50 protein-coding genes and 1 pseudogene (2 of these 51 cut by a window edge) are annotated in these 56,988 nt (G+C 72.8%); 23 read left to right on the plus strand and 28 right to left on the minus strand.

What is annotated here, in order from left to right; genetic code table 11:
* From GQS52_RS09115 to typA, 4 genes are all read right to left on the minus strand, one after another.
* On the minus strand, positions 1-801 hold the 5' portion of the coding sequence (locus GQS52_RS09115) for an ABC transporter permease (protein ID WP_182312911.1). Its footprint begins 156 nt before the window's first position; the window shows 801 of its 957 coding nt (coding positions 1-801); the start codon lies at positions 799-801; its stop codon lies off the left edge, out of view.
* Positions 794-1,723 carry an ABC transporter permease gene (locus tag GQS52_RS09120; RefSeq protein ID WP_182312912.1) on the minus strand — a complete coding sequence of 310 codons (930 nt, stop codon included), beginning with the start codon at positions 1,721-1,723 and terminating at the stop codon, positions 794-796. The genes GQS52_RS09115 and GQS52_RS09120 overlap by 8 nt, the downstream gene beginning before the upstream one ends.
* A 188-nt stretch (positions 1,724-1,911) precedes the next feature.
* Positions 1,912-3,528, minus strand: coding sequence for an ABC transporter substrate-binding protein (locus tag GQS52_RS09125; protein ID WP_182312913.1), 1,617 nt, complete (start codon positions 3,526-3,528; stop codon positions 1,912-1,914).
* Positions 3,529-4,023: 495 nt separating this feature from the next.
* Positions 4,024-5,889 (minus strand): translational GTPase TypA, encoded by a 1,866-nt coding sequence (gene typA, locus GQS52_RS09130; protein WP_182312914.1) that lies wholly within the window; start codon positions 5,887-5,889, stop codon positions 4,024-4,026.
* 390 nt (positions 5,890-6,279) lie between these two features.
* Between typA and GQS52_RS09135 the strand changes: the two genes are divergently transcribed.
* Positions 6,280-6,570, plus strand: a complete 291-nt coding sequence (locus tag GQS52_RS09135; RefSeq protein WP_182312915.1) for a hypothetical protein — start codon at positions 6,280-6,282, stop codon at positions 6,568-6,570.
* 52 nt (positions 6,571-6,622) lie between these two features.
* On the opposite strand, the gene GQS52_RS09140 is transcribed toward GQS52_RS09135, so the two are convergent.
* From GQS52_RS09140 to GQS52_RS09180, 9 genes and pseudogenes are all read right to left on the minus strand, one after another.
* Entirely contained in the window at positions 6,623-9,301 is a 2,679-nt protein-coding gene (locus GQS52_RS09140) for a SpoIIE family protein phosphatase (protein WP_182316321.1), read from the minus strand.
* A gap of 187 nt (positions 9,302-9,488) precedes the next feature.
* Positions 9,489-12,056 carry a SpoIIE family protein phosphatase gene (locus tag GQS52_RS09145; RefSeq protein WP_259370668.1) on the minus strand — a complete coding sequence of 856 codons (2,568 nt, stop codon included), beginning with the start codon at positions 12,054-12,056 and terminating at the stop codon, positions 9,489-9,491.
* A gap of 205 nt (positions 12,057-12,261) precedes the next feature.
* Positions 12,262-12,732 (minus strand): (deoxy)nucleoside triphosphate pyrophosphohydrolase, encoded by a 471-nt coding sequence (locus GQS52_RS09150; RefSeq protein WP_182312917.1) that lies wholly within the window; start codon positions 12,730-12,732, stop codon positions 12,262-12,264.
* A 65-nt stretch (positions 12,733-12,797) separates the two neighbouring features.
* Positions 12,798-13,163, minus strand: a complete 366-nt coding sequence (locus GQS52_RS09155; RefSeq protein ID WP_182312918.1) for a hypothetical protein — start codon at positions 13,161-13,163, stop codon at positions 12,798-12,800.
* Positions 13,160-13,324: an SPOR domain-containing protein gene (locus GQS52_RS09160; RefSeq protein WP_182312919.1), complete on the minus strand. Its 165-nt coding sequence runs from the start codon at positions 13,322-13,324 to the stop codon at positions 13,160-13,162. Before GQS52_RS09160 ends, GQS52_RS09155 begins: the two co-directional genes overlap by 4 nt.
* A gap of 262 nt (positions 13,325-13,586) precedes the next feature.
* Positions 13,587-14,342: a GntR family transcriptional regulator gene (locus tag GQS52_RS09165; RefSeq protein WP_182316322.1), complete on the minus strand. Its 756-nt coding sequence runs from the start codon at positions 14,340-14,342 to the stop codon at positions 13,587-13,589.
* Positions 14,343-14,470: 128 nt separating this feature from the next.
* Positions 14,471-15,313, minus strand: coding sequence for a MerR family transcriptional regulator (locus GQS52_RS09170; protein ID WP_182312920.1), 843 nt, complete (start codon positions 15,311-15,313; stop codon positions 14,471-14,473).
* 200 nt (positions 15,314-15,513) lie between these two features.
* Complete coding sequence (locus tag GQS52_RS09175; protein WP_182312921.1) at positions 15,514-17,082, minus strand: S8 family peptidase; 1,569 nt, start codon at positions 17,080-17,082, stop codon at positions 15,514-15,516.
* Between the two features lie 567 nt (positions 17,083-17,649).
* A pseudogene (locus GQS52_RS09180) lies at positions 17,650-18,942 on the minus strand (S8 family peptidase); the annotation flags it as partial.
* Between the two features lie 616 nt (positions 18,943-19,558).
* On the opposite strand from GQS52_RS09180, the gene GQS52_RS09185 reads away from it, so the two are divergent.
* The 5 genes from GQS52_RS09185 to GQS52_RS09205 all read left to right on the plus strand — a co-directional run bounded on the left by GQS52_RS09185 (position 19,559) and on the right by GQS52_RS09205 (position 23,803).
* The gene (locus tag GQS52_RS09185; protein ID WP_182312923.1) at positions 19,559-20,008 is read left to right on the plus strand and encodes a helix-turn-helix transcriptional regulator; all 450 of its coding nucleotides are present in this window, start codon (positions 19,559-19,561) and stop codon (positions 20,006-20,008) included.
* A 5-nt stretch (positions 20,009-20,013) separates the two neighbouring features.
* Positions 20,014-20,424: a VOC family protein gene (locus tag GQS52_RS09190; RefSeq protein ID WP_182312924.1), complete on the plus strand. Its 411-nt coding sequence runs from the start codon at positions 20,014-20,016 to the stop codon at positions 20,422-20,424.
* 158 nt (positions 20,425-20,582) lie between these two features.
* A complete protein-coding gene (locus tag GQS52_RS09195) occupies positions 20,583-22,982 on the plus strand; it encodes an excinuclease ABC subunit UvrA (RefSeq protein ID WP_182312925.1) in 2,400 nt (799 codons plus the stop codon).
* A gap of 295 nt (positions 22,983-23,277) precedes the next feature.
* On the plus strand, positions 23,278-23,547 hold the full coding sequence (locus GQS52_RS09200; RefSeq protein ID WP_182312926.1) for a type II toxin-antitoxin system Phd/YefM family antitoxin: 270 nt from the start codon (positions 23,278-23,280) through the stop codon (positions 23,545-23,547).
* The gene (locus tag GQS52_RS09205) at positions 23,540-23,803 is read left to right on the plus strand and encodes a type II toxin-antitoxin system RelE/ParE family toxin (protein ID WP_182312927.1); all 264 of its coding nucleotides are present in this window, start codon (positions 23,540-23,542) and stop codon (positions 23,801-23,803) included. Before GQS52_RS09200 ends, GQS52_RS09205 begins: the two co-directional genes overlap by 8 nt.
* A 125-nt stretch (positions 23,804-23,928) precedes the next feature.
* Here the strand turns inward: GQS52_RS09205 and ychF are convergent, their stop codons facing one another.
* Positions 23,929-25,002 (minus strand): redox-regulated ATPase YchF, encoded by a 1,074-nt coding sequence (gene ychF / locus GQS52_RS09210; protein ID WP_182312928.1) that lies wholly within the window; start codon positions 25,000-25,002, stop codon positions 23,929-23,931.
* A 174-nt stretch (positions 25,003-25,176) separates the two neighbouring features.
* Between ychF and GQS52_RS09215 the strand changes: the two genes are divergently transcribed.
* Positions 25,177-25,908 carry a DUF6542 domain-containing protein gene (locus tag GQS52_RS09215; protein WP_182312929.1) on the plus strand — a complete coding sequence of 244 codons (732 nt, stop codon included), beginning with the start codon at positions 25,177-25,179 and terminating at the stop codon, positions 25,906-25,908.
* Between the two features lie 79 nt (positions 25,909-25,987).
* Here the strand turns inward: GQS52_RS09215 and GQS52_RS09220 are convergent, their stop codons facing one another.
* Together GQS52_RS09220 and GQS52_RS09225 are read right to left on the minus strand one after the other, a co-directional pair.
* Positions 25,988-26,755 carry a polyphosphate--glucose phosphotransferase gene (locus GQS52_RS09220; RefSeq protein ID WP_182312930.1) on the minus strand — a complete coding sequence of 256 codons (768 nt, stop codon included), beginning with the start codon at positions 26,753-26,755 and terminating at the stop codon, positions 25,988-25,990.
* A gap of 80 nt (positions 26,756-26,835) precedes the next feature.
* A complete protein-coding gene (locus GQS52_RS09225; protein WP_182316323.1) occupies positions 26,836-27,825 on the minus strand; it encodes a 4-hydroxy-3-methylbut-2-enyl diphosphate reductase in 990 nt (329 codons plus the stop codon).
* Positions 27,826-27,977: 152 nt separating this feature from the next.
* On the opposite strand from GQS52_RS09225, the gene xseA reads away from it, so the two are divergent.
* Positions 27,978-29,204 (plus strand): exodeoxyribonuclease VII large subunit, encoded by a 1,227-nt coding sequence (gene xseA, locus GQS52_RS09230; RefSeq protein ID WP_182312931.1) that lies wholly within the window; start codon positions 27,978-27,980, stop codon positions 29,202-29,204.
* Positions 29,205-29,374: 170 nt separating this feature from the next.
* Positions 29,375-29,590 (plus strand): exodeoxyribonuclease VII small subunit, encoded by a 216-nt coding sequence (locus GQS52_RS09235; RefSeq protein WP_259371078.1) that lies wholly within the window; start codon positions 29,375-29,377, stop codon positions 29,588-29,590.
* A gap of 163 nt (positions 29,591-29,753) precedes the next feature.
* Here GQS52_RS09235 and GQS52_RS09240 read toward each other — a convergent pair whose 3' ends face one another.
* The gene (locus GQS52_RS09240; protein WP_182316324.1) at positions 29,754-30,266 is read right to left on the minus strand and encodes a DUF4245 domain-containing protein; all 513 of its coding nucleotides are present in this window, start codon (positions 30,264-30,266) and stop codon (positions 29,754-29,756) included.
* Between the two features lie 183 nt (positions 30,267-30,449).
* Between GQS52_RS09240 and glpX the strand changes: the two genes are divergently transcribed.
* On the plus strand, positions 30,450-31,481 hold the full coding sequence (gene glpX, locus GQS52_RS09245) for a class II fructose-bisphosphatase (RefSeq protein WP_182312933.1): 1,032 nt from the start codon (positions 30,450-30,452) through the stop codon (positions 31,479-31,481).
* 279 nt (positions 31,482-31,760) lie between these two features.
* Here glpX and GQS52_RS09250 read toward each other — a convergent pair whose 3' ends face one another.
* On the minus strand, positions 31,761-32,084 hold the full coding sequence (locus tag GQS52_RS09250; RefSeq protein ID WP_182316325.1) for a WhiB family transcriptional regulator: 324 nt from the start codon (positions 32,082-32,084) through the stop codon (positions 31,761-31,763).
* Positions 32,085-32,358: 274 nt separating this feature from the next.
* Entirely contained in the window at positions 32,359-32,994 is a 636-nt protein-coding gene (locus GQS52_RS09255; protein WP_259371079.1) for a DUF1707 domain-containing protein, read from the minus strand.
* Positions 32,995-33,259: 265 nt separating this feature from the next.
* On the opposite strand from GQS52_RS09255, the gene GQS52_RS09260 reads away from it, so the two are divergent.
* The 9 genes from GQS52_RS09260 to GQS52_RS09300 all read left to right on the plus strand — a co-directional run bounded on the left by GQS52_RS09260 (position 33,260) and on the right by GQS52_RS09300 (position 42,871).
* On the plus strand, positions 33,260-34,912 hold the full coding sequence (locus GQS52_RS09260) for a fumarate hydratase (RefSeq protein WP_182312934.1): 1,653 nt from the start codon (positions 33,260-33,262) through the stop codon (positions 34,910-34,912).
* A gap of 104 nt (positions 34,913-35,016) precedes the next feature.
* Positions 35,017-36,420: a class II fumarate hydratase gene (locus tag GQS52_RS09265; protein WP_182312935.1), complete on the plus strand. Its 1,404-nt coding sequence runs from the start codon at positions 35,017-35,019 to the stop codon at positions 36,418-36,420.
* Between the two features lie 34 nt (positions 36,421-36,454).
* Positions 36,455-37,144 (plus strand): DUF402 domain-containing protein, encoded by a 690-nt coding sequence (locus GQS52_RS09270; RefSeq protein WP_182312936.1) that lies wholly within the window; start codon positions 36,455-36,457, stop codon positions 37,142-37,144.
* Positions 37,145-37,227: 83 nt separating this feature from the next.
* On the plus strand, positions 37,228-37,908 hold the full coding sequence (locus GQS52_RS09275; RefSeq protein WP_182312937.1) for a class I SAM-dependent methyltransferase: 681 nt from the start codon (positions 37,228-37,230) through the stop codon (positions 37,906-37,908).
* A 9-nt stretch (positions 37,909-37,917) separates the two neighbouring features.
* Positions 37,918-40,092: a SpoIIE family protein phosphatase gene (locus GQS52_RS09280; protein WP_182312938.1), complete on the plus strand. Its 2,175-nt coding sequence runs from the start codon at positions 37,918-37,920 to the stop codon at positions 40,090-40,092.
* A gap of 294 nt (positions 40,093-40,386) precedes the next feature.
* Positions 40,387-41,289, plus strand: a complete 903-nt coding sequence (locus GQS52_RS09285) for an SPFH domain-containing protein (protein WP_259371080.1) — start codon at positions 40,387-40,389, stop codon at positions 41,287-41,289.
* Entirely contained in the window at positions 41,235-41,567 is a 333-nt protein-coding gene (locus GQS52_RS09290) for a hypothetical protein (protein WP_259370669.1), read from the plus strand. The genes GQS52_RS09285 and GQS52_RS09290 overlap by 55 nt, the downstream gene beginning before the upstream one ends.
* Complete coding sequence (locus GQS52_RS09295) at positions 41,564-41,737, plus strand: CsbD family protein (RefSeq protein WP_182312941.1); 174 nt, start codon at positions 41,564-41,566, stop codon at positions 41,735-41,737. Before GQS52_RS09290 ends, GQS52_RS09295 begins: the two co-directional genes overlap by 4 nt.
* Positions 41,738-41,908: 171 nt before the next feature.
* Entirely contained in the window at positions 41,909-42,871 is a 963-nt protein-coding gene (locus GQS52_RS09300) for a YafY family protein (protein WP_182312942.1), read from the plus strand.
* On the opposite strand, the gene GQS52_RS09305 is transcribed toward GQS52_RS09300, so the two are convergent.
* The 3 genes from GQS52_RS09305 to GQS52_RS09320 are packed head-to-tail and all read right to left on the minus strand — an operon-like array spanning position 42,840 to position 45,988.
* Positions 42,840-43,622, minus strand: a complete 783-nt coding sequence (locus GQS52_RS09305) for an HNH endonuclease (RefSeq protein WP_182312943.1) — start codon at positions 43,620-43,622, stop codon at positions 42,840-42,842. The genes GQS52_RS09300 and GQS52_RS09305 overlap by 32 nt on opposite strands.
* Positions 43,619-44,980 (minus strand): AAA family ATPase, encoded by a 1,362-nt coding sequence (locus GQS52_RS09310; RefSeq protein WP_259370670.1) that lies wholly within the window; start codon positions 44,978-44,980, stop codon positions 43,619-43,621. Before GQS52_RS09310 ends, GQS52_RS09305 begins: the two co-directional genes overlap by 4 nt.
* Before the next feature lie 27 nt (positions 44,981-45,007).
* Positions 45,008-45,988, minus strand: coding sequence for a LysR substrate-binding domain-containing protein (locus GQS52_RS09320; protein WP_182312944.1), 981 nt, complete (start codon positions 45,986-45,988; stop codon positions 45,008-45,010).
* Positions 45,989-46,180: 192 nt separating this feature from the next.
* On the opposite strand from GQS52_RS09320, the gene GQS52_RS09325 reads away from it, so the two are divergent.
* Positions 46,181-46,735 (plus strand): peroxiredoxin, encoded by a 555-nt coding sequence (locus GQS52_RS09325; protein WP_182312945.1) that lies wholly within the window; start codon positions 46,181-46,183, stop codon positions 46,733-46,735.
* A gap of 3 nt (positions 46,736-46,738) precedes the next feature.
* Positions 46,739-47,275 (plus strand): alkyl hydroperoxide reductase, encoded by a 537-nt coding sequence (locus GQS52_RS09330; RefSeq protein WP_182312946.1) that lies wholly within the window; start codon positions 46,739-46,741, stop codon positions 47,273-47,275.
* A gap of 177 nt (positions 47,276-47,452) precedes the next feature.
* Here GQS52_RS09330 and GQS52_RS09335 read toward each other — a convergent pair whose 3' ends face one another.
* The 4 genes from GQS52_RS09335 to GQS52_RS09350 form a co-directional block, all read right to left on the minus strand.
* Positions 47,453-48,880, minus strand: a complete 1,428-nt coding sequence (locus GQS52_RS09335) for an AI-2E family transporter (RefSeq protein WP_182312947.1) — start codon at positions 48,878-48,880, stop codon at positions 47,453-47,455.
* Between the two features lie 259 nt (positions 48,881-49,139).
* Positions 49,140-49,844, minus strand: a complete 705-nt coding sequence (locus GQS52_RS09340; protein ID WP_259370671.1) for a lytic transglycosylase domain-containing protein — start codon at positions 49,842-49,844, stop codon at positions 49,140-49,142.
* Positions 49,845-50,407: 563 nt separating this feature from the next.
* On the minus strand, positions 50,408-51,733 hold the full coding sequence (locus tag GQS52_RS09345) for a PhoH family protein (protein WP_182312949.1): 1,326 nt from the start codon (positions 51,731-51,733) through the stop codon (positions 50,408-50,410).
* A gap of 443 nt (positions 51,734-52,176) precedes the next feature.
* Positions 52,177-52,938: an isoprenyl transferase gene (locus tag GQS52_RS09350; protein WP_182312950.1), complete on the minus strand. Its 762-nt coding sequence runs from the start codon at positions 52,936-52,938 to the stop codon at positions 52,177-52,179.
* Positions 52,939-53,101: 163 nt separating this feature from the next.
* On the opposite strand from GQS52_RS09350, the gene mgrA reads away from it, so the two are divergent.
* A complete protein-coding gene (gene mgrA, locus GQS52_RS09355) occupies positions 53,102-54,142 on the plus strand; it encodes an L-glyceraldehyde 3-phosphate reductase (protein WP_182312951.1) in 1,041 nt (346 codons plus the stop codon).
* Positions 54,143-54,284: 142 nt separating this feature from the next.
* On the opposite strand, the gene GQS52_RS09360 is transcribed toward mgrA, so the two are convergent.
* On the minus strand, positions 54,285-54,824 hold the full coding sequence (locus tag GQS52_RS09360; RefSeq protein WP_182312952.1) for a hypothetical protein: 540 nt from the start codon (positions 54,822-54,824) through the stop codon (positions 54,285-54,287).
* Between the two features lie 55 nt (positions 54,825-54,879).
* Entirely contained in the window at positions 54,880-56,469 is a 1,590-nt protein-coding gene (locus GQS52_RS09365) for a hypothetical protein (protein ID WP_182312953.1), read from the minus strand.
* Positions 56,470-56,662: 193 nt separating this feature from the next.
* Here GQS52_RS09365 and GQS52_RS27625 point away from each other — a divergent pair, with 193 nt between their 5' ends.
* Positions 56,663-56,988, plus strand: partial view of a GNAT family N-acetyltransferase gene (locus tag GQS52_RS27625; RefSeq protein ID WP_259370672.1) — the beginning only. 451 nt of this gene lie beyond the right edge of the window; the window shows 326 of its 777 coding nt (coding positions 1-326); it begins with the start codon at positions 56,663-56,665; its stop codon lies beyond the right edge, outside the window.

Here is a 56,988-nt window from a genome sequence, read left to right on the forward strand (position 1 = left end):
CGTCGGCTCGGCGAGTCCGACACCGAGGAACGACAGGGTGGCCTCCGCCGCGATGTAGCCGCCGAGCGCGATGGTCGAGACCACGATGATCGGGGCGAGCGCGTTGGGCAGGATGTGCTTCATCAGGATGCGCGTGGTGGAGGCGCCGAGCGCCTTCGCCGCGACGACGTAGTCGGCCTGCTTGATGGTGATCACCGAGCCGCGGGCGACGCGGGCGATCTGCGTCCAGCCGAGGAAGGCCATGGCCAGCATGACGACCCAGACGCTGCGCTCCTCGAAGGTGGTGAGGACGACCAGCGCGCCGAGCAGGTACGGGATGCCCATGAAGACGTCGGTGACGCGGGACAGCACGCTGTCGAGCCAGCCGCCGAAGTAGCCGGCGATCATGCCGACCGCGGTGCCGAGGACCGCGACCAGCAGGGTCACGCCGATACCGACCATGATCGAGGCGCGGGCCCCGTAGACGACGCGGGCGTAGATCGAGCGGCCCTGGCCGTCGTACCCGAGCCAGTCGGCGGCGAAGAAGTTGCCCCAGTTCGGGGGCTGGAGGAAGTGCTTGGCCAGGTCGGCGTCGCGCGGCGAGGCGCTGGTGAACAGGCCCGGCGCCGCCGCGAGGACGAGCAGCAGCAGGATCAGCACGGCGGAGACCAGGAAGAGCGGGTTCCGGCGCAGGTCGTTCCAGGCGTCGGACCAGAGGCTGCGCGCCTTCGCCGAGGCCGGTGCGGCCTCGGTGGCGGCCGCGCCCGGTGCCGGGTCGGTCGCGACGGTCGTCTCGACCTTGTCAGCGGTCTTCTCAGGCATACCGGATCCTCGGGTCCAGGACCGCGTAAAGCAGGTCGACGAGCAGGCTGGTGAGGAGGTAGACGATCACGATCAGCGAGGCGATGCCCACGACCGTGGCGCCCTCCCTGCGGGTCAGGGCCTCGAAGATGGCGTCGCCGACGCCCTGCACGTTGAAGATGCTCTCGGTCACGATGGCACCGGTCATGAGGTTGCCGATGTCGGTGCCGAGGAAGGTGACCACGGGGATCAGCGAGTTGCGCATCAGGTGCACGCCGACGATCCGGCCGCGCGGCAGGCCCTTGGCCACCGCGGTGCGCATGTAGTCGGCCCTGAGGTTCTCCGCCATCGACGTACGGGTCAGCCGGGCCACGTACGCGAGGGAGAGCGAGCCCAGGACGATCGCGGGCAGGAACAGGTCGCCGATGCTCTCGGAGTCCTGCACCGTCGGCGTCGTCAGCTGGAGCTGGAACGCGAAGAAGTACTGCATCAGGTAGCCCAGCACGAAGGAGGGCATGGAGATCAGCACCAGCGTGAGGGTGAGCAGGCCGCGGTCGCGGACGGAGTCCGGGCGGAGGCCGGCGATCACACCGAGGCCGATGCCGACGAGCACCGTGAAGGTGAACGCGAAGAGGGTGAGGCGGATGGTGACCGGGAACGCCTCGGCAATGATGTCCGCGATGGGGCGCTGGCTCGCGATCTCGGTGCCGAAATCGCCCTGGACCAGGCCGCCCAGGTAGTTCGCGTACTGCTGCCAGATCGGCAGGTCCAGTCCGAGGTCGCGCCTGATGTTTTCGACCACGCTCGGATCGAACGCCTGTTCTCCCATGAGCGCCCTCACGGGATCACCGGGCAGGGCGTACATCATGAGGAAGATCAGCAAGGTTGACCCGATGAACACCGGGATCATCTGGAGCAGTCGTCGTGCGACATAACGCCCCATGGGTGCCTCCGTGTGGGGTAACTGCAGCCGGGGACCGTGGGGGAGACCCCCGTGCGGGCCCCATGGGGATCCCATGGGGCCCGCAAGGCCGGGAAAGCCCCGGAGCGACGGTCCCGCGGCCTTCCGCCGCCGACCGGACGGCCGGCGGCGGACTGACGGCCGAGTGAGGGTGTGACCCGCAGGCTCGCTTACTTGACGCTGACCTGGGGCAGCTCGATGTCACCGTGGAAGTCGACGTTGACGTTGTCGACGTTCTCACCGTGGCCGCCGTTGATGCGGTAGTACCACAGCGGGATGGCCGGCATCTCCTTGACCAGGAGCTTCTCGACCTCCTGGTAGGCCTTCACGGCCTCTTCCAGGGACTCCGCCTTGTCGCCCTCGGCCATCTTGGCGTCGATCTTCTTGTTGGAGAAGCGGCCGTTGTTGGACTCGGCGTTGGTGTGGTACAGCTCCTTGATGAAGTTCACGTTGACCGGGTAGTCGGCCACCCAGCCGCCGCGGTACATCGACTTGACCTCGTCGTTGTCACGCGCCTCGAGGTCGGTGGCGAAGTCCGGCTTCGCGTCGCCGACGCAGTCCACACCGGTGGCGTTGCGGATCGACTCGCAGACCGCGGTCACCCACTCCTTGTGGCCGCCGTCGGTGTTGTACTGGATCCAGACCTTGTTGCCCGGGACGCCGCCACCCTCCTTGATGAGGGCCTTGGCCTTCTTCGGGTCGTAGGTGAAGATGTCCGTGTCGAGCTCCTGGTTGCCCTTGACCTGCGGCGGGGTGAAGCTCGTCGCCGGGGTCCGGGTGTTGTTCAGGACGGTCTTCGTGATCGTGTCACGGTCGATCGCCATGGACAGACCCTGGAGGACCTTCGGGTCGACGTCCTTGAACGTCTTGGAGTAGAACGCCGGGGTCAGCGTCTGGATGGCCGCGTAGGGCTCCTCGATGGCGCCCTTGCCGAGGTCCTGCTTGTACTTCGGCAGGTCCGTCGGGCCGACCTGGCGGATGATGTCCAGGTTGCCGGAGACGACGTCCTGGTACGCAGCCTCGAGGGAGGAGTAGTTCTTGAACTGGATGCCCTTGTTGGCAGCCTTGTTCGGGCCCTTGTAGTCGTCCCAGGCCTGGACCTGGATCAGCTTCTTGTGGGTCCACTTCTCGAACTTGTACGGGCCGTTGCCGACCGGCTTCTGGCCGAACGCCTTCGGGTCGTCGTAGAAGACCTTCGGCAGCGGGGCGAAGGTGGTGTAGCCCAGCTTGTAGTTGAAGTAGGGGACGCGGTCCTTCAGCTCGACGGTGAAGGTGGTCTCGTCCACGACCTTCAGGCCGGACATCTTGTCGGCCTTGGGGTCACCCTTCTCCGGGTGCACGTCGTCGTAGCCGGCGATGTCGGCGAACCAGAAGGAGTTCTGCTGGTTGTTCTTGATGTTGGCGTACCAGTTCCACGCGTCGACGTACGACTGCGCGGTGACGGCCTCGCCGTTGTGGAACTTCCAGCCGCTCTTGAGCTTGACCGTCCAGGTCTTCGAGTCCTCGGTGGTGACCGACTCGGCGTTGGTGTAGACGATCTCGCCCTTGGCGTCGAAGTCCAGGAGCTGCGTGAACAGCGACTGGATGACGTAAGAGCCGTTGCTCTCGTTGGTGTCGGCCGGGATCAGCGGCTTCTGCGGCTCGCCGACGTCGATCGAGACGTAGCCGGCGGGCTTGCCCGAGCCCGTGTTCTTCTTGTCCTCGCCGTCGCCACTGCCACAGGCAGTCGCGGCCAGTGCGACGACAATCGCCCCCGCAACGAACTTGGCGCTCTTGGCACCGCGCATGGGTTGCCTCCTCAAGAGGTTCTACATAGCCGAACGTGGAAGAAGCCCGGCCCCCGGCCCGCCACCCCTGACGGACCGTCCGGTCTTCCGTGCTCGTTGAGTCAGCACCCCCCAAAGCGCGTGACCCAATTGACCCGAGCTCAACGGCTCCAACTATCGGGCACGTTCATCTGAATGAGCTACACCCGTAGGGTCTCGTTTTCATCACACCGGACGCGCCCAAGTCTCGAAATCCGGACAAACGGAACCAGACAGACAGCCACGAAACGGACTGTTAACAGTGAGAGCGAACAGTGACGTCCGATATGCGGACGCAAGGTAACGGGGCGAATGCCCACCGTTTATGCGCGTAGAAAGGCGCATCCAAAAAAACCCTACCCCTCCGCGGGAGCGGAGGGGCAGGGCCGACCCGAAAACCGAGGGAAATCCCTGGCCGGAGGGTTCCGGCCCGGTCCCGGACGCCCCGCGGGGCGTCCGGGACCGGGCCGGCCGGGGTCAGCGCTTGGCCCGCGCCGCGGCGCGGCCGCGCTCCTTCTGGTCCAGGACGACCTTGCGGATGCGCACCGTCTCCGGGGTCACCTCGATGCACTCGTCGTCGCGGCAGAACTCCAGGGACTGCTCCAGCGAGAGCAGCCGCGGCGGGACCAGCGACTCGGTGACGTCGGCGGTCGAGGACCGCATGTTGGTGAGCTTCTTCTCCTTGGTGATGTTCACGTCCATGTCGTCCGCGCGCGAGTTCTCGCCGACGATCATGCCCTCGTACACCTCGGTGCCCGGGGAGACGAACAGCACGCCGCGCTCCTGCAGGTTGGTCATAGCGAAGGCGGTGACCGCACCGGCGCGGTCGGCGACCAGGGAGCCGTTGTTGCGGGTGCGCAGCTCGCCGAACCAGGGCTCGTGGCCCTCGAAGATGGAGTGCGCGATGCCCGTGCCGCGGGTCTGCGTGAGGAACTCGGTGCGGAAGCCGATCAGGCCGCGGGAGGGGACGATCCACTCCATGCGGACCCAGCCCGAGCCGTGGTTGGTCATGGTCTCCATGCGTCCCTTGCGGGAGGCCATGAGCTGGGTGATGGCGCCCAGGTGCTCCTCGGGCGAGTCGATCGTCATGCGCTCGACCGGCTCGTGGACCTTGCCGTCGATCTCCTTGGTGACCACCTCGGGCTTGCCGACGGTCAGCTCGAAGCCCTCCCGGCGCATGGTCTCCACCAGGATGGCCAGCGCCAGCTCGCCGCGGCCCTGGACCTCCCAGGCGTCGGGGCGCTCGGTGGGCAGCACGCGCAGGGAGACGTTGCCGATCAGCTCGCGCTCCAGGCGGTCCTTGACCAGGCGGGCGGTGACCTTGTGGCCCTTGCCGCCCTTGCCGACCAGCGGGGAGGTGTTGGTGCCGATGGTCATCGAGATCGCGGGCTCGTCCACCGTGATCAGCGGCAGCGCGACCGGGTTCTCCGGGTCCGCCAGGGTCTCGCCGATCATGATGTCCGGGATGCCGGCGACGGCGCAGATGTCGCCCGGGCCGGCCTTCTCGGCGGGCTTGCGGGTGAGCGCCTCGGTCATCATCAGCTCGGTGACGCGGACGTTCGAGACCGTGCCGTCGCGCTTGATCCAGGCGACGGTCTGCCCCTTCTTCAGCTCGCCCTGCTCCACGCGCAGCAGCGCGATGCGGCCGAGGAAGTTGTCGGCGTCCAGGTTGGTGACGTGGGCCTGCAGCGGCGCGCCCTCGTCGTAGGACGGGGCCGGGACGTGCTCGAGCAGCGTGGAGAAGAACGGCTCCAGGCTGTCGCTGTCGGACGGGACGGTGCCGTCGGCCGGCTTGGTCAGCGAGGCGATGCCGTCGCGGGCGCAGGCGTAGACGATCGGGAACTCGATCTGCTCCTCGTCCGCGTCCAGGTCCAGGAACAGGTCGTAGGTCTCGTTGACGACCTCGTCGATCCGCGAGTCCGGGCGGTCGGTCTTGTTGATGCACAGGATGACCGGGAGGCGCGCCTGGAGCGCCTTGCGCAGCACGAAGCGGGTCTGCGGGAGCGGGCCCTCGGAGGCGTCGACGAGCAGGACCACCGCGTCGACCATCGACAGGCCGCGCTCGACCTCGCCGCCGAAGTCGGCGTGGCCGGGGGTGTCGATGATGTTGATGACGATCGGGTCGCCGCCGCCCTTGGGGTGGTACTTGACCGCGGTGTTCTTCGCGAGAATGGTGATGCCCTTCTCGCGCTCGAGGTCGCCGGAGTCCATCATGCGTTCGTCGAGGTGCTGGTGGGCGGCGAAGGCACCGGCCTGCTTGAGCATGGCGTCGACCAGCGTGGTCTTGCCGTGGTCGACGTGAGCGACGATGGCGACGTTGCGGATGTCGTGGCGCGTGGGCATAGGGCTTGGTGCGCTTCTCTCGGATCGTGGGACGCGGCGTGTGGCGTTGGTTCCGGCCGCCCGCCGGGCGGTGCCCGCCTCGGCTTTGATCCATGGTACGGCGCCCGGGACCGCCCCCGCCCACGTCCGCGGGCCCGGGAACGGGCCCCGCGGCCGCCCGTCCTGGGGGGACGCCGCCCGGTGCGACCTTCGTCACTCGCGCGGCCGCCCGCGCGGGAACGCCCCGGCGGGCGGCCGCGCGGCCCCGGGGGCACCCGCGCGTTGCGGCGCGCCCCGCCCCGGAGAAGACTGGTGACGGCGGCACCCGCGCCCCGCCCCGGGCCCCGCGCCCCGCGTGCGGCCGTCCCGTGCGCGGGAGCCGCGTCCCGGCTCCGTCGGAGGTGAGCGTCCATGTCCGTGCAGAACCCCCGGGCTGCGGCCCGGCACGACCTGCGGGACCTGTTCCACAGCCTGGAGCGGCTGGAGCGCCGGCTGGGCGAGGACCCCGACCTGCTCCGGCTGCGCGAGGACGCCGAGCAGCTGGCGAGCAGCCTGGGCCTGCCGCCGGGGAGCGCCCCGGGGCAGCCGCACGAGGTGCCGCCCGGGGCGGCGGCGATGCCCGACGACGCCCCCTACGACCCGGTCCTCGAGCCCAGCGGCGGCGAGGCCCCTCCGGAGGACCCGGACCGGCACGCGCCCTGACCCCGGGCCCGGGGCCTCCCGGAACGTGACCGGTCTCAGGACGCGCCCGGCCTCAGAACATGCTGAGCAGCGCCTCGGCGATGTCCGTCGGGGAGGACTCCCCGTCGGGCAGGTCGAGTTCGAACCAGACGGTCTTGCCGCGCGGGGTGCGCCGGCTGCCCCAGCTCTGGCTGAGCAGGCTGACCAACTGGAGGCCGCGGCCCCCCTCGTCGGTGTCCCGGGCGCGCCGGCGCCTGGGCTGCACCAGGCCGGCGTCCCAGACCTCGCAGACCAGGGTGCGGTCGAGCAGCAGGCGCAGCCGGATCTCCCCCTCGCCGTGCCGCAGCGCGTTGGTGACCAGTTCGCTGACCAGCAGCTCGGTGGTGTCGATCAGGTCCTGCAGTCCCCACTCGGTCAGTCTGGCGCGGGCCAGTTCCCGGGCGCGGGCGACCGAGGGGGCCTGCGGCGGGAGCGTCCAGTCGCCGACGGAGTCGGCGGGCAGCCCCTGGACCCGTGCGGTGAGGAGGGCGATGTCGTCCTCGCCGTGGTTGGTGTCCAGCGCGCCCAGGACGCGGTCGCAGATGTCCTCAAGGGGGCGGGTGGGGTCGTCCAGCGCGGCGCGCAGCGTGTGCAGGCCCTTTTCCAGGGGGTGGCGGCGGGACTCCACCAGGCCGTCGGTGTAGAGGGCGAGGAGGGAGCCGTCCGCGAGCTCGACCTCGACCTCCTCGAACGGCTCGCCGCCGACGCCCAGCGGCATGCCGGGCGGCACGTCGAGCATCAGGGCGCGGTCCCCGGGCTGGAGCAGCGCGGGGGGCAGGTGGCCGGCGTTGGCGAAGGTGCAGCGCCGCGAGACCGGGTCGTAGACGGCGTAGACGCAGGTGGCGAGGTACACCTCGGTCTGGTCCGAGCCCTGCGCCTCCTTGCGGCCCCGGCGGGACTGGCCGGTGCCGCCGTCCCCCGGGGCGCCGGAGGCGGTGCCCAGGCCGCGGGCGATCTCGTCCAGGGCGGTCAGGACCTCGGCGGGCTCCATGTCGAGCAGGGCGAGGGTGCGCACGGCGGTGCGCAGCTCGCCCATCGCCACGGCGGCCCGCAGGCCGCGGCCCATGACGTCGCCGACGACCAGCGCGGTGCGGTGGCCGGGCAGTTCGATGACGTCGAACCAGTCGCCGCCGACCTCGGTGGCGGTGTTGCCGGGCAGGTAGCGGCAGGCGATGTCCAGGCCGGCCGCCTCCGGGTTGCCCGGGGGGAGCAGGCTGCGCTGGAGGATGAGGGCGCGTTCGTGCTCGCGGCGGTACAGGCGGGCGTTGTCGATGCAGACGGCGGCGCGGGCGGCCAGCTCCTCGGCGATGGAGCGGTCGCGCTCGCCGAAGGGTTCGCTGCCCTTGGCACGGGAGAACTGCACCAGTCCGAGGACGGTGTCCTTGGCCAGCAGCGGCACCACCAGCGTGGACTGCACCAGGGGGCCGAGGGCGATGCCGTCGGCGTCGCCGTCCTTGACGCCGACGGTCTGGGTCTGGGCGGTGCGCAGCGCGGTGGAGCACGGCGAGTCGAACGGGTAGTGGTGGACGGCGCCGACCCGCACCCGCTCGGCGCAGGGCTCGCCGAGGTCGGACAGCGGGCCGTCGGAGACGGAGCTGCCGAAGGCGACCCGCCGCAGGGCGACGGTGGCGTCCCCGACGCCGACCGGGGCCTCGTCGCCGCTGAGCAGCGCCTGGTACAGGTCGACCGCGGCGACGTCGCAGAAGTGCGGAACGGCCACGTCGAGGAGTTCGCGGGCGGTGGTCTCCAGGTCGAGGGAGTTGCCGAGCCGGGCCCCTGCCTCGTTGAGCAGGGCCAGGTTGCGGCGGGTGTTGGCGGCCTCGCGCTCGGCCCGCTGGCGGCCGGTGACGTCGACGGCCAGGGCCGCGACCCCGATGGCCCGGCCGCTGCCGCTGTGCAGCCGGTACAGCGAGACCGCCCAGCGGCGGCGGCCGGGCTGGGAGGCGGCGGTGCCGACGAGCTGCATGTCGAGCACCGGGGTGCCCGTCTCGAGGACCTGGCGCAGTGCGGCGGTCAGCCGGTCGGCCTCCACCCGGGGCAGGAAGTCGTGCGGGGTCATGCCCGGGTACTCGTCGACGGGCCGGGCGAAGGTGGTGGCGAACCGTTCGTTGACGCGCAGGAGCCTCTGCTGGGTGTCGAACAGGAAGAAGCCCATCGGAGATTGGCCGAAAACCGCCTGCGAGGAGGCGATGTCGGTTTCGATCCGGCGCATCGGAGCGACGTCCACGGCGAGGCAGACCGCTCCCCGGCCGCCGTCCTCGGCGGCGGAGGGCATGACGTAGATCTCGGCCAGCCCCTCCTTGCCGCGGGCGTCGCGGTAGGGCACCAGGCCGGTCCACTCGCGGCCGTCGAGGATCGAGCCGGCGCCGGAGTCCGGGCCGGAGCCGCCCGCCGGGTAGTCCGGGGCGCGGTCCCACATGTCGTCGGGCACGAACGCGGCGACCGGGTCCTTGCCGATCGCCTCGGCGGCCGGGGTGCCGAAGAACTCCTCGGCGCGCTCGCTCCACCGGTCGATACGGCCGTCCGGGCCGAGGGAGAACGAGGCCACCCGGATGTAGTCGTACAGCGACCCTGCCGGGCTGCCCACCCACACCGGCGGTCCCACGGTCTGCGCCGGGACCCGGTGCCGGGGGGCGCCCCCGTCGCCGCCGGGGACCGGGACGTCACGGTTCCCCCGGTCAGTGTGATCAGGCGCTCCCGCCCCCGCTGGCATGTCGCTCACGTGCTCCGACCCCTCCAGCTCGTACAACCCGGACCGGCTGAATGCCGAGTATTCAGCATTCCGCCCGGCCGGGACACGGTGTTGGCGATCACGACCTCATTTCGGCATGACGAAATGCACCAGCTTGTCCCAATAGCCGACCGTCCCCGTTGGATGCGGCCCGTCCGCTTACCGGGTCTCAATTACCCGGAAGGGCCAGCTCGAACCACACGACCTTGCCGAGCCGCCCCCGGCGGGTCCCCCAGCGGCGGGAGGAGTGCGAGACGAGCCGGAGGCCGCGTCCGCCCTCGTCGTCGTCGGTCACGTTACGCTCCCGCGGCGGGTCCGGCAGGGGATCCGAGACTTCGACGAGCAGCGAGGTTCCGCGGACCATCCGCACCCCGATCGGCCCGCGGGCGTGGCGCAGCGAGTTGGTGACCAGTTCGCTGACCAGCAGCACGGCCAGGTCGGCCATCGGCTCCAGCTCCCACTCCCGCAGGGCGGCCCGCACCAGGCCGCGGGCCCGGCGCACCGCGCCGGCCTCGGCGGGGAAGGTCCACGACGCGGAGCTGCCGTCGCAGGCCCCGCCGAGCCGGGCGAGCAGCACGGCCACGTCGTCCGGCTCCCGGCCCCGCACGGCCAGGTCGGACAGGATGTCGTCGCAGACGGCGTGGAGCGAGGGGCGGGGGCGCGCGAGGACGGCGCGCAACCGCTCCAGCCCCTCGGTGATGTCCTCGCCGCGGGACTCGACCAGGCCGTCGGTGTAGAGCACCAGCACGGAGCCGTCCGGCACCTCGAGGTCCACCGACTCGAACTCCACCCCGCCGACCCCCAGCGGGGCCCCGGAGGGCAGGTCCACCACCCGCGCCCCTCCCCCGGAGCCGACGAGGAACGGCGGCACGTGTCCGGCCTTGGCCATGGTGCAGCGCCGCGTCGCGGGGTCGTAGACGGCGTAGACGCAGGTGGCCATCAGGGCCTCCTCGGGGCCGGTCACGAGGTCGTCCGCGAGGTCGTTGACCTGCCGCAGCAGCCGGGCCGGGGGCAGGTCCAGGGCCGCCAGGGTGCGCACCGCGGTGCGCAGCCGGCCCATGGTGGCCGCGGCCCGCAGCCCGTGGCCCATCACGTCCCCCACCACGAACGCCACCCGTCCCCCGGCCAGGGGGATCACGTCGAACCAGTCGCCGCCGACCTCCGTGCCCGAACTGCCGGGGACGTACCGGAAGGCCACCTCGACGCCCGGCGGCTCGGGGACGTGCTGGGGCAGCAGGCTGCGCTGCAGGGTCAGGGCGCCCTCCCGCTCGCGGGCGTACAGCCGGGCGTTGTCCAGGGACGCGCCGGCCCGGGAGGCCAGCTCCGTGGCGAGCAGCAGGTCGTCGCGGTCGAAGTGCTCGCGCCCGTCGGCCCGGCCGACCACCAGCAGCCCGAGCACGGTGCCGCGGGCGCGCAGCGGGAGGACGAGGAGGGAGTGGATCCCCAGGTCGATCGCGGCCTCGGCCCCGGGGTCGCCGGGGTAGGTGGTCGCCCTGAGCCCGTCGGGGGTCTCCACCAGGCGCGGCGCGCCGTTGTTCAGGACGGTGCCGAAGACCGAGTCGTCGGCGAAGGCGATCGGCTGGCCCTCCCGCAGCATCCGGTCGATCCTGGGCCCCTCCCGGACCGACCCGGCGCCCATCTGCATCAGCGGCTCGGAGACGGTGTGCGGCTGCCGGGGCAGGTCGTCGCCGCGGACCACCGCCTTCCGCAGGAGGACCCCCGAGTAGTCGCTGAACCGGGGGACGAGGGAACGCGCCAGCACCTGGGCGATGCGGGGGACGTCGAGCAGGTCGGCGATGGCCGTGCCGACGTCGTTGAGCAGGGCGAGGCGCTGCCGCACCCGCTCGGTCCGGGCCGCGGCGTGACGCCGCTCGGTGACGTCCATGATGGTGCAGCTGATCCCCAGCACCCTGCCGGCCCGGTCCTCCAGGCGGCTGTAGGACAGCGACCGGTACCCGCCGGCGGGGCCGGGCATGGTCAGGTCGATCACCGGGCGGCCGGAGGTCAGCACGTGCCGCTGCAGCCGGGCCAGCTCCCCCGCCCCGGGCCAGCCCTCGTGCACCTCCGCGACGGTGCGCCCGAGGTGGGCCGCGACGGGCCGGCCGTTCATCCTCGCCAGGGCCTGGTTGACCCGCACGTAGCGCAGGTCGGTGTCGAGGATGGCCACGCCGAGCGGGGAGGAGTCGAAGAGCGAGTCGAGGGCGGCGAGGTCGTGCTCCAGCCGGCGCAGCCGGCCGATCTCGGCGACCGAGGCGAGGATGAACGGCCGGCCGTCGCCGTCGACCAGCATCGAGGCCAGCGCCTCGACCCTCACCAGGTGGCCGTCGCGGTGCCGCAGCGGGACCACGCCCTCCCAGCGGCCCGTGCGCAGCAGGCGGTCGAGGATGTACTCGCCCAGCTCGGGCCCGGAGCTCCAGCTCTCCCGGCCGCCCCCGGGCCCGCCTTCGCCGAGCCCCGGCTCCTCGCCCCCGGGGTCCAGCACCGTGCCGAGCAGGCGGCCGACGATGCGTTCGCCCGGCCACCCCAGGATCTCCTCCGCCGCGGGGCTCCACAGCAGGACCCGGCCGGTGGCGTCGAGCAGGACCACCGCCACCTTCAGTGCGTCCAGGAGGCTGCCCTGTCCCCCCTCGGCATCGGCCCGGCCGGCCGGCGGACGGCGCCCGTCGCCGCGGGGGGACGCGCGCGCGAAGTCGCCGCCGCGCGCACCGCCGCCCGCCACTCCGCTCACCACGTCCACTTCCCCGGTAGTCCGGACACCAGGAATATCTTCGCCTCTTCGGCCAATAGCCCGCATACCCATCCGAAAGCGGCCCTACCCCGCGGACCGTGCGCGTCGCGGCGGGCGGAGGAAGGGGAACGCCCCGGCCAGGACACCGGGAGGGGCGGGAACGCGGGAGGGGCGGGAACGCGAGGGCCGGAGCCGGGGGCGCCGAGTCCGGGAGTCAGCCGGTGGGCCGGGCCAGGCGCCGGGCGATCTCGGCGACCGCCGGGCGGTCCGGCTCCAGCCAGTCCACCTCGCCGAACCGGTCCGCGGTCAGCCAGCGCAGCTCGTCGTGGTCCTCCAGCGGGGCCGGTTCACCGGCCAGCAGCCGGGCGGTCCACACGTGCAGGACGAGCCCCGGGGCCAGCGGCCAGGCTCCGGGGAGCCGCTCCACGGCCTCGGTCTCCACGCCGAGCTCCTCGCGCAGCTCGCGCACCAGCGCCTGCCCGTCGCTCTCCCCCGGCTCGACCTTGCCGCCGGGCAGTTCCCAGCGCCCGGCCAGGTGCGCCGGCGCGCTGCGGCGCGCGGCCAGCAGCCGCCCGCCGTCGATCACCGCCCCGGCGACGACGGTCCGGATCCGCGGGGCCTCGGAGGGACGGGCGGCCGGGTCGGCGGCCGTGCGGGCCGCTCCGGGGGTGTCGGAGGCACTCATGCGCGGCAGCCTAGTGCCGCCGTCGGAGGCGTCAGTGAGCCGGAGGCGTCAGTGAGCCGGAGGCGTCAGTGAGCGGCGCGGGCGGCACGGGCGGCGCGCTGCGCGGAGCACCACTCGCGGGCGAGGGCCCTCGCTCCCAGGAAAAGCAGGACGTTCAGCACGCCCCCGACGAAGGCGTACCCGAAATCCACGAGGAACTGCACTGCGGGGTCCGGCATGCGCAGGACGTGCAGGAGGGGGGCGACCACGTGGAAGAGGAGGGCCGGCGTGAACAGCGACATGGGCAGGGTCGCGGTGAGGCACAGGTAGAACATGGTCTCGTGGTCGAACACGTCGAGGGCGTTCATCACCCCGATCACGGCCACGGCCGCGAGGTAGCAGATGCCCGGCTTCCCGAGCACGGCCGCCAGCCCGTTCCGTCCCCGGCTCATGCCGGGGTCTCGATGCGCTGCACCAGGTACACCTGCCGGTGCCCCCTGGCCTCGAGCCGGTCGGCGACGCCCTGCGCCTCCTCGCGGGTGGCGTAGCGGCCGACGCGGTAGCGGTTGCCGTTGTCGTCCTGGCGGACGACGACCCAGAGCAGTTCGGTCACCGTGCGTCCTCCGCGGTCCGGTCGGTACGGGCGCTGTTCCTGCGGCCCGCCGGGCCTCCGGGCCGCAGCACGCCGGGCTCGGCCGTGTCGGAGGAGACGGGGATCCGCATATGCCAGAGCCTACTGGGCGCCCCCGGTTCGAACACATGCGCTTTTCACAGTTTCCGCCACTCGATACCACCCATATGGCCGAGAGTTGACGGTGGTTCGGGAAACGGCCGGGCCGTCCGGCCGGCCGCGGAGGGCCCCGGCCGGTCCCCGGTCAGCGCACCGGAAGGTGGTAGGCGATCCGGTACCGGTCGGCGGGGACCACCACGTCGGCCGTCTCCACCGGCCGGCCGGAGGCGAAGTAGGTCCGCGAGACCACCATGACGACGTGGCCGGGCACCCCGCCGAGCAGCGAGGTCTCGACGGCCAGTCCCGGACGCGCCGAGACCTCCTCGGTGACGTTGTCGACGACCACCCCGATCGCGGCCATCCTCTCCACCACCCCGCGGCCGCCCAGCGGCCCCTCCTCGGGCAGCAGCACGGGGCTGCGGCCGGTCACCTCCAGCGGCTCCCAGGAGGTGGAGAGCATCATCGGCTCCCCCTCGGTCCGGTACAGGTAGCGGGTGCGCATCACCCGCCCCCCTTCCGGGATCCGCAGCCGAGCGGCGATCCGGGCGGGGGCGGGCTCCTGGCCGGACTCGGCCTCCCAGGTGCCCTTGCAGTCCTCGTCGGCCTGCTCCTGGCGGAACGGGCTCGCCTCCCCCTCCCGCGGGCGGTAGCCCGAGCGCGCCAGCCTCCGGGGCTCGGGGCGCTCCCGCACGTAGGTGCCGGAGCCGGAGCGTCCTTCGACCAGCCCCTCGGCCATGAGCACCTTGCGCGCCTCCAGCGCGACGGTGTCGGACACCCCGTACTCCTGGCGGATGCGGGCCTGGGAGGGCAGGCGGCTGTGCGGGGCGATCGCGCCGCTGAGGATCTTCCTCCGAAGGTCGTCCGCAACGCGCAAGTACGCGGGCTGCTCGCCGAACGCCACGTGATCCTCCATCAGGTTGACCGAATGCGACAGCTTGGCAACCCGGAGTTGCGGTCGGCAAGCCGACCGGAGGCATTCACGCTGCGTGACACCGCCCGGACGGGAGGGGGAGGAACCGGGCGTGCGGTTCAGTCGACGGGAAAGGCCACGTCGCAGACCTCGTCGGCCGGGCCGGCCCCGTCCCAGTCGGCGAAGTAGACCTCCCGGCCGGCCCCGGTACAGGTCCGGCCCCTGGCCGCGGCCCACTGCACGACCGCGTCGTAGGCGGACAGGATCTGCGGGAACTCCACCTGCGCCTTCGTCAGCCTGACGTACGCCTCCCGGTGCGCCGGCTCGCGCCGCACCGCCGCGTCCCCCTCGACGTCGTCGCCCGCCGCGACCGGCAGGCAGATCTCCACCGGCCCGTCGCCGTCCTCGTTGACCTCCCCGTGGTAGACGACGAACACCGGCCCCGCCGGCCCCCCGTACGCCTGCGCGGCCCCGCACAGCCGCTTCGTCGCCGCGCCGATCCACCCGGGCAGTTCCTCCACCCGCACGTGCCGCTGCTCGGTGAGCACCACCTGCTCGGGCACCTCCCGCTCCCGCACCTCGTCCATCCTCGCGTTCCCTTCTTCTCCGGACAGTCGGCCACGGAGGTGCGCGGCCGGCTCCCGCTGGGCCGCCACGCGGCGCTCGACGGCCTCCCAGTGGGCCGCGACGAGTTCGGCGCCCGCCGGCCCGGGGACCGCCAGGACCTTCGCGACCTCCGCCAGCGGCATGTCCGGCCGCCGCAGCAGCACCACTGTCCGGGCAGTCGCCAACTGGCTCTCCCGGTAACGGCGGTAGCCGCTGACCGGGTCGACGCGGGCGGGTCTGAGGAGCCCCTGCCGGTCGTACAGCCGCAGCGCCTTCATCGACAGCCGCGCGCGGCGGGCGAAGACCCCTATGGACATCAGCGGGTCGTCCGGCCCCTCTTCCCGCTCCCTGCTCATGCGCACATCCTCCGCGCCGGGCGCTCTCGCCCGGCACTCCGTACGTTCGGGTCTGCCCCAGGGGGAGGGTCAAGAGGGGCGGGGGGCGGGCGGCAGCACGACGGCCGGCCGCCCTGCGGACAGGGCGGCCGGCCGGTTGTTGCGAGGAGCACCCGGTGGGGTCCGGACCGGATCAGGGCCGGGTGCGGGGAGGGCCCGGATCAGAACTGCAGGGACCAGGAGTCGATGTAGCCCGTGTCGTAGGTGTAGGCGTCGTAGACCCGCAGCTTCCAGGTGCCGTTGGCCACCTCGGAGGAGGCGTTCACCGTGTAGGTGGTGATCACGTTGTCGGCGCTGCCGCCGGTGCCGGTGCTCTTCATCCGGTAGGCGGTGCCGTCGGGGGCGACCAGGTCGATCTGCAGGTCACCGCTGTAGGTGTGCTTGATGTCGACACCGACCTGCAGGGCGGACGGCGCGTTGCCGGAGACGCCGGTCACGGTGATCGGGGACTCGACGGTGCCCCTGTCCACGATGTTGTAGTTGGCCGTGTTCTCGAAGCGGGGGCCGGCCGGCGGGGTGGTGCCGCCGCTGCCGACGTTGAGGAGCTTGTTCGGCGATCCGGTGCCCGGGCTGGTGACGACGTTGGAGACGGCGTTGTTGACCAGGGCGGTGCTCACCTGGGCCGGGGTGGCGGAGGTGTTGTCGGCCAGGTACAGGGCGGCGGCGCCGGCCACGTGCGGGGTGGCCATCGAGGTGCCGGAGATGGTGTTGGTGGCCGTGTCCGAGGTGTTCCAGGTGGAGGTGATGGACGAGCCGGGGGCGAAGATGTCCAGGATCGAGCCGTAGTTGGAGAAGCTGGAGCGGGCGTCGCTGCTGGTCGTGGAGCCGACCGTGATCGCCTCGGCCACCCGGGCCGGGGAGTAGTTGGAGGCGTTGGCGTTGTCGTTGCCCGCGGCCACCGCGTAGGTGACGCCGGAGGCTATGGAGTTGCGCACCGCGTCGTCCAGGGCGGTGCTGGCGCCGCCACCGAGGCTCATGTTGGCCACGGCCGGCTTCTGGGCGTTGGCGGTCACCCAGTCGATGCCCTTGATGACGCCGGCGGTGGTGCCGGAGCCGTTGTTGTCCAGCACGCGCACGCCGACGATCTTGGCCTTCTTGGCCACGCCGTAGGCGTTGCCGGCGATGGTGCCGGCGACGTGGGTGCCGTGGCCGTTGCCGTCCTGGGCGACGTTGTCGTTGTCGACCGCGTCGTAGCCGTTGAAGGCGCGGCCGCCGAAGTCGGAGTGCGAGATGCGCACGCCGGTGTCGATGACGTACGCGGTCACGCCCTGGCCCGCGGAGTCGGGGTAGGTGTAGGAGCCGTTGAGCGGCAGGGCGGCCTGGTCGAGGCGGTCCAGGCCCCAGGTGGCGCCGGTCTGGGTGCCGACCGCGTGGACGACCTCGTTCTGGACGACGCTCTTCACGGCGGGGTCGGCCGCGAACTTCTTCGCCTCGGCCTCGGTCATGGTGACCGCGTAGCCGTTCAGCGCTTCCTTGTAGGTGTGCTCGACGTCGGCGCCGAATCTCTTCGCCAGGCTCTTGCCGGCGCTGGACCCGGCGTCGGGCGCCTCCTCCTCGAGGACCACGATGTAGCTGTTCTTGATCGCCTCGGCGGCGCCGGCGTTCTCGATCTTCCCCTCCGCGGGGGCCGCGAACGCGGGGAGCGCCGTGCCGGCGCCGAGGGCGAGGACGACGCCGGTTGCTGCCATGACGCCGGCGAGACGCCGCTGTGACGAGCGCTTGACTGCCATTCGGGGGTTCCTCCTGCAGAGGTGGTGCACGGATGTGGGGACCCGCCTCCGCCCGGGGGTGCCGGGCAGGGACGCACACGGCGGCGCCGCGCGACGGGACCGGGGGCGGTTCCCGACGCGTGAACGTACAGGCCATTTATTTCATGCGCATGACAAATACTTCCGTCGTGCGCCATGCTGATTCCTTGCGACCGCCAGCGAAAGATTGACGGACGAACAGGTGTCGCACAAGAGGTCGCGGTGTTCTTTTTCGGTTCACCGCGTTCCGGTGATCGGGCGGAACGGGGGAAACAAACAACCACCGGTTCTGCTCTTTGACCCTCCCGACCTGGCACTCCGTGGCATCCGCCGTACGCACCGGCCGCCGCAGGAAGATCCGGAGAAAGCCCCGCGAAAAGGGTTTCCCCCAACTCGCCCCCGGCCAACCCTTTTCCCGGGGCCGAGGGTTTTCCCTTTCTTTCCGGAAACCGCCGGATCCGCCGGCCGCCGGCCCCGGCCGCTTCCCCGGGTCCGCCGCTGTCCGGACATGTCCCCTGCGGCAGAGGGGAGTTCTCAGCCGCCGCAGGGAACGTACAGCAGCTTGTCCGGCGAGCCGGCACCCGGGTTGGTGACGACGCCGGAAGTGGCGTTCGCCACCAGGGCGTTGCGCACCTGCGAGGGGGTGGCGGCGGGATTGTCCGCCAGGTACAGGGCCGCGGCGCCGGCCACGTGCGGAGCGGCCACGGACGTACCGGAGAGGGTGTTGACGGCCGTGTCGGACGTTCCCCAGACGGAGGTGATGGAGGACCCCGGGGCGAAGATGTCCAGTCCCGGGCCGTAGTTGGAGAAGCTCGCGCGGGCGTCGTTGGCGGTGGCGGCGCCGACCGTGATCGCCTCGGCCACCCGGGCCGGGGACGACGAAGAGGTGTCGGTGGCCGAACTGCCCGCAGCCACCGCGTAGGTGACGCCGGAGGCTATGGAGTTGCGCACCGCGGCGTCCAGGGCGGTGCTGGCGGCGCCACCCACACTCATGTTGGCCACGGCCGGCTTGACGGCGTTCGCGGTCACCCAGTCGACGCCCGCTATCACCCCGGAGAGGGTGCCGGAGCCGTTGTCGCCCAGCACCCGCACACCGACGATCCTGGCCTTCTTCGCCACGCCGTGGAGGGTGCTCGCCACGATCCCCGCGACGTGGGTGCCGTGGCCGTTGCCGTCCTGGGCGACGTTGTCGCCGTCGACCGCGTCGTAGCCGTTGTACGCACGGCCGCCGAAGCCGCTGTGCGAGACGCGCACGCCGGTGTCGATGACGTACGCGGTCACCCCCTGGCCCGCGGAGGCCGGGTAGGTGTACTTGCGGTCCAGCGGCAGATTGCGCTGGTCGATGCGGTCCAGGCCCCACGAGGGCGGGTCGTACTGGGTCGTGCACGCCAGGGCCCCGGGCGCATCCGCGCCCCCTCCTCCCTCCGCCCTGCCGTCCCCCGCCCCACCCGCCGCCGGGCTGCCGAGGGCGTGGACGACGCGGTCCTGGACAACAGCCTCCACGGCGGGGTCGGCGGCGAACCTCTTCGCCGCGGCCTCGGTCATGGCGACCTCGTAGCCGTTCAGCGCCGCCGTGTAGGTCCGGCGGACGTCGGCGCCGAACCTCTCGGCGAGGCTCCTGCCCCTGCTCGACCCCGCGCGCGGCGCGCTCTCCTTGAGGACGACGATGTAGCGGCCCTCGACCGCCTCGGCGGCGTCGGCGTTCTCAATCACCCCCTCGGCCGGGGCCGGGACCGGAGCCGCGGCCACCGGGGGGTGCACCCCCGCTCCGAAGGCGAGGGCGAGGGCGAGGGCCGCCGGGACCCCGGCGCGGTGCCGCCTGGACGGACGCTTCACTGCCATGCGAGGACTCCTCCTGCGAAGGTGGTGCGCGAAGGGGACACGTACGCGGGCGCGGCGGCGGGAGGCGGGGGCGCGAGCCCGTCCACCACACCGAACGGACAGTATGTCGCTTACATGACAAGTGTCGTCAACGGTACGCGCACAACATGGGTTTTCTCAGCCGCCGCCGAGAAGACTGACGCCTCCGGAAGCGGTGGGCAAGAGCGCCCGGGCCCCGGACACACAGTGAATGCAAAGACCTGTCCCGAGATCCCTTCCGAGTTGGGCATGCACCCGACACAACCGCGGACCTGAGCAGAGCAGGAGGCCGGCTTCAGGCTGAACCGTTCCGGCACAGGATGCGCATGGTGCTCGGAGACCTGGAGTCGCTGGAGCGCCGATTTGCAGCGGCTGAGCCAGTGCTGTGGCGGGGAGCCGTCCAACCTGGTGCTTTGTCCAACAGATCGTGGAGGGCGACGGGACCTGGGTGCGGCGGTCCAGTCCGGGCCTGACATTCCAGGCGAACAACCTGCAGGACTCCCTGAACCTGTGCAGGAGCGGTCCGGGGCGGACGCGGATCCAGTGCACGGTTCCGACGGCGCTGGGCAACTCCGGCGCACCGTGTCACGATTCGCCGGTGACCAGCAGACCCGACCCGGCGCAGCGCCTGCGCGACCTCGCGCGGCTGCGCCGCGTCCGCGACCGGATCGACCGGGAGTACGCGCAGCCGCTGAACGTCGAGGAGCTCGCCCGCGGCGCGCACATGTCGGCCGGGCACCTCAGCCGCGAGTTCCGCCTCGCCTACGGCGAATCGCCGTACAGCTACCTGATGACGCGGCGCATCGAGCGCGCGATGGCGCTGCTGCGCCGCGGCGACCTCGGCGTCACCGAGGTCTGCTTCGCGGTCGGCTGCGCGTCGCTGGGCACCTTCAGCACCCGCTTCAGCGAGTTGGTCGGCATGTCGCCCAGCGCGTACCGGCGCCGGGCGGCCCGCTCGGCGGCGGGTGTCCCGTCGTGCGTGGCGAAGCAGGTGACCAGACCGGTCAGGAATCGAGAAGCAGGGGCCTCGGAGCCGCCCCTAGCCTGACCGTCATGGACATCACCATCCACGCGAGCTTCCTCCCTCACGTCGACCCGGAGGCCTCCCTGGCCTTCTACCGCGACACGCTCGGCTTCGAGGTCCGCAACGACGTCGGAACCGGCACGATGCGCTGGATCACCGTCGGCCCTCCCGGCCAGCCCGGCACGTCCGTCCTCCTGGCGCCGCCGGCCGTCGACCCCGGCATCACCGACGACGAGCGCCGCACCGTCACCGAGATGATGGCCAAGGGCACCTACGGCTGGATCCTGCTGGCCACCAAGGACCTCGACAGCACCTTCGAACGGCTGCAGGCCGGCGACACCGAGATCGTCCAGGAGCCGACCGAGCAGCCGTACGGAATCCGCGACTGCGCCGTCCGTGACCCCGCGGGCAACCTGGTCCGCATCCAGGAAGTGCGCTGAGCCGACCGGCTGCCGCAGCCGCGGTCCCGCCCCGCCGTCACGGAAGAACCCGCGCCTGCGGGGCGGGACCGCACGCACCGACGAAAGCCGGCCGGGCCGGACGACACCGGCGGGGACCGCGGAGGCGGCCCCGCCCGAAAGACGGAGACACGACAGGCATGGCCAAGAGGACGGACGCGCAGTCGCCCGCGCGGCACACCGCCGACAGCCACGATCTGATCCGCGTGCACGGCGCCCGCGAGAACAACCTCAAGGACGTCGGCATCGAGATCCCCAAACGCAGGCTGACGGTGTTCACCGGCGTCTCCGGATCGGGCAAGAGCTCGCTGGTGTTCAACACGATCGCCGCGGAGTCGCAGCGGCTGCTCAACGAGACCCACACCGCCTTCTTGCAGGGCTTCATGCCGACGCCGGCCCGTCCCGAGGTCGACGTGCTCGACGGGCTGACGGCCGCGATCGTCGTCGACCAGCAGCGGCTGGGGTCCGACCCCCGCTCCACGGTCGGCACCGTCACCGACGCCAACGCGATGCTGCGCATCCTCTTCAGCCGGCTCGGGCGGCCGCACATCGGCCCGCCCGGCGCGTACTCCTTCAACGTCGCCCCCGTCCGGGCCAGCGGTGCGATCACCGTCGAGCGCGGCGCCCGGAAAACCGTGCGGGCGACCTACAACCGCACCGGCGGGATGTGCACGCGCTGCGAGGGCCGGGGCACGGTCTCCGACATCGACCTCACCCAGCTCTACGACGACTCCAAGTCGATCGCCGGGGGCGCGTTCACCATCCCCGGCTGGAAGGCGGACAGCCTCTGGACCGTGCGGGTCTACGCCGAGTCGGGCTTCCTCGACCCGGACAAGCCGATCCGCGAGTTCACCGAGAAGGAGATGCGGGACTTCCTCCACCGGGAACCGACCAAGGTGAAGGTCGAGGGCGTGAACCTCACCTACGAGGGGCTGGTCCCCAAGGTCCGGAAGGCGTTCCTGTCCAAGGACAAGGAGGCCCTGCAGCCGCACGTCCGGGCGTTCGTGGAGCGGGCGGTCACCTTCACCACCTGCCCCGAGTGCGACGGCACCCGGCTCAGTGAGGGGGCCCGGTCGTCGAGGATCGAGGGGATCTCCATCGCCGACGCGTGCGCGATGGAGATCCGCGACCTGGCCGACTGGGTGCGCGGCCTGGAGGAGCCCTCGGTGGCGCCGCTGCTCACCGCGCTGCAGCAGACCTTCGACTCGTTCGCGGAGATCGGGCTGGGCTACCTCTCGCTCGACAGGCCGTCGGCCACGCTGTCGGGCGGCGAGGCTCAGCGCGTCAAGATGATCCGCCACCTCGGCTCCTCGCTCACCGACGTCACCTACGTCTTCGACGAGCCCACCTCGGGGCTGCACCCCCACGACGTCCAGCGCACGAACGGCCTGCTGCTGCGGCTGCGGGACAAGGGCAACACGGTGCTCGTCGTGGAGCACAAGCCGGAGGTGATCGCGATCGCCGACCACGTCGTCGACCTCGGCCCCGGCGCCGGCACGGCGGGCGGCACCGTCTGCTTCGAGGGCACCGTCGAGGGGCTGCGGGCCGCCGGCACCCTCACCGGCCGCCACCTCGACGACCGGGCCGCGCTCAAGGAGACGGTGCGCACGCCCACCGGCCGGCTCCCGGTCCGCGGCGCGAGGACGCACAACCTGCGCGGCGTCGACGTGGACATCCCGCTCGGGGTGCTCGTCGCCGTCACCGGCGTCGCCGGCTCCGGCAAGAGTTCCCTCGTGCACGGGTCGCTGTGCCGGCAGCCGTGGGCCGCCGACGCGGGCGTGGTGTCGGTCGACCAGAGCGCGATCCGGGGCTCGCGACGGAGCAACCCGGCGACGTACACCGGGCTGCTCGACCCGATCCGCAAGGCGTTCGCCAAGGCCAACGGCGTGAAGCCGTCGCTCTTCAGCGCCAACTCCGAGGGGGCCTGCCCCGGCTGCAACGGGGCCGGCGTCGTCCACACCGACCTGGCGACGGCGGCCGGCGTCACCTCCCCCTGCGAGGAGTGCGAGGGCAGGCGGTTCCAGGCGTCGGTGCTGGAGCACCGCCTCGGCGGCCGCGACATCAGCGAGGTGCTGGCGATGTCGGTGACCGAGGCCGGGGAGTTCTTCGGCTCCGGACAGGCGCGCACGCCGGCCGCACAGGCCGTCCTCGGCCGGCTCGCCGACGTCGGGCTCGGCTACCTCGGCCTGGGCCAGCCGCTCACCACACTGTCCGGCGGCGAACGGCAACGGCTCAAGCTGGCCACGCACATGGCGGACAAGGGCGGCCTCTACGTCCTCGACGAGCCCACCACCGGCCTCCACCTCGCCGACGTCGAGCAGCTGCTCGGCCTGCTCGACCGGCTCGTCGACTCCGGCAAGTCGGTCGTCGTCGTCGAGCACCACCAGGCGGTCATGGCGCACGCCGACTGGATCATCGACCTGGGCCCCGGCGCCGGCCACGACGGCGGCCGGATCGTCTTCGAGGGCACGCCCGCCGACCTCGTAGCCGCCCGCTCCACACTCACCGGCGAGCACCTCGCGGCCTACGTCGGCGCCTGACGGGGGCCGGGGCCCGGGGGCCGAGGACCTCGCGGACACCGCGGGGCCCGGCCGGGCCCGGCACGCGCCCCGCCCCCGGCTCCGGCCCCACCGGCAGCACGTCCGCATCCCGGCCGACCGGTCCGCCGTCCGGACGGCCCGGTCGCGGCCGTCCCGGTCCGGGCAGGAGTCCGGCCGACGCGAACGCAGTAGGAACCCGTCTTGGAAGGGCCGGGCCCCTACGCGGAAAAGGCCCCGCACCGCGACGCAGACTCCTCGCATTGTGTACACATGGCACACATGGTACACTTGAGGCATGACGCAGCCGCTGCCCATAGAGTCAATCCGCGACGTCCGGGCGCACTTGGCCGAGGTCGTGGAACGTGCCGATCGTGACGACATGCCCACCGTGATCACCCGGCGGGGAAAGCAGGTCGCCGCCGTCGTGTCCATCGGGGTTCTGCGCAAGTACCAGGAGTGGGAAGAGCGCGAGATCAACCGGATCATCGACGAGCGCATGGCCGGTCCGGCACCCGGCATCCCGATCGAGGAGGTCATGAGGGAGACGCTGGCGCGCAGTGAGTGAGTACCGCACCGTCTTCCGGCCCGAGACTCAGGCCGAGCTCCGCAAGGTCCCGCGCGACACGGCCCTCCGCATTCTGGCCAAACTGACCGAGCTGGAGAGCGACCCGCTGGGGTTCGGCACCACGGCCCTCGTCTCCCGACCCGACCGGCGCCGCCTACGGGTAGGCGACTACCGCGTGATCTACACCATCGACAACGGCGAGCTGGTGGTGTGGGTCGTACACGTCGGGCACCGCTCCAACGTCTACGACGCCTGAGCATCTCTTCCGCGGGGGCGAAGAACCCGGCGCGGGATAGACGACGGGGCCGGACTCCCACGAGTCCGGCCCCGTCGTCTATCCGTATGCTTGCCGGATCCCCGATGCGGTGCTGCTTCGACCACTCACACGTTGAAGCGGAACTCCACGACGTCGCCGTCCTGCATGACGTAGTCCTTGCCCTCCATGCGGGCCTTGCCGGCGGCGCGGGCCTCGGCGACGGAGCCGGTGGCGACGAGGTCGTCGAAGGAGATGACCTCGGCCTTGATGAAGCCCTTCTGGAAGTCGGTGTGGATCACGCCGGCCGCCTCGGGGGCGGTGGCGCCCTTCCGGATCGTCCAGGCGCGGGACTCCTTGGGGCCGGCCGTGAGGTAGGTCTGCAGGCCGAGGGTGTCGAAGCCGACGCGGGCGAGGGTGACCAGGCCGGGCTCCTCCTGGCCCATGGACTGCAGCAGCTCCAGCGCCTCCTCGTCGTCCAGCTCGATCAGCTCGGACTCGATCTTGGCGTTGAGGAAGATCGCCTCGGCCGGGGCGACCAGCTCGCGCAGCTCGTTCTTGAACTCCTCGTTGACCAGCTCGTCCTCGTCGACGTTGAAGACGTAGAGGAACGGCTTGGCGGTCAGCAGGTGCAGCTCGCGCAGCGGCTCGGTGTCGAGGCCGGCCTCGAAGGCCGTGCGGCCCTCCTCGAGGACCTTCTGGGCCTCCTCGATCGCCTTGACGACCGGCTGCTTGTCCTTCTGGATCCGGGCTTCCTTCTGGAGCCTGGGCAGGGCCTTCTCGATGGTCTGCAGGTCGGCGAGGATCAGCTCGGTGTTGATCGTCTCGATGTCGTCCTTGGGCGAGACGCGGCCGTCGACGTGCACCACGTCGTCGTCCTTGAAGGCCCGGATGACCTGGCAGATCGCGTCCGACTCGCGGATGTTCGCGAGGAACTTGTTGCCCAGGCCCTGGCCCTCGGAGGCGCCGCGCACGATGCCCGCGATGTCGACGAAGTCGACGGTCGCCGGGAGCTTGCGCTGCGAGCCGAAGATCTCGGCGAGCTTGTCCAGGCGCGGGTCGGGCACCCCGACGACGCCGACGTTGGGCTCGATGGTGGCGAACGGGTAGTTGGCCGCCAGTACGTCGTTCTTGGTCAGGGCATTGAACAGGGTCGACTTGCCGACGTTGGGCAGGCCGACGATTCCGATCGTGAGCGACACGTGGCGACTTCCCGTAGCGAGAACTTGAGTGGACCGGTCCACGGCAGGACCGGTCCACCAGTCTACGGGCCGCGCCCCCGCGTCCGGGCGGCGCCGGAGGCGGGCGGGAGGAGGCCCTCCCGAAAGGTGTGTCCATCACATCGTCAGACCGGTACGGCGACCTACCGTGGCCCGGTGGAACATCCCAGCACTCGGTTCTCACGACGCGACCCCCACCGGGCCGCCCGTCCGCCCCGGCTTCCCCGTCCGGCGGGCCCCGCCGCCCCCGGCAGTCCTGGCAGCCCCGGCAGCCCCGGCAGCACCGGGGCTGCCGGCCCACCGGCCGGGCAGGCCCCGCAGGCCGGGCAGGCCGGGCAGGCGGCGCCCCGTCGGCGCACCGCGACCGGGCCGCCCGGGGCGGCGGCGCCCCCGGGAGGGGCCTCCGGCCGGGGCCCGCGGACCGGACGGACGGCACGGGCGGCCCGCCCCGCCGGGGCGACCCGGGCGGGCGGCGGCGGGGGCGCGGGGCTGTCGGGGCCGCGGCTCACCGCGGCCGGCGCGGCCGTCGTCGTCGGCGGGCTCACCGCGGCGGGCGCCGCGCTGGACGCCCTGCTGCTGGACGGAGTCGGCCCCGTCCTCAAGGCGTTCTTCGTCCTGGCCTGCGTCGCCGGCTCGCTGCGGGTCCGGCCGTCCGACCTCCTCGCGCCCGCCGTGGCGGCGCCGTTGGCGTTCGCCCTCGCCGTGCTGTTCACCGGTACTCCCGGGGACGGCGCGGCCGGGCGGGCGATGGCCCTGTTCACCGACCTGGCGGTCAACGCCGGCTGGCTGTTCCTGGGCACGGGCCTGGCGGTGGCGGTGGCGGCGGCCCGCAGGCTGGGGGCGGCGGTGTCGGCGAGGACCGCGGGCGGGCGGACCCCGCCGCGCTGACCGCCCGCACGGGCGAGGACCGCGGACGAGGACCGCGGGCGGTCGCGCGGGCGGGTCGCGGCGGACCGGCCGGGGGCCGTCAGGAGCTGCCGGTGCGGGCTGCCCCGGCGGTGTCGGCGGCGGCCGCCATGGCCGCGCCCACGATGCCGGCGTTGTTCCGCAGCTCGGCCGGGACGATCTCCGCCCGCACCCCCTCGATCAGCGGCAGGAACTTGTCCGCCTTGCGGCTGACCCCGCCGCCGATGACGAACAGGTCGGGCGAGAACAGCATCTCGACGTGGCGCAGGTACTTCTGCACCCGGCGCGCCCACTGCTGCCAGGTGAGGTCCTCGTCCTCCCTGGCCCTGCTGGACGCCTTCTTCTCGGCGTCGTGGCCGTTCAGTTCGAGGTGGCCCAGCTCGGTGTTGGGGACGAGCGTGCCGTCGACGAAGAGCGCGCTGCCGATCCCGGTGCCCAGGGTCAGCACGATCACGGTGCCGCGGCGCCCGCGGCCCGCGCCGAAGGACATCTCGGCGACACCGGCCGCGTCCGCGTCGTTGAGCAGGACGACGGGCAGCCCGAGCCGGTCGGAGAGCAGCCCGCGGGCGTCGCAGTCGATCCAGTCCTGGTCGATGTTGGCCGCGGACCGCGTGACGCCGTCGGTGACCACGGCGGGGACGGTGACGCCGACCGGCCCCCGCCAGTCGAAGTGGGCCACGACCTCGGCCACCTTCTCGGCGACGGCCGCCGGTTTGGAGGGCTGGGGGGTGAGCACCTTGTGGCGCTCCTGCGCGAGCTCGCCCCGGTCGAGATCGACCGGGGCGCCCTTGATTCCCGAACCACCGATGTCCACACCGAAAGCGTTCATGACACCCACGCTACGGTGCGGCGGGCGGGCCGGTCACGTCCGACGCCGTGACCGGCCGCGCCGGACCGCGGAACGCGCGGTCAGGAGCCGGAGGCCGCGCCGAGCTCCGCGCGCAGGTCGCGGCGCAGCTCCTTGGGCAGGGAGAAGATCAGCTTCTCCTCCGCCGAGCGGAACACCTCGACGTCCTCGTAGCCGCGCTGCGCCAGCCACTCCAGGACGCCCTGCACGAGGATCTCGGGCACCGACGCGCCGGAGGTGACGCCGACGGTGCTCACGCCCTCCAGCCACGCCTCGTCGATCTCCTCGGCGAAGTCCACCAGGTGGGAGGCCTTGGCGCCGGCGCCGAGGGCGACCTCGACCAGGCGCACCGAGTTGGAGGAGTTCCTGGAGCCGACGACGATCACCAGGTCGGACTCGGCCGCGATCTCCTTCACCGCCGTCTGGCGGTTCTGGGTGGCGTAGCAGATGTCGTCACTGGGCGGGCTGACCAGGGCGGGGAAGCGCTCCTTGAGCCGCCCGACGGTCTCCATGGTCTCGTCCACCGACAGGGTGGTCTGGGAGAGCCAGACGAGCCGGTTCTCGTCACGCACCTGCACGTTCGCGACGTCGTCCGGGCCGTCGACCAGGTGGATGCGGTCCGGCGCCTCGCCCATGGTGCCGACGACCTCCTCGTGGCCCTCGTGGCCGATCAGGAGGATGTCGTAGTCCTCGGCGGCGAAGCGCTGCGCCTCCTTGTGGACCTTGGTGACCAGGGGGCAGGTGGCGTCGACGGAGGCCAGCCTGCGCTCGGCGGCCTCCTCGTGGACGACGGGGGCCACGCCGTGGGCGGAGAAGACGACGATGGAGCCCTCGGGGACCTCCTCGGTCTCGTCGACGAAGATCGCGCCCTTCTTCTCCAGGGTCTGCACGACGTACTTGTTGTGCACGATCTGCTTGCGCACGTAGATCGGGGCCCCGTACTGCTCCAGGGCCTTCTCCACGGCGATCACGGCACGGTCGACGCCCGCGCAGTAGCCGCGGGGGGCGGCGAGCAGGACGCGGCGGGCAGCAGTAGCAGTCATGCGCCCCATCGTACGGGCGCGCCCGGGGCCGTCGGACACCGTGCGGTGCCTCCCGGCCCCGGCCCGGTTCCGTTCCGGCCACGGTTCCGTTCCGGCCTGCGGCTCCGGCGGGGCGCGGCCGGGGCCGGGGAGGTGTCGGCGGCGGCCGCTACGCTCGGTGCATGGCTGTCAGCACTTCTGCGGAAACGCCGGTCCCGGTCGGCGAGGTGTCGCGGATGATCGGCGGGTGGATCGACCGCCTCGGTGCGGTGTGGGTGGAGGGGCAGATCACCCAGCTCTCCCGCCGCCCGGGGGCGGGCGTGGTGTTCCTGACGCTGCGCGACCCCTCCCGGGACGTCTCGATCACCGTGACCTGCTTCCGGCAGGTGTTCGACGCGGTCGCGGACGTGGTGACCGAGGGCGCCCGGGTGGTGATGCTGGCCAAGCCCGAGTGGTACGCCCCGCGCGGGCAGCTGTCGCTGCGGGCTTCGGAGATCCGGCCGGTCGGGGTGGGCGAGCTGCTGGTGCGGCTGGAGCGGCTGAAGAAGTCGCTCGCCGCCGAGGGCCTGTTCGCCGCCGAGCGCAAGCGGCGGCTGCCGTTCCTGCCGAAGCTGGTCGGGCTGGTCTGCGGCCGGGCGTCGGCCGCCGAGCGGGACGTGCTGGAGAACGCCCGGCTGCGCTGGCCGGCGGTGCGGTTCGAGGTGCGCAACGTCCCCGTGCAGGGGGCGAGCGCGGTGCCCCGGGTGGTCGAGGCGGTGCGGGAGCTGGACGCCCACCCCGAGGTGGACGTGATCGTCGTGGCCCGCGGCGGGGGCAGCGTGGAGGACCTGCTGCCGTTCTCCGACGAGGAGCTGGTGCGGGCGGTGGCCGCGTGCCGCACCCCCGTCGTCAGCGCCATCGGGCACGAGCCGGACTCACCGCTGCTGGACCTGGTCGCGGACCTGCGGGCCTCCACGCCGACCGACGCGGCGAAGAAGGTGGTCCCGGACGTCGGCGAGGAGATGGTGCGCATCCAGCAGCTGCGGGAGCGCTCGCTGCGCGTGGTGAACGCGATGCTGGACCGCGAGGAGCGCGGCCTGGAGGCGGCGGTCAGCCGCCCGTCGATGGCCCGGCCGCACACGATGGTGCTGGAGCGGGAGGCCGAGGTACGGGCGCTCCTGGACCGCTCCCGGCGCACCCTGCGGCACGAGCTGGACCGGGCCGGGGCGGAGCTGGAGCACACGCTCGCCCGGGTGGTCGCCCTCTCCCCCGCCGCGACGCTGCAGCGCGGCTACGCGGTGCTCCAGCGGGCGGACGGCACGGTGGTGCGCTCGGTGGGCGAGGTCGCGGAGGGCGAGGCGCTGCGGGCGCGGGTGGCGGACGGGGTGCTGCCGGTCCGCGTGGAGCCCCGGGCGGCGGACGGCGGGTGATCCGGGCGGACCGCACTCCCGCCACGGCACGCGGTGCCCGCACGGCCCGCCGGGGGCCGGCTGTCGCAGCCTGCTCATAGTCTTGGCGCATGGCAGCGAAGAGGCAGGACCGGGACGGGCAGGACGCGGTGGCGCGGGAGGCCGCCGGCGGCGCGGAGGCCGACGCGGGGATGGGGTACGAGCAGGCCCGCGACGAGCTGGTCGACGTGGTGCGCCGGCTCGAGGCGGGAGGCTCCTCCCTGGAGGAGTCGCTGGCTCTGTGGGAGCGGGGGGAGGAACTGGCCAAGGTGTGCCGGCTGCGCCTGGAGGGGGCCCGTGCCCGGCTGGACGCGGCGCTCGCCGCGGAGTCCGGCCCCGGGGGGCCGGACTCCGGCGGGGAGGACTGACCCGCACCGTGCCGCCCGCACCGTGACGCCCGCACCGTGCCGCCCGCACCGTGCCGCCGCGGGAGCGGGCGGCGGGGTGCGGGGCCCCGCCGGGCGTTGGGGCACTGTGCCGGGCCCGGCGGCGCCTGCCGGGTCGAACGGTTGCGGCCGGGCCCCGCGGGGGTCAGGAGGTGCGCAGGGCGGCCGCCAGCTGTGCCAGCTGGTCGTGCGGGGCGGTGCCGGTGACGACCGTGGTCACGTTCTTCTCCTGGCGCACCAGGGCGTTGTACTTCTCCCCGTCGTAGCGCTTCCAGGTGGTGCCCTCGATCTTGCGGGTGCCGTTCTCCTCGGCGCCCTTGCTGACGTCCGCGACGAACTTCGCGGCCGGGCCGTTCGACTGCTCGACCGCCGCGTACTCCTGCTGGGGGTTGATGAAGCCCAGGTGCCACTCGGCGCCCCCGGACTCGCCCGCGCCGCGGTACCTGACCGAGGTGGCGCGCCACTGCTCCGGCAGGCCCTCGGGCGCGGCCACCGGGTACGGGGCCGCGCGGCGCGCCTGACCGAGCTCCACCCGGTAGTCGACCGGCTTGACCGGATCATCCTCGGTGTGCGGAATGAAGAGGTAGATGCCGCCCGCGAGGAGGCCGATCGCCGCCATCGACAGGACCATGTCCCGCACCGTCTGCTTGCCACGCATGCTTGCCACGCCTCCCATGGTCCCCCATGTCCGGCCGCGCCCCGCACCCGCCCCGGCCGCAGGTCGGCGTGCGGGCGGGGCCGCGGGGTAGGCGAAAGGGTCCCCCTGCACTGCGGGCGAGCGGCCGGATACGCTCGCATCACCCTCTTATCCGGCCGTCGTCGTACAGAAAGGTGCGCTCCGATGACCGACCAGAACCTCCCCTCCCAGCTCGAGGTGGCCCCCGAGGCCCCCGATCGCAACCTTGCCCTGGAGCTCGTGCGGGTCACCGAGGCGGCCGCGATGGCGGCCGGCCGGTGGGTCGGCCGGGGCGACAAGAACGGTGCCGACGGTGCGGCCGTCAAGGCCATGCGGACCCTGGTGCACACCGTGTCGATGAACGGTGTCGTGGTCATCGGAGAGGGGGAGAAGGACGAGGCCCCGATGCTGTTCAACGGTGAGCGGGTGGGCGACGGCACCGGTGCGGAGTGCGACGTCGCCGTGGACCCGGTCGACGGCACCACGCTGACCGCCAAGGGCATGAACAACGCCGTGTCCGTCCTCGCCGTCGCCGACCGCGGCACGATGTTCGACCCCAGCGCCGTGTTCTACATGGAGAAGCTGGCCACCGGCCCCGAGGCCGCCGACTACGTCGACATCACCGCCCCGGTCTCGGTGAACATCCGCCGGGTCGCCAAGGCCAAGCGGAGCGCCCCCGAGGACGTCACCGTGGTCGTGCTGGACCGGCCGCGGCACGACGCGATGGTCAAGGAGATCCGGGAGACCGGCGCCCGCATCAAGTTCATCACCGACGGCGACGTGGCCGGCGCGATCATGGCGGTGCGCGAGGGCACCGGCGTCGACCTGCTGCTGGGCATCGGCGGCACCCCCGAGGGCATCATCGCCGCCTGCGCGATCAAGTGCCTGGGCGGGACGATCCAGGGCCGGCTGTGGCCCAAGGACGACGAGGAGCGGCAGCGCGCGCTCGACGCCGGCCACGACCTGGACCGGGTTCTGCACACCAACGACCTGGTCAGCGGCGACAACGTCTTCTTCGTCGCCACCGGCATCACCGACGGCGAGCTGCTGCGCGGGGTGCGGTACCGCTCGGAGACCGCCACCACCAGCTCCCTGGTGATGCGCTCCAAGTCCGGCACCATCCGGCAGATCGACTCCACCCACCGGCTGTCGAAGCTGCGCGCCTACAGCGCCGTCGACTTCGACCGCGCCCGCTGAGGAACCGGGAGCGAAACCGGAACCGGAACCGAAGCCGAAGTCGGAACCGGTCCCGTCGGCCGGCGGCACGGATGCCGCCGGCCGACGGGACCGGTTTTGTCCTGCGGGTGCGGGCAGGGTTGCGAGGGCTTTCGGGGGCTCCGGCTCCGGGGAGGTACTCGCGGCCGGAGGCCGGAAACGGCGCCCGGAAACGGCGCCCGGGAGTGGCGCCGGGGAGCAGGCGGGTGCGCCCTGCCGGGGGGCCGGGCCGGCCGGTGCCGGTTGCCGCCCGGCCGGTGCCTAGCCGGCCGCGGCGATGCGGCCGACGGCCGTCGCCAGCTCCGCCTCCCGGCGGCGCCGGCGGGCCAGGACCACCCGGCGCTCGGCGGCGGTCAGCCCGCCCCACACCCCGTAGGGCTCGGGCTGGGCCAGCGCGTGCTCCCGGCACTGCAGCATCACCGGGCAGCGGGCGCAGACGCGCTTGGCCGCCTCCTCCCTGGACAGCCTGGCGGCCGTCGGCTCCTTGGAGGGGGCGAAGAACAGGCCGGCCTCGTCCCGTCGGCAGGCGGCCTCCGAGTGCCAGGGGCCCGCGGCGCCGCGCGGCAGGGGGACGTCCTCGAGCATCCCCGGGGAGCGGCGGCCGGGACTGCGCCGTCCGGGCACGGTGCGGCCGGGTGCGTCCTTCGGGGACTCGAACGGTTGAAGCACGGGTACTCCTGACGACGGCTCGGCGATCACCCTTGCCCGTGCGCTGCGTACGGCCGTCCGAACCGAACTGTCCTCCCAGGCTCAGCCGTACGAGCGACGATGGAGCAGGCCTACCCGCTGTCACCCGATTCATGCGCACCGTGTTCGCCCAACCCCGTTGTGTTCGGCGGGGGTTGGGCGGCCGGGAGGGTCAACGACCCAGCTCTTTGCCCCGTTTCGTACGCTTTCGCTTCGTCTCGACGGCGCCGAACGCCGCGAGGCCGCTCACCGTGACGACGGGGGCGCCCGGGTCGTCCGAGTCGAGGGCGTGGATCTCGAAGCCGCCGAAGATCCCGGCCCCGCCGCCGTCGCGCAGGGTGATGCCCTCGGGTGCCTTGATCTCCACGCCGCCGAAGAGGGCGACGGCCCGGATCTCGACCTCCCGTGCCTCGAACACCGCCTCGGTGAGGTCGATCTCCACCCCGCCGAACAGGGCGAACGCGGTGATCCTGCGGCGGGCGCGCCAGCGGCCCCGCCGGGTGGCGCCGCCGAAGACGGCGACCAGGGTGTCGCCCGCGCCGTCCGCCGGCCCGTCGTCCGCGACCTGCCAGGTGGTGGCGCGCGCGGCCTCCGGCGCCGGCCGGGCCGGGGCGGCGGGACGGGAGGGGACGGGCAGGTCGCGCACCAGCGGCTCCAACTCCCCCACCGTCCTGGAGCGGTAGAGCCGGTCGATCCGCTCGGAGTGCTCCTCGGCGTCCAGGCGGCCCTCGGCCAGCGCCTCGCGCAGGATGTCCGCGACGCGGTCGCGGTCGGCGTCGGAGGCCCTCAGCCCCAGCCCCGAACCCAGCCCCGAATCCGGCTCCGGCTCCGGCTCCGCGAAGGGGAGGCCCGGCGGCCGCGCGGGCTGTTCCCGCCGTACGGGCTCCCGTGCCGGCTCCCTCACGGGCCCCCGGTCCGGCTGACGTTTCTCCAGCGGCGAGTCGTCCACGCGTTCACCCTATCGGCGTTGAGCCGTACCTCACAGACGGGACGATACGGGCCCGCTCTAATCTGGAGGGCGCACGCCATCACCGTGGCCGCACTGTCGCCGTCGAGAATGGGGAAGCCCCGTCATGCCCGAGTTCGCGTATTCGGATCTGCTGCCGCTGGGTGCGGACGAAACCCCGTACCGGCTGGTGACCTCCGAGGGTGTGAGCACGTTCGAGGCGGACGGCCGCCGCTTCCTCAAGGTGGAGCCGGAGGCGCTGCGCAAGCTGGCCGCCGAGGCGATGCACGACATCTCGCACTACCTGCGCCCGGCCCACCTCGCCCAGCTGCGGAAGATCCTGGACGACCCCGAGGCCTCGGCCAACGACCGCTTCGTCGCCCTGGACCTGCTGAAGAACGCCAACATCGCCGCGGCCGGCGTCCTGCCGATGTGCCAGGACACCGGCACCGCGATCGTGATGGGCAAGCGCGGCCAGAACGTGCTGACCTCCGGCGCCGACGAGGAGGCCCTCTCCCGCGGCGTGTACGACGCGTACACGAAGCTCAACCTGCGCTACTCCCAGATGGCCCCGCTGACCATGTGGGAGGAGAAGAACACCGGCTCCAACCTGCCCGCGCAGATCGAGCTGTACGCCACCGACGGGGACGCCTACAAGTTCCTGTTCATGGCCAAGGGCGGCGGCTCGGCCAACAAGTCCTTCCTGTACCAGGAGACCAAGGCGGTCCTGAACGAGGCGTCGATGATGCGCTTCCTGGAGGAGAAGATCCGCTCCCTGGGCACCGCCGCCTGCCCGCCCTACCACCTGGCGATCGTGGTCGGCGGCACCTCCGCGGAGTACGCGCTCAAGACCGCCAAGTACGCCTCCGCGCACTACCTGGACGCCCTGCCCACCTCCGGCTCCCCCACCGGCCACGGCTTCCGCGACACCGAGCTGGAGCAGAAGGTCTTCGAGCTGACCCAGAGCATCGGCATCGGCGCCCAGTTCGGCGGCAAGTACTTCTGCCACGACGTGCGCGTGGTGCGCCTGCCCCGGCACGGCGCCTCCTGCCCGGTGGCCATCGCCGTCTCCTGCTCGGCCGACCGCCAGGCCGTCGCGAAGATCACCGCCGAGGGCGTCTTCCTGGAGCAGCTGGAGACCGACCCGGCGAAGTACCTGCCCGAGACCACCGACGCCGACCTGGACTCGGACGTGGTGCGCATCGACCTGAACCGGCCGATGGACGAGATCCGCGCCGAGCTGTCGAAGTACCCGGTCAAGACCCGGCTGTCGCTGTCCGGCCCGCTGGTCGTCGCCCGGGACATCGCCCACGCCAAGATCAAGGAGCGCCTGGACGCCGGCGAGGAGATGCCGCAGTACCTGCGCGACCACGCCGTCTACTACGCCGGCCCGGCCAAGACTCCCGAGGGCTACGCCTCGGGCTCCTTCGGCCCGACCACCGCCGGGCGCATGGACGCCTACGTCGAGCAGTTCCAGGCGGCGGGCGGCTCGTTCGTCATGCTGGCCAAGGGCAACCGCTCGAAGCAGGTCACCGACGCCTGCAAGGCGCACGGCGGCTTCTACCTCGGCTCCATCGGCGGCCCGGCCGCCCGCCTGGCCCAGGACTGCATCAAGAAGGTCGAGGTCCTGGAGTACCAGGAGCTGGGCATGGAGGCGGTCTGGAAGATCGAGGTCGAGGACTTCCCGGCCTTCGTCGTGGTCGACGACAAGGGCAACGACTTCTTCACCGACCCCGCGCCGTCCCCCACCTTCACCAGCATCCCGGTCCGCTCCTCCTGACACGCGACCGGGACATCCGGCACGACCGGGACATCCGGACCGACCGGAGCAACCGGTGACAGTGCCCGGGAACACAACCCGTGTTCCCGGGCACTGTCACAGGTATGACGCACCACGACGAGACCACCGGCTACCGGACCGAGCACGACTCCATGGGCGAGGTGCGGGTCCCCGCGCGCGCCAAGTGGCGGGCGCAGACCCAGCGCGCCGTGGAGAACTTCCCCGTCTCCGGGCAGCGGCTGGAGCGGGCGCACATCGAGGCGCTGGCGCGGATCAAGGCGGCGGCCGCCGGGGTCAACGCCCGGCTGGGCGTGCTGGACCCGGAGGTGGCGGAGGCGGTCCGGGAGGCCGCCGGGGAGGTGGCCTCCGGCCGCTGGGACGAGCACTTCCCCGTCGACGTCTTCCAGACCGGCTCGGGCACCTCGTCCAACATGAACGCCAACGAGGTGATCGCCACCCTGGCGAGCGAGCGGCTGGGCCGCCCGGTGCACCCCAACGACCACGTCAACGCCAGCCAGTCCTCCAACGACGTCTTCCCCTCCTCCATCCACATCGCCGCCACCTCGGCCGTGGTGAACGACCTGGTCCCCGCCCTGGAGCACCTGGCGGAGGCGCTGGAGCGCAAGGCGGCGGAGTTCGCGGACGTCGTCAAGGCGGGCCGCACCCACCTGATGGACGCCACCCCGGTGACCCTGGGGCAGGAGTTCGGCGGCTACGCGGCCCAGATGCGGCGCGGGGCGGAGCGGCTGCGGGACGCCCTGCCCCGGCTGGCGGAGCTGCCGCTGGGCGGCACCGCGGTGGGCACCGGCATCAACACCCCGCCCGGGTTCTCCGCCGCGGTGATCGAGGAGGTGGCCCGCGCCACGGGCCTGCCGCTGACCGAGGCCCGCGACCACTTCGAGGCCCAGGGCGCCCGCGACGGCCTGGTCGAGACCTCCGGGCAGCTGCGCACGGTCGCCGTCGGCCTGACGAAGATCGCCAACGACCTGCGGTGGATGGCGTCGGGCCCGCGCACCGGCCTGGCCGAGATCAACCTTCCCGACCTGCAGCCCGGCTCCTCGATCATGCCGGGCAAGGTCAACCCGGTGGTGCCCGAGGCGGTGCTGATGGTCGCCGCCCAGGTGATCGGCAACGACGCCACGGTCGCCTTCGCCGGCTCCCAGGGCAACTTCGAGCTCAACGTGATGCTGCCGGTGATGGCGCGCAACCTGCTGGAGTCGGTGCGGCTGCTGGCCAACGCCTCCCGCCTGCTGGCCGACCGCACGGTCGACGGCATCACCGCCAACGCCGGGCGGGCCCGCGAGTACGCCGAGTCCTCCCCCTCGGTGGTCACCCCGCTGAACCGGTACATCGGCTACGAGGAGGCGGCGAAGGTCGCCAAGCAGTCCCTGGCCGAGCGGAAGACGATCCGCGAGGTCGTCCTGGAGCGCGGCTACGTCGAGGCCGGGAGGCTCACCGAGGCCCAGCTCGACGAGGCGCTCGACGTGCTCCGCATGACGCGTCCGTGACCCGCGGGGCCCGGGGCCTCCCTAAAATCCGTCCATGACGACCGAGACGGCGCGCAGGCAGGACGGACCGGACGGAGAGGACGGGGACGGCTTCTGGGCCCCCGGGCGGAGCGTGCTGTGGCGCTACCGCGGCAACGCCACCGACCGGGTGCACATATGCCGGCCGGTGACGGTGGTGCGCGACGACGCCGAGCTGCTCGCCGTGTGGATGGCGCCCGGCACCGAGTGCGTCAGGCCGGTCCTGGAGGACGGCGGGCCCGTCCACCTGGAGCCGCTGGCCACGCGCTACCTCAGGCCGCGCACCACCGCGGTCTCGCAGTGGTGGGGCACCGGCGTGCTCAAGCTGGTGCGGCCCGGCGAGCCGTGGTCGGTGTGGCTGTTCTGGGAACGCGGGTGGCGGTTCAAGAACTGGTACGTCAACCTGGAGGAACCGGTGCGCCGCTGGAGCGGCGGCGTGGACTCCGAGGACCACTTCCTCGACATCACCGTGCTGCCGGACCGCAGCTGGCAGTGGCGGGACGAGGACGAGTTCGCCGAGGCGCAGCGCGCCGGCCTGATGACCCCGCACCAGGCCGGGCAGGTCCTGGAAGCGGGAGAGCGTGCCGTGGAGGTGATCGAGCGCTGGGGCTCACCGTTCTGCGACGGCTGGGAGGACTGGCGGCCCGACCCCTCGTGGCCGGTTCCGGAGCTGCCCGCGGACTGGGACCGCAGTTCCTCTCGGTGAAGCACTCGTCCTGGCGTACGATCGTCCGGTTCACCGGCCGTGGCGGACACGGCACGCGATGTCATCGAAGGGGGCGCCGGCGCATGGACGACGAGGCCGAGGGGATCGGGACCACCGGGGTGGAGATCGACCGCACGGGACAGGCCGAGGCGTTCGACGCCATAGGCGACCGGTACGACGAGGCCTTCCCCCACAAGGAGGGCCAGGTGGCCGCCGGCGAGTGGCTGGTCAAGGAGCTGCCGCCGCGGTCGCGGGTGCTCGACCTGGGCTGCGGGACGGGGGTGCCCACCGCCCGGCAGCTGGCCGGGGCGGGGCACGAGGTGACGGGCACCGACCTGTCGGAGGAGATGGTGCGGATAGCCCGGGCCAACGTCCCCGGGGCGACCTTCCTGCAGATGGACATCGCCGACCTGGCCCCGCGCGGCCCCCGCGACCTGGGCACGTTCGACGCGGTGGTCGCGTTCTTCTCCCTGCTGATGCTGCCCCGCGCCGAGATCCCCCTGGCCCTGCGGACCGTCCACGACGTGCTCCGCCCCGGCGGCCTGTTCGCCCTGTCGATGGTCGAGGCGGACGTGGACGACTTCTCGATCCCGTTCCTCGGCAACACCATCCGGGTATCCGGATACTTGCGGGACGACCTGCGCCGGGTCGTCGGCGAAGCGGGCTTCGAGATCCTCGGGGAGACGTCCTTCACCTATGCACCGGCGACCACGGACGTGCCGCCGGAGGAGCAGATCTTCCTGAACTGCCGACGCAGCGGCTGACGAGATGGAATGACTGGCGTGACGGAGCACCGCACACCTCACGAGGGGCCCCGCCCCGGCAGACGGTCCGCCGGGGCGGAACGGCATGCTGCCACGCCCGACCCGCGGGCCGCTCCTCCGGCCCGCGGGCACCATCCCGTGCCCGGCGCCGGGGGCCCGGCCCGCCCGGCCGGCGGGTACGGGCCGGACGCCGGCCCGTCCGCGGCCGGGCACCCGGCCCACTCCGGCCCGTCCGGCCACGACGGCCACGACGGCCGCACCGGCCACGGCGGCCTCGCCGGGGACGGCTGCCTCGCCGGGGACGGCGCTCCCGCGCGCCCGGCTGCGGGGCCGCGCCCGGGCGCGGCCCCGCAGCCGGGCGCGGCTCCCGCGGGCGCCCCGCCGGCGTTCCCGGCACCGTCGCCCGGGCCGACCGCCCACGACGGGCACCGCGCGTCCGCGGAGGCCGCCGACCAGGCCCGCTTCGCACAGTCCGACCGGCTGCGCTACCTGGACATGGCGACCCGGCGGATCGCCCGGGGCCTGGACCTGGACGAGACCCTGCAGGGCCTGTGCAGGGCCTCCGTGCCCGCGTTCGCCGACGCCGTCCTGTGCTACCTGCGCGACCCGCTGCCCGTCGGCGACGAGCGCACCAACGCGCCCGTCGTCCTGCGGCTGCGGCGCACCGACCGGATCCCGGAGGAGCCGGACACCGACGGCAGCCGGCTGCCGCTGCTGGCCCCCACCGCCGACCCCCCGGGCGCGACCGAACCGGTCCGGCTGGTGCCGGACGGGCCGCTCGCCTCGCTGCTGCTGTGCGGCCGCCCGGTCTTCGGCGGCGACGGCTCCCCGGACTCCGAGGGCCTGGCCGAGCTGCTGGGCAACGTGCCCGCCGGCCTCCCGGGCATGCTGCCGCCCGGCCGCCGGGTGATCGTCGCCCCGCTGCGCGGGCGGCGCCGGGTGGTGGGCGCGGTGCTCCTGCTCCGGCGCGCCGACCGTCCCCCCTTCACCGAGGACGACCTGCTGGTCGCCTCCCAGCTGGCCACGCACACCGCCCTGGGCGTGGACAAGGCCGTGCTGTACGGCCGCGAGGCCTACATCGCCGACGCCCTGCAGCGCGCCATGCTGCCCTCCTCGCTCCCCCGGTCCACCGGGGTGCGGCTGGCCAGCCGCTACCTGCCCGCCGCGGAGACCGCGCGGGTCGGCGGCGACTGGTACGACGCCATCCCGCTGCCCGGCAACCGGGTCGCGCTCGTGGTGGGCGACGTGATGGGCCACTCGATGACCTCCGCCGCGATCATGGGCCAGCTGCGCACCACCGTGCAGACCCTGGCCGGCCTGGACCTGCCGCCCGAGGAGGTGCTGCACCACCTCGACGAGCAGGCGCAGCGCCTGGGCAGCGACCACATCGCGACCTGCGTGTACGGCGTGTACGACCCGGTCTCGCACCGGCTGGTCATGGCCAACGCGGGCCACCCGCCGCCGGTCTTCCTCCACCCGGACGGGCGGGCCGAGACCCTGCGGCTCCCCCCGGGGGCGCCGATCGGCGTGGGCGGGGTGCCATTCGAGTCGGTGGAGGTGCCGGCCCCGCCCGGGGCGACGCTGCTCCTGTACACGGACGGACTGGTGGAGTCGCGCACCCGGGACGTGTGGAGCGGGGTGGAGCGGCTGCGCGAGCGGCTGCGGACCGCCGCGGAGACCACCCGCCCCCCGCAGCTGGAGCCGCTGTGCGACTGCGTGCTCGACATGCTCGGCCCGGAGGACCGCGACGACGACATCGCGCTGCTCGCCGCGCGCTTCGACGGCATCCCCCCGCGCGACGTCGCCTACTGGTTCCTGGAGCCGCAGGCGCAGACCCCCGGCCGGGCCCGCCGCCTGGTCCGCCGGGTCCTGCAGCGCTGGGAACTGGACTCGCTGTCGGAGTCCACGGAACTCCTGGTCAGCGAGGTGGTGACCAACGCGGTCCGGTACGCCACCCGGCCCATCACCCTGCGGCTGCTGCGCACCGAGGTGCTGCGCTGCGAGGTCGGTGACGACGCCCCGACGCTGCCGCGGATGCGGCACGCCGCGGCCGGCGACGAGGGCGGGCGGGGGCTGTTCATGGTCAACCGCCTGGCACGGCGCTGGGGAGCCACGCGGTTGAGCACGGGGAAGGTCGTCTGGTTCGAGCAGACCCTCCCCGCGAAGCGCCCCGACCCCTCCTGACGGCCCCGCCCCGCGGCCCGGGCGGGGGCTCCCCCTCCGCCCGGCACCGCCCCCGCGCCCCGGCCTCTCCCCCCCCCCGCCTTCTCCCTACTCCTCCACGGCTCCCCCTCTCCTTCGCGGCCCCCTCTGACAAAACTGATATCACTTTGCTAACCTGTGGCCATCACACGGACCCGGAAACACCTGGGGGGAACCAGCATGAGCCGCACAACCTCGCCCGCCACCGCCGCCAGTGGCGCACCCGGCACCACCACCGACGCCGCGACCGGCACCGCACCCGACCCCGCGGTCCGGATGCCCGAGCCCCGCGTGGTCGAGCGGCGCGCGGTCGGCGCGCCCGGACTGCCCGTACTCCTGCTCGCGCCGCTCACCGGGGTCGGCGGCGCGGCGCTGGCGATCGCCGGGGGCGCCGCCCTCGAGAGCGGCGGGGGAGCCGGCGGGGGCGTCATGATCGGCCTGGGGATCCTCGTCGCACTGGCCTCCTTCATCGTCATGGGCGGCCTGACGCAGGTGGCGCCGGGCGAGGCCCGGGTCTGCCAGCTCTTCGGCCGCTACCAGGGCACCATCCGGCAGGACGGCCTGCGCTGGGTCAACCCCTTCACCAGCCGGGAGAAGATCTCCACCCGCATCCGCAACCACGAGACCGCCGTACTGAAGGTCAACGACGCCTACGGCAACCCGATCGAACTGGCCGCCGTCGTGGTCTGGCAGGTCAAGGACACCGCCCAGGCCGTCTTCGAGGTCGACGACTTCATCGAGTTCGTCTCCACCCAGACCGAGGCCGCGGTCCGGCACATCGCCATCGAGTACCCCTACGACTCCCACGACGAGGCCGGGCTGTCGCTGCGCGGCAACGCCGAGGAGATCACCGAGAAGCTGTCGGAGGAGATCACCGCGCGGGTGGAGGCGGCCGGCGTCCACGTCGTCGAGTCCCGCTTCACCCACCTCGCCTACGCCCCCGAGATCGCCTCGGCGATGCTCCAGCGCCAGCAGGCGGGGGCCGTGGTCGCGGCCCGGAAGCTGATCGTCGACGGCGCGGTCGGAATGGTCGAGTCGGCGCTCGCGCGGATCGCCGAGCAGGACCTGGTCGACCTGGACGAGGAGCGCAAGGCGGCCATGGTCAGCAACCTGCTGGTGGTGCTGTGCGGGGACCGGGCCGCGCAGCCCGTCCTCAACACGGGCACCCTCTACCAGTGACCGAGCGCAAGAAGATCCTGCTGAGGCTCGACCCGGCGGTGCACGACGCGGTGGCCCGCTGGGCCGCGGACGAGCTGCGCAGCACCAACGCGCAGATCGAGTTCCTGCTGCGGCGGGCCCTGGACGGGGCCGGGCGGATGCCGGAGGGCGCGGGCGGCCTGCCCCGGCGGGGCCGCCCGCGCCGCGCCGGTTCAGGACGGTCCGGTGTGAATCCTGACGGAACGGGCACGCGAGAGGTGTCACCGAGTACTCGGTCCGACGAGGAGGAGACACCGTGAGCACCGAACGCAAGGCCGACAGTGCGGCAGAGCGCCTCAAGGGCAAGGCCAAGGAGACCGTGGGCCGGGCCACCGGCAACGAGGAGATGGAAGCCGAGGGCCGCGCCGAGCAGGCCAAGGGCGACATCAAGCAGGCCGGCGAGAAGGCCAAGGACGCATTCCGTCACTGACCTCCCCCTCCCGCGACCGCCGGCCGACGGCCGGGGCCGTACCCGAAGAAGGACGGCAGCCCCGCGACGCGCCCCTCCCTCCGCGCTGCGGGGCTGCGGCACGTCCGCGGGCCGCGGGCCTTCCCGTGAAAGCGGACCGTTCCCGCCCTCGACGGGTGCCACACTGCGTTCATGCTGCAGACCTCGGCCCGGCTGTTGAAACTGCTCTCCCTCCTGCAGACCCGCCGCGACTGGCCGGGTCCCGAGCTCGCCGGGCGTCTGAAGGTGGACGTGCGCACCGTCCGCCGCGACATCGACAAGCTGCGCAGCCTCGGCTATCCCGTGCACGCCACGCCGGGTACGGCGGGCGGCTACCGGCTCGGCGCCGGCGCGGCGCTGCCGCCGCTGCTCCTCGACGACGAGGAGGCGGTGGCCGTCGCGATCGGCCTGCGCACGGCCGCCGGGTCGGCGGTCAGCGGCATCGAGGAGACGTCGGTGCGGGCGCTGGCCAAGCTCGAGCAGGTGCTCCCATCCCGGCTGCGGCACCGGGTCAACGCCCTGCAGTCGGTGACGGTGCCGCTGACCGGGCACGGCCCCACCGTGGACCCGCAGACCCTCACCGCCGTCGCGGGCGCCTGCCGGGCGCACGAACGGCTGCGGTTCGACTACCGCAGCCACGACGGCACCGCCGGCCGGCGCACCGTCGAGCCGCACCGACTGGTGGCCGCGGGCCGCCGCTGGTACCTGCTGGCGTGGGACACCGACCGGGAGGACTGGCGCACCTTCCGCGTGGACCGGCTCACCCCCCGGCTCCCCACCGGCCCGCGGTTCACCCCCCGCACGCCTCCCGAGGACGCCGCCGCCCACGTCGCGCGGGGCATCACCACCGCGGCCTACCGCTACCGGGCGCGGTTCACGGTCCACGCCCCGGCCGAGCACGTCAGCCGGTACGTGACACGGACCTCCGCCGTGGTCGAACCGGTCGACGAGCACTCCTGCACCGTGCAGACCGGCGCCGACTCCCTGGACGGCCTGGCCCTGTACGCCTCCTTGTTCGGCGCGGACTTCGAGGTGCACGAGCCGCAGGAACTCCGCGACCGCCTGGCCGTCCTGGCGGACCGCCTCAGTCGCGCGGCGGGGAGGGCGAAGGGGTGAGCGGAGCCCGTTCCCCGGACCGCTGTGCGGGAAAGCCTGCTGCGGCGGCGCCCATGGCGTGCAGCGCCACGAGGACGTCCGGGGTGAATACCGCCTGCGCGCCGGGCCGGTGCATCGTGCGCAGCATCGCGTACAGCACGTCCGCGAAGGGCTGGACCCGTAAGGCGTTCTCGACCTCGCGCGCTTCCCTGCCCTCGTCCGCCTTCCTCAGCCGGTACCAGTCCCTCAGCATGGACTTGCACCGGACGAAGGCGTGCGCGCGGCCCATCGTGAGGACGGGGCGCTGCAGGCCGAAAACCTCGATCGTCACCTCGCCCTTCGGCGTGCGCGCCCGGTACTCGCCGGTGGTGAGGACGAGCCGCAGGTGGTCGTAGGGGTCCTCGCGGCCGGGGTCGACCAGGAGGCAGTCCCCGTCCTCCCCGCAGGGGTACCGGTCCCGTTTCTGATTGCTGTTGCAGTGCGAGCAGGCCAGGAAGTGGTTCAGCCAGTCGAAGGCACGCAGCGGGGCGAGCGCGATCGGCTGGAAGTGGTCGATGTCCGTCCCCTGGCTGTCCCCGCAGTACATGCACCGGACGATGCCCGGGGACATCGACTCCAGCAGGGAGTGCAGGTGGCGCTTGACCGCCCGGGCGCCGCTCCACGCCGCACGGGCGGAGGCGGCCGTCGCCCCCGCTCCCGCCAGGAGTTCGGTCCGGGCGGCCAGCAGGCGTTCGAGGTCCTCACCGGGCTCCGGCCGGTTCAGGGGGATCATGCGCTCCGGCCGAGACGCGTGGCCACCTCGTCGACACGGGCGCCCAGGGAGCTGTTCAGCACGTCGCTCAGGGCCCGGTACTCCTCCACCTCGGTCTCGGATGCCTCCCCCTCCAGCACGCGCCCTTCCAGGTCGCCCACCCGGCGCCGCAGCCGCTCGGCCCGCGGGGAGTAGGGGCTGTCGAGGCCGAACAGGTCGGACAGAACCGCGTCGTCGCCGCTGCCGTAGACCACCCTGCGGTACAGGTCCTCGTCCACTACCACCGGCGGGGCGTCCTCGTCCGGGCCGGGGAGTCGGACCAGCCCGCCGGGGTCGGCGGCCTGGCACACGTAGGGGCTGTGTGTGGTCACGATGAACTGGATCCGCGGGAAGTGGGTCTTGAGCCACTCGCCGATGCGCTGCTGCCAGCTGACGTGCAGGTGCACGTCGACCTCGTCGATCAGGACCACCCCGGGCAGGGGAACGACGGGCGTGCCGCCGGACAGGTCCATCCGCAGGCTGCCGAAGTGCTCCTGGAGATGCCGGACGAGGTCCACGACGAGGGACGCCACGGTCCGGTAGCCGTCGCTCATCTCCCGGAGCGGGAACTCCTGCCCCCGCCGCGAGACCCACAGCCCGTCGGAGTCCACCCGGACGATGCGGTGGCCGTCCGGCAGCAGTCCGTCGCCCAGCAGGGCGAAGACCGCGTCCAGCAGTTCCTGCGCCCCTTCGCGCTCCTCCAGCCGCCGCAGGTGCTGCCGCACCAGCCAGGAGACGCTTTCGGAGAGGGACGCGGACTCGTCGAAGAGAGTGGCGAAGCGCTCCGCGCGCGGCGTGTACCGGCTGTCGGCGCCGGCCCCTTCTCCCGTCATCCTCCGGAACGGCCCGTACCCGGCGCTGAACCACCCGCGGGCGCCTCTGTCCGCCCCCGGGTGCTGTGCGGAACGCACGGGGAGCCGGTCTCCGTCCGGGACATCAAGGGCATGGGCGCCGCCACCGATGTCGAGCACGAGAGCGTCTCCCCCCGGCCTGTCCCCGGGGAAGATCTTCACACCGAAGTCCTTCTCCTCGGGACGACCGGCCGTCCCGCCCGGTGCGGCAGCGGTCCCGTCGGGTTCGAGGCGGGCACGAAAAAGTGCGACCGCGCTGTCGGAACCCGTCGTGACCATTGGTCCCGGGTCCCCCACGAGCGTCGCCGTGGAGTACGGGGCCACGAGCATCGCGAGGGTGCGCAGCAGAGTCGTCTTGCCGGACCCGTTGCGGCCGGCAACCACGGTCCAGCCGGCGTGCGTCCCGTCGGGGCGGGTGAGGGTCAGGTCCACCTGGCGGGGGCCGTGGAAACCCCGGATCCCGTCGATCCTCAGCCGGGACACGTACACAGCAGCCTCCTGGGTGGTCCGACGATGTCACTGTAGTGGCGTGGTCCGGTCCACTTCGGCCGTGCCGCTTCGGTCGGCCTCCGGCCGGGAGGGGGTGAGGCGGACCGGGAGGGGGCGCAGGGCGTGGCGCAGGGAGTCGGCGAAGGCGGTGAACTCGCCGGCCCGGGCCGTGCCGGAGCGCATCGCCAGGCCGACGCGGCGTCCGGGGGCCGGGGCGCGGAAGCAGCCGGTGCCCAGCCGCTCGTCGCGGGCGGCCTCCAGGTCGACGGCGGTGCGAGGCAGGAGCGTCACCCCCAGCCCGCCGGCGACCAGTTGGACCAGGGTGGACAGGCCGGCCGCGCTCGTGGTGGCCGGCACCCCCTCGTCCTTGCCGATCTCGCGGCAGACGTCCAGGGCCTGGTCGCGCAGGCAGTGCCCCTCCTCCAGGAGCAGCAGCGGCAGTTCACGCAGGGACTCGCGCGGTATGTCCGCCCGGCCGGCGAGCCGGTGGTCGCCGGGGGTGACCAGCACGAAGTCCTCGTGGAACAGCGGGATCTCGGTGACGCCGTGGGCGCCCAGCGGCAGGGCGAGCAGCAGCAGGTCCAGGCGGCCGGAGCCGAGCCCCTCCAGGAGGGAGGAGGTCTGCTCCTCGTGGACCTGCAGGTCCAGGTCCGGGTAGGTTTCGTGGGCCAGCCGCAGGACGGTGGGGAGCAGGTAGGGCGCGACGGTGGGGATGACGCCCAGCCGCAGGTGGCCGGTGAACGGGGCGCGGGCCGCCTCGGCCTCCTCCATGAGGCCGGCGACGGCGTCCAGCACGGTCCGGGCGCGGGCGGCGATGCGCTCGCCGGCCGGGGTGAGCAGGACCTTGCGGGTGGTCCGTTCGACGAGCCGGCTGCCGAGGGACTCCTCGAGCGCGGCGACGGCTCCGGACAGGGCCGGCTGGCTCATGCCGATCTCCGCCGCGGCGTCGCGGAAGTGGAGGGTGTCGGCGACCGCCGAGAAGGCCCTTATCTGGGCGAGGGTGGGCATGCGGTGCGTGGTCCGGTGGGGCGTGGTCCGGTGGGGCGCGGTCCGATGGGGCGTACTGATAGGAACCTCCGATCAACACGCCGAAGTGTATCGATTTCTCTGATCAATGGGCGCTGTGCAAGTCTTGGCCCCGTCCAACCCCCAAGGAAGGTCCCCCACAAAGGGACTCGCCTTCGCCCCTGGAGGAAACGCGTGCTCACCGTCGGTGACAAGTTCCCCGAGTACGACCTGACCGCCTGCGTCGACCTCGACCCCGAGAAGGCGTTCGCGCAGATCAACCACAAGTCCTACGAGGGCAAGTGGCGCGTCGTCTTCTTCTGGCCGAAGGACTTCACCTTCGTGTGCCCGACCGAGATCGCCGCCTTCGGCAAGCTGAACGACGAGTTCGCCGACCGCGACGCGCAGATCCTCGGCGTCTCCGGCGACTCCGAGTTCGTGCACCACGCCTGGCGCAAGGACCACGCCGACCTGCGCGACCTGCCCTTCCCGATGCTGGCCGACTCCAAGCACGACCTCATGCGCGAGTGCGGCGTCGAGGGCGAGGACGGCTTCGCGCAGCGCGCCGTGTTCATCGTCGACCCGAACAACGAGATCCAGTTCACCATGGTGACCGCCGGCTCCGTCGGCCGTAACCCCAAGGAGGTCCTGCGGGTGCTCGACGCCCTGCAGACCGACGAGCTGTGCCCGTGCAACTGGAGCAAGGGCGACGAGACCCTCGACCCGGTCAAGCTCCTGGCCGGTGAGTGACCCGTGGCGCTCGACACCCTGAAGTCCGCCCTGCCGGACTACGCCAAGGACCTGAAGCTGAACCTCGGTTCGGTCATAGGCAACTCCGACCTCCCCAAGCAGCAGCTGTGGGGCACCGTGCTGGCCTGCGCGATCGCCTCGCGCTCGGCGAAGGTGCTCACCGAGCTGGAGCCGGAGGCCAGGGAGAACCTGTCGCCCGAGGCGTACACGGCCGCCAAGGCGGCTGCCGCCGTCATGGCGATGAACAACGTGTACTACCGCACCCGGCACCTGCTGTCGGACCCGGAGTACGGCACCCTGCGCGCGGGCCTGCGGATGAACGTCATCGGCAACCCGGGCGTGGAGAAGGTCGACTTCGAGCTGTGGTCGCTGGCCGTCTCGGCGATCAACGGCTGCGGGCAGTGCCTTGACTCGCACGAGCAGGTGCTGCGCAAGGCCGGTGTGGAGCGTGACGTGATCCAGGAGGCGTTCAAGATCGCGGCCGTGATCCAGGCCGTCGGCGCCACCCTCGACGCCGAGGGCGTGCTGGCCGGCGTCTGACGCCGGACCGTCCGGCACGGCCGGTGACGTCCGGCACGGCCGGCGGTGACGAGGACCGACGGCGAAGGGCCCCGCTCCGAGCGGGGCCCTTCGTCGTTCCCGCGGCAAGTACATCCGCGGGAGGCCCGCAGGAAGTCCCGCGGAAGGCCAGCGGGGAGTCCCGGGGGAGCGGCGGGCTCAGGCGCCGGCGGGCGGCTTGCCCGGCCCGGTGCCGGGCCGGGTCCAGTCGGACGCCTCGATGCCCGTGGCGCCGTGCGGCCCGGGGCCGTGCACCTCCGGGCCCGCCGCGCGCAGCCTCGTCTCCTCGCTGTACCGGCGCAGGTAGCCGACGACCGTGTTGGTGACCGCCACCACGGGGACCGCCACGACCGCGCCGCCGATGCCCGCCACCATGGACCCGGTGGTCACCGCGAGCACCACGCCCAAGGGGTGGACCTTCACCGCGCGGCCCAGGATGAGGGGCTGGAGGACGTGTCCCTCGATCTGCTGGACGCCCAGCACCACGGCCAGGACCATCAGGGCCAGGAAGGGCCCGTCCGTCACGAGCGCCACCACCACGGCCAGCGCCCCGGAGACGACCGCGCCGACGAGCGGCACGAACGAGCCGAGGAAGATGATGACTGCCAGCGGCACGGCCAGCGGCACGCCGAGCAGCCAGATGCCGGTGCCGATGAAGATGGCGTCGATCAGGGCGATCACCACCGTGCCGCGCACGTAGCTGGTGAGCGTCCGCCAGGCGCGCGGGCCGGCACCCGACAGGCCGGCGCGGGCCGCCGCCGGGAAGAGCTTGAGCACCCAGTGCCAGATCCGGCGGCCGTCGTAGAGCAGGAAGAGCGTGGAGAAGGCGGCCAGCAGCATTCCGGAGAGGAACTCGACGACCGCGGTGACCCCGGCGAGTCCGGCCGAGGTCAGCTGCTCGGTGTTGGTGCCGACGGCCTCGCTGAGGTTGTCGGCGATGTTGTTGATCTGCGCCTCGGTGACGTGGAACGGGCTGTTGAGCAGCCAGCGCTTCAGCTCGGCGATGCCGCCCTGCAGGCTGCTGGAGAAGTTGTCCGCGTTCTCCACGACCTGCCAGACCACGAACCAGCCGGCGAGTCCGACGCCGGCGAGCCCGGCGATGAAGGTGATGGCGGTGGCCAGGCCCCTGGGCACGCCGGCCCGCCTGAGCCAGGCGACGGTCGGCTGCAGCAGCGCGGTGAGCAGCAGGGCCGCCGCGAAGGCGAGCACCACCAGGGTGATCGAGCTGATCACCTTCATCAGCACCCAGACGGTGGCGGCCAGGACCAGCAGCCGCCAGCCGACCTCGGCGGCGACCCGCATCCCCCACGGGACGGCGCCCGCCGGTTCGGGGCGCGCGGGGACGGCCGGGGCGTAGCCGGGCGGGGCGGGCACGGTCGGGGCCGTGCCGCCGGGCGCGGGAGCGGCGGCCGCGCCGCCCGGGGCCGGGGGGCCGCCGGCCGGGCGGCGGGCGCCGTACACCGCCTCCTCGGCCTGTTCCAGTTCCTCTTCCTCGCGCTCGGCGGCGGCCCGCCGTTCGTCGAGGTGCCGGGCGAGGCGGGTCAGTCCCGCGATCCACCCGGTACGCCACTCCCGCATCCTGGACATGGCCTCTGGTACCCCCAGTTGTGTCTGTCGTCCAGATGACGGTACCCGCGATCCCCGTCCCCACCGCCGCGATCCGGCCCCGACCCGCCTCCGCGCCGCGTCCCGGACCCGTACCGGCCCGCTCCCGGGGCACGGGGCACGGGGCACGGGGCACGGGAACGCGGAAGCCCCCGACCGGGGAGGTCGGGGGCTTGCGTGCGGCGGTGCCGGCCGGGGTTCGGCCCGGTACGGGGCCGGGGTGCGGCCCGGTACCAGCGGCCTAGTACCAGTTGTTGGCCTGCCAGAACGACCAGGCGCCGCAGGGGCTGCCGTAGCGCTCGTTCATGTAGCCCACGCCCCACTTGATCTGGGTGGCCGGGTTGGTCTGCCAGTCGGCGCCGGCGGAGGCCATCTTGGAGCCGGGCAGCGCCTGCATGAGGCCGTAGGCGCCGGAGGAGGGGTTGACGGCCTTGTAGTTCCAGCCGCTCTCGTGGTCCACGATGTTGGAGAAGCACTGGAACTGGTCGGCGCTGACCATGGACCGGGCCATCGCCTGGACCTCGGCCACGCTGTAGGAGCTCTGGATCGCGAAGTCGGAGGCGTCGCGCGCCGCGGAGCGGCTGGCGGCCTGCTCCTTCGCCTTCTCGGCCTCGCGCTCCTCGGCCGCCTTCTTGGCGGCCTCCTCCTCGCGCTGCTTCTTCGCGGCCGCGTCCTCGGCGGCCTTCTTGCGAGCTGCTTCCTCTGCGGCCTTCTTCGCGCTCGCGTCGGCGGCGTCGGCCTGAGCCTGCGCCTGCTGACCGAGGTTCACGGAGGCCTGCTGGGCCTGCTGCCCGGCGGGGATGTCCGCGAGGAGAGTGGCGTTCGCGGCCTCGACGGGCTGAACCGCGCCCTGCTCGCTGCCTGCGGCGACACCCACGACTGCACCGACGGTGGTGACCGCGGTGGCGGATGCCACGGCGAACCCCCGGACCGAGATCCGGCTCACACGCATTCCTTCCAGCATCGTCCGCGTGGTGACCGCGCGGACGCCGATCTTGCCCCTGGCTCTGGCCTCCCCATAGCTTTCCGGTCACGGGAGGCGACGGGCCCGGTGCGTCCCCGATGGTTCCGGGGCCCGCGGAGTGCTCGGGCGGCGTACGGCTGAACGCTTTTCAGTTCTGTTGTTCAGCACCGCTGGGGGTGCCGGGCAGCCGTACGCGGGGCCTGACAGAACCCACACCCTGCACCAGTCGACCGGGTCAACGCAATTCCCCTGCGAGTGTCAAACCTCACACGGCTTTCCGCCGGATCGGCCGGAGGAGAGGGAGGCGCAACACCGGTCGTTCACCGTAGAGTTCTGAACCTTTCCCGAATGCGCAGGACGAATCGTCACACAGCATCACAAAGGGGAATGCGGGGCCGGACGGCTGTCCGGTCCCGCACGGTCGGTGGGGCACCCCGGGTGCACGGGGGCACGCGGGAGGCGTGTGGCGCACGTCGCCGCGGGTGCGCCCCTCCCGGCGACGGCGCCCGGAAGGGGCGCACGGGCACGGGGAGGGGCGTGCTCCGTCACGCCACGGCGGGATCCTCCAGGAGTTCGGTGACCAGGGCGGCGATCGGCGAGCGCTCGGACCGGTTGAGGGTGATGTGCGCGAAGAGCGGATGGCCCTTCAGCTTCTCCACCACCGCCACCACCCCGTCGTAGCGGCCGACCCTCAGGTTGTCGCGCTGGGCGACGTCGTGGGTCAGGACGACCCGGGAGTTCGCCCCGATCCGGGACAGAACGGTCAGCAGGACGTTCCGCTCCAGGGACTGCGCCTCGTCGACGATCACGAACGCGTCGTGCAGCGAGCGGCCGCGGATGTGGGTGAGCGGGAGGACCTCCAGCATCCCGCGCTCGACCACCTCCTCGATCACCGTCGCCGAGGTCACCGCGGAGAGGGTGTCGAAGACCGCCTGGGCCCACGGGCCCATCTTCTCCGACTCGCTGCCCGGCAGGTAGCCCAGCTCCTGGCCGCCGACCGCGTACAGCGGGCGGAAGACCATGATCTTGCGGTGCTGGTTGCGCTCCAGCACCGCCTCCAGGCCCGCGCACAGCGCCAGCGCCGACTTGCCCGTGCCGGCCCGGCCGCCCAGGGAGACGATGCCGACGTCCGGGTCGAGCAGCAGGTCGAGGGCGACGCGCTGCTCGGCGCTGCGGCCGTGCACGCCGAACGCCTCGCGGTCCCCCCGCACCAGCCGCACGTCGCCGTCGGCAGTCACCCGCCCCAGCGCCCTGCCCCGCTCCGAGGACAGCACCAGGCCGGTGTGGACGGGCAGGCCGTCCGTCCCGGGCAGCCGCACCGTCTCGTTGGCGAACAGCTCGTCGACGTCGTCGGCCGGCACCTGCAGCTCGGCCATCCCCGTCCAGCCGGAGGTGACGGCCAGTTCGGCCCGGTACTCCTCGGCCAGCAGCCCGACCGAGGACGCCTTGATCCGCATCGGCAGGTCCTTGGAGACGACCGTGACGTCGTACCCCTCGGCCTGGAGGTTCCGGGCGACCGCGAGGATCCGCGAGTCGTTGTCGCCGAGCCGGTAGCCCGCCGGCAGGACGCTCTGGTCGGAGTGGTTGAGCTCCACCCGCAGCGTGCCGCCGAGCTCCCCGATCGGGATCGGGGCGTCCAGGCGTCCGTACCGGATCCGGTAGTCGTCCAGCAGGCGCAGCGCCTGCCGGGCGAAGTAGCCCAGTTCGGGGTGGTGCCGCTTGGCCTCCAACTCGGTCACCACGACGACCGGGAGCACGACCTCGTGCTCGTCGAAGCGCGTCATGGCGTTCGGGTCGGCCAGCAGCACGCTGGTGTCGAGGACATAGGTGTGCCGGTCGTCGTTCCCCCGGCGGTTCTTGCTACCCACCACCTGTTGACAGACCCCCTCGCAGGGCGCGCACCGGCGCCCCGGACGGATGGGCGCGGCCGGATCCGTACGCCGGGCGGGCCGGATCGGGACTGGCAGCGCGGGACGGTACCGGGATGCGGCCCGAGGAGGGCCGGGTGCCGGCCCTCCTCGTGGATACGAGGCGGCGGCCACTGGGTGACGGCGCTTCTGCGTGCAAACGGGCCTCCCGGGCGGGTGACACCGTGCCACCCGCTGCCGGCCCGGAGCCCGTGGGCCGGGCGCCGTAGCCGTACTGCAAGTGGTATTCCCTCGAACGACCCGCACCATGCGGGCCCCCGGGGAGCGTCACGCACTGGTCAGGAGGCGTTCACCGAGGTGACGGGGGTGTGGCGGCGGGGGCCGGTGGGACAGCGGTGGAGGCTGCGACGCCCCGCGGCGCGGCGGGCGTTCGGCCGGGCGGGCGGTCAGGTGCCGTAACGGCGGTGGCGGTCCGCGTAGTTGCGCAGGGCCCGCAGGAAGTCCACCTTCCGGAAGGCCGGCCAGAACGCCTCGCAGAAGTAGTACTCGGAGTGCGCGCTCTGCCAGAGCATGAAACCGGACAGCCGCTGCTCGCCGCTGGTGCGGATCACCAGGTCCGGGTCGGGCTGCCCGCGGGTGTAGAGGTGCTCGGAGATGTGCTCGACGTCCAGGGTCTCGGCGAGCTCCTCCAGGGAGGTGCCGCGCGCGGCGTGCTCGCCCAGCAGGGAGCGGACCGCGTCGGCGATCTCCTGCCGGCCGCCGTAGCCGACGGCGACGTTCACCAGGATGCCGTCGATGTCGCGGGTGGCCTCCTCGGCCTCCTTGAGGACCGTCTGGGTGCGGGCGGGCAGCAGGTCGAGCGTGCCGACGTGGTGCACCCGCCAGCGGCGGGCCTCGGCCAGGCCGCGCACCGCGTCCTCGATGATGCCCAGCAGGGGGTTGAGCTCCACGGCGGGACGGTTGAGGTTGTCGGTGGACAGCAGCCACAGGGTGACCACCTCGACACCGGTCTCCCCGCACCAGCCGAGCATCTCCTGGATCTTGTCGGCGCCGGCCCGGTGCCCCTGCACCGTGGTGCCGCCGGACGCCTTGGCCCAGCGGCGGTTGCCGTCCAGGATCACGCCGATGTGCTTGGGGCTCTGCTCGACGTCGAGCTTGGACTCCACTCGGCGGGCATAGAGCCGGTACACCAGGTCGCGCAGATCCATCGTGTTCGTGCCCCTCCTGCGTACGTCGCACCGCGCGGTCACCCTACTCCGGGGACGGCGCCCGTTACGAACCGGCCGGGTCCGCCCCCGGCCCGGCCCTGCCCCCGGACCCGCCCGCACGCGCGTACGAAACCGGACGGACGATGCGTGATATGCAAAACGGGTGAACAATCTGTCTCTCTACCGCGCTGCCGACACCCGCTACGACGCGATGGAGTACCGCCGCACCGGCCGCAGCGGGCTCAAGCTGCCCGCCGTCTCCCTCGGCCTGTGGCACAACTTCGGCGACGACCGCCCCCTGGAAACGCAGCGGGCGATCCTGCGCCGCGCCTTCGACCTCGGCGTCACCCACTTCGACCTGGCCAACAACTACGGACCGCCCCACGGCTCCGCCGAGACCAACTTCGGCCGGCTGCTGGAGCAGGACTTCCGCCCCTACCGCGACGAGCTGGTGATCTCCACCAAGGCCGGCTACGACATGTGGCCCGGCCCCTACGGCGAGTGGGGCTCCCGCAAGTACCTGACCGCCAGCCTGGACCAGTCGCTGAAGCGGACGGGCCTGGACTACGTCGACATCTTCTACTCGCACCGCTTCGACCCCGACACCCCGCTGGAGGAGACGATGGGCGCCCTGGCGTCCGCCGTCCGGCAGGGCAAGGCGCTGTACGTCGGCGTCTCCTCATACAGCGCCGAGCGCACCCGCGAGGCGGCCCGCATCCTGCGGGACATGGGCGTCCCCGCCCTGATCCACCAGCCCTCGTACTCGATGATCAACCGCTGGATCGAGGACGACCACCTGCTCGACACCCTGGAGCAGGAGGGCATGGGCTGCATCGCCTTCGCCCCCCTCGCCCAGGGAATGCTGACCGACAAGTACCTCGACGGCGTCCCCGCCGGCTCGCGCGCCGCCCAGGGCAAGTCCCTCGACCCCGCCCTGCTCACCGAGGAGAACGTGCGCCGCCTCCGCGGGCTGAACGGCATCGCGCAGCGCCGCGGCCAGTCCCTGGCCCAGCTCGCCCTGACCTGGGTCCTGCGGGACCCGCGGCTGACCTCCGCACTGATCGGCGCCTCCAGCGTCGCGCAGCTGGAGGCGAACGTCGCAGCCGTCGGCGCGGCCCCGCTGACCGACGAGGAGCTCACCGAGATCGACTCCTACGCCCAGGAGGCCGGCGTCAACCTGTGGGCGCGCAGCAGCGAGAGCTGAGCGCCGGCCCCGCCGCCCGCCGGCCCCGCCCGCCCGGCGCCGCCCGCCGTCGGAGCCGGGTGCCGGGGCGGGGGGGCCGGGTGCCGGGTGCCGGGGCGGAGGGCAGGGTGCCGGGTGCCGGGGCGGAGGGCAGGGGCCGGGATCAGCCCAGTTCGACGCTGTCCGCGATGCGTTCCAGGAGCGACTCCTCCACGGCGTCCCGGCCCGCGGTGATCCTCACCAGCAGCGGTTCGTCGTCCGCGTCCAGCGCCACCACGTCCAGCCCCCGCATCGGGCCGGCCCCGTCGTCGCCCTCGTAGGAGTAGCGGATCCGCTCCGCCTCCCGGCCGTCGATCTCCACCTGCTCGTTGCCCAGGATCTTCGCGCCGGGCTGCAGCGAGGCCATCGCCCCGGCGGCCGCCACGCCCACCGTCCCGCCCGTCATGAACCGGGGCTTCACCACGAGCCGGGCCACCGTCCGGCCGTCGCGCTCCAGGACGGCCTCGGCCCCGTCGCCCCCGTTCCCCCGCTTGCGCCAGTCCGGCGGGTACGACACGGCGACCGCGCCCCGGCCGGCCTCCAGCCGCTTCCAGTCCTCCCCCGCGGACGCGCCCGTCCCCGCGCCGCAGCCGGTCACGGTGCCGGCGGCGAGCAGCCCGGCCGTGGCGACGGCTGCGGCGAGTGCGCTGAGTGTTCTCCGCATGGCGGTCTGTCTCCCTCGGTCGGGTCTTCCGGGTCTTCCGGATCGGCGTGCCGGCTCAGTTCGCGCAGTAGCTGAACGGTACGTAGGAACGTGTGCCGTCGGCCTTGGGCGCTCCCAGGAACTCGGCCTCCTGCAGTTCCTGCGCGGACTCCTCGAAGTTGATCCTCGCCCCGAGGCTGAGGCCTAGGTTGACCTCGAAGCCGTACTCCTGGGCGTTGGAGATCCCCAGGTAGCGGGTGCGGCTGGACTCCCCCTTCTCGAACATCAGCTGCCCGAAGGGGTCGTCGGCGCCGGGCCGCTCCGTGGGCGCGTGGTCGCCGAAGAGGTACCGGAAGGGCGCGGTGTTGTCGCCCGAGCCGTCCAGCCAGTCCTCGGCCGTCCGCCGGTCCGCCTCGACGGCCGGGTCGTCGTCGCCGGGCGGGAAGGAGATGCTGTTGGTGGTGATCACGGTGGTCCGCTGCTTCTCGGACGCGTTGCCGGAGCCGCCGTTGCCCTCCTCCGTCTTCCCGCCCAGCCGCGCCGAGTCGTTGCCCCGGCCCTCGACCGACTGCGTCATGTCGATGCGGGCCAGGGAGCCGTCCTCGTAGCGGGTGACGGTCATGGTGCCGGTGCGCGCCTCGCCGGCCTCCAGTTTCAACTGGGCCGGGCCTGCTTCGACCGCCGCGTTCCCCGCGTACTCCAGCTGGAACTGGTAGGTGTACCCGCGGGTGGGAGGGTCGGAGGCGTTGTTGTTCGTGACGGTCGCCTCGGGGGCGACCTTCAGCTTGCCGCCGAGCTGGGCGCCGAGCGCCTTCGCGTCCGGTGCCGACTTCTTCAGCGCCAGTTCGGCGCTCGCCTCCAGGGCGATGCGTCCGAAGCTGATGTGCTGCTCCCCCAGCTTGCGGTCGATCTCCTCGTACTTCTCGCCGTACTTGTAGGCGCCGTACCAGTTGCCGGCGCCCCCGTGCTTCATGGACGCCTCCCAGGTCTTGAGCTCCTCGAGGTCGTCGCGGAACCTCTCCGCGTCCTCGGGGCTGTCGAAGACCCAGGTGTCACCGTTGGTGATCTTGATGCCTCCGCCGATGTCCACCTTCTCGGCGCCCAGGTTCCCGGCCCGGACCCCCAGCTTCGGCGAGCCCTTGGCGCCGACGGACGCGGCGTCGGTGAACGTCAGGTAGACCTTCGTGGAGCCGTCCGGGGCCTCGAACTCCTGCTGGCGGAAGCCGTACTCCTCGCCGAAGGTGAACCAGCCGACCTTCACCTCGCTGCCGGCCCTGTCCTCGAAGCTGGCGGTGTTGCACAGCTTGGGCTCGTAGTCGCTGTCGGTACGCCCCTGCCCCGGCCCGGCCGCGCCGTTACCCGTGCCGCACGAAGTCCCGCCGGTCAGGCGGCAGATCGCCGTCCCGATGCCCTCGTACACCTGGGTGCCGATGCCGGTGGTCGACAGCGCCACGGCGATCGCCGCGACCACCACGACCGTCCCCAGGTAGTCCGCCGCCGTCGCCCCCCGGTCGCCCGCCGCCCACCGGGGTGCGGTGCGGTCGCCGGGACGGGCGGCCGCTCCCGGACGATCGTCGGACTCCTGCCGCAGGTGCCGCCCCGCCCGTATTCGGCCCGTCCGCCGTGCCGGCCGACGCCGCTCCCCCCGCCTGCTGCCACGCAGCATCGCGCCCTCCCCTCCCCTGCCACGGCCCGCCGACGGCGGGCTGCGGCACGGACGGTACGAGCGGCCCGGACCCACCCGCATGAGCCCCAGGGCCCCACTGCGGACCCAACGCCGTTGCTGCAGGAGGAGGTTGGACGACCGGGATGCCGTTGCGCGGCGTGACCGCACCCGGGGTGCGGCACACTCTTCAACCGTGCGGGAGATACACGACCACGAAGAGCTGCTCGCCCTCTGCGGCGGCGACCTCCGGTGCGCGTGGGCGGCGCAGGGCCTGCGACCCCACTCCACCGGCCGCAGCCGGGCGTGGACCGGCACGGACGGACGGGCCGTCGCCGTCGCGGCCCCGCAGCTGTCCGTCCACGACCGGCTCGTCGTCCACGGACCGGCCGACGCCGCAGCCCCCCTCGTGCGCGCGGTGCTCGCCGAAGTCGGCCCCACCCACCGGCTGCTCGGCGACCGCGCCCTGGTCCACGCGCTGGTGGACATGCTCCCGGAACTGGCCCTCGCCGCCGACCTCGG

It is taken from the genome of Streptomyces sp. SCUT-3 (assembly GCF_014083985.1).
Lineage (GTDB): Bacteria > Actinomycetota > Actinomycetes > Streptomycetales > Streptomycetaceae > Streptomyces_H > Streptomyces_H thermolineatus.

What these genes read in the sequence shown, in the direction of transcription:
- GQS52_RS09120 (WP_182312912.1), bottom strand. Translation starts at nt 1,723, where the DNA reads ATGGGGCGTTATGTCGCACGACGACTGCTCCAGATGATCCCGGTGTTC.
- GQS52_RS09125 (WP_182312913.1), bottom strand. Translation starts at nt 3,528, where the DNA reads ATGCGCGGTGCCAAGAGCGCCAAGTTCGTTGCGGGGGCGATTGTCGTC.
- typA (WP_182312914.1), bottom strand. Translation starts at nt 5,889, where the DNA reads ATGCCCACGCGCCACGACATCCGCAACGTCGCCATCGTCGCTCACGTC.
- GQS52_RS09135 (WP_182312915.1), top strand. Translation starts at nt 6,280, where the DNA reads ATGTCCGTGCAGAACCCCCGGGCTGCGGCCCGGCACGACCTGCGGGAC.
- GQS52_RS09140 (WP_182316321.1), bottom strand. Translation starts at nt 9,301, where the DNA reads ATGCCAGCGGGGGCGGGAGCGCCTGATCACACTGACCGGGGGAACCGT.
- GQS52_RS09150 (WP_182312917.1), bottom strand. Translation starts at nt 12,732, where the DNA reads ATGAGTGCCTCCGACACCCCCGGAGCGGCCCGCACGGCCGCCGACCCG.
- GQS52_RS09155 (WP_182312918.1), bottom strand. Translation starts at nt 13,163, where the DNA reads ATGAGCCGGGGACGGAACGGGCTGGCGGCCGTGCTCGGGAAGCCGGGC.
- GQS52_RS09170 (WP_182312920.1), bottom strand. Translation starts at nt 15,313, where the DNA reads ATGAGCAGGGAGCGGGAAGAGGGGCCGGACGACCCGCTGATGTCCATA.
- GQS52_RS09175 (WP_182312921.1), bottom strand. Translation starts at nt 17,082, where the DNA reads ATGGCAGTCAAGCGCTCGTCACAGCGGCGTCTCGCCGGCGTCATGGCA.
- GQS52_RS09190 (WP_182312924.1), top strand. Translation starts at nt 20,014, where the DNA reads ATGGACATCACCATCCACGCGAGCTTCCTCCCTCACGTCGACCCGGAG.
- GQS52_RS09195 (WP_182312925.1), top strand. Translation starts at nt 20,583, where the DNA reads ATGGCCAAGAGGACGGACGCGCAGTCGCCCGCGCGGCACACCGCCGAC.
- GQS52_RS09200 (WP_182312926.1), top strand. Translation starts at nt 23,278, where the DNA reads ATGACGCAGCCGCTGCCCATAGAGTCAATCCGCGACGTCCGGGCGCAC.
- GQS52_RS09220 (WP_182312930.1), bottom strand. Translation starts at nt 26,755, where the DNA reads ATGAACGCTTTCGGTGTGGACATCGGTGGTTCGGGAATCAAGGGCGCC.
- GQS52_RS09225 (WP_182316323.1), bottom strand. Translation starts at nt 27,825, where the DNA reads ATGGGGCGCATGACTGCTACTGCTGCCCGCCGCGTCCTGCTCGCCGCC.
- xseA (WP_182312931.1), top strand. Translation starts at nt 27,978, where the DNA reads ATGGCTGTCAGCACTTCTGCGGAAACGCCGGTCCCGGTCGGCGAGGTG.
- GQS52_RS09235 (WP_259371078.1), top strand. Translation starts at nt 29,375, where the DNA reads ATGGGGTACGAGCAGGCCCGCGACGAGCTGGTCGACGTGGTGCGCCGG.
- GQS52_RS09240 (WP_182316324.1), bottom strand. Translation starts at nt 30,266, where the DNA reads ATGCGTGGCAAGCAGACGGTGCGGGACATGGTCCTGTCGATGGCGGCG.
- glpX (WP_182312933.1), top strand. Translation starts at nt 30,450, where the DNA reads ATGACCGACCAGAACCTCCCCTCCCAGCTCGAGGTGGCCCCCGAGGCC.
- GQS52_RS09250 (WP_182316325.1), bottom strand. Translation starts at nt 32,084, where the DNA reads ATGCTCGAGGACGTCCCCCTGCCGCGCGGCGCCGCGGGCCCCTGGCAC.
- GQS52_RS09260 (WP_182312934.1), top strand. Translation starts at nt 33,260, where the DNA reads ATGCCCGAGTTCGCGTATTCGGATCTGCTGCCGCTGGGTGCGGACGAA.
- GQS52_RS09265 (WP_182312935.1), top strand. Translation starts at nt 35,017, where the DNA reads ATGACGCACCACGACGAGACCACCGGCTACCGGACCGAGCACGACTCC.
- GQS52_RS09270 (WP_182312936.1), top strand. Translation starts at nt 36,455, where the DNA reads ATGACGACCGAGACGGCGCGCAGGCAGGACGGACCGGACGGAGAGGAC.
- GQS52_RS09275 (WP_182312937.1), top strand. Translation starts at nt 37,228, where the DNA reads ATGGACGACGAGGCCGAGGGGATCGGGACCACCGGGGTGGAGATCGAC.
- GQS52_RS09280 (WP_182312938.1), top strand. Translation starts at nt 37,918, where the DNA reads ATGACTGGCGTGACGGAGCACCGCACACCTCACGAGGGGCCCCGCCCC.
- GQS52_RS09285 (WP_259371080.1), top strand. Translation starts at nt 40,387, where the DNA reads ATGCCCGAGCCCCGCGTGGTCGAGCGGCGCGCGGTCGGCGCGCCCGGA.
- GQS52_RS09300 (WP_182312942.1), top strand. Translation starts at nt 41,909, where the DNA reads ATGCTGCAGACCTCGGCCCGGCTGTTGAAACTGCTCTCCCTCCTGCAG.
- GQS52_RS09305 (WP_182312943.1), bottom strand. Translation starts at nt 43,622, where the DNA reads ATGATCCCCCTGAACCGGCCGGAGCCCGGTGAGGACCTCGAACGCCTG.
- GQS52_RS09320 (WP_182312944.1), bottom strand. Translation starts at nt 45,988, where the DNA reads ATGCCCACCCTCGCCCAGATAAGGGCCTTCTCGGCGGTCGCCGACACC.
- GQS52_RS09335 (WP_182312947.1), bottom strand. Translation starts at nt 48,880, where the DNA reads ATGTCCAGGATGCGGGAGTGGCGTACCGGGTGGATCGCGGGACTGACC.
- GQS52_RS09350 (WP_182312950.1), bottom strand. Translation starts at nt 52,938, where the DNA reads ATGGATCTGCGCGACCTGGTGTACCGGCTCTATGCCCGCCGAGTGGAG.
- GQS52_RS09360 (WP_182312952.1), bottom strand. Translation starts at nt 54,824, where the DNA reads ATGCGGAGAACACTCAGCGCACTCGCCGCAGCCGTCGCCACGGCCGGG.
- GQS52_RS09365 (WP_182312953.1), bottom strand. Translation starts at nt 56,469, where the DNA reads ATGCTGCGTGGCAGCAGGCGGGGGGAGCGGCGTCGGCCGGCACGGCGG.